Annotated in this window: 43 protein-coding genes; 18 read left to right on the forward strand and 25 right to left on the reverse strand. The window is 71.6% G+C overall.

The features are described 5' to 3' along the window. Positions 1 to 74 precede the first annotated feature (74 nt). From ABD841_RS05810 to ABD841_RS05830, 5 genes are all read right to left on the reverse strand, one after another. Positions 75 to 971 carry an amino acid ABC transporter permease gene (locus tag ABD841_RS05810; RefSeq protein WP_344968602.1) on the reverse strand — a complete coding sequence of 299 codons (897 nt, stop codon included), beginning with the start codon at positions 969 to 971 and terminating at the stop codon, positions 75 to 77. Next, positions 968 to 1,636, reverse strand: coding sequence for an amino acid ABC transporter permease (locus ABD841_RS05815; protein ID WP_344968604.1), 669 nt, complete (start codon positions 1,634 to 1,636; stop codon positions 968 to 970). The genes ABD841_RS05810 and ABD841_RS05815 overlap by 4 nt, the downstream gene beginning before the upstream one ends. 83 nt (positions 1,637 to 1,719) lie before the next feature. After that, entirely contained in the window at positions 1,720 to 2,598 is an 879-nt protein-coding gene (locus ABD841_RS05820; protein WP_344968606.1) for a glutamate ABC transporter substrate-binding protein, read from the reverse strand. A 48-nt stretch (positions 2,599 to 2,646) separates the two neighbouring features. Then, positions 2,647 to 3,375 carry an amino acid ABC transporter ATP-binding protein gene (locus ABD841_RS05825; RefSeq protein ID WP_344968855.1) on the reverse strand — a complete coding sequence of 243 codons (729 nt, stop codon included), beginning with the start codon at positions 3,373 to 3,375 and terminating at the stop codon, positions 2,647 to 2,649. Between the two features lie 107 nt (positions 3,376 to 3,482). Beyond that, the gene (locus ABD841_RS05830; RefSeq protein WP_344968608.1) at positions 3,483 to 4,154 is read right to left on the reverse strand and encodes a Uma2 family endonuclease; all 672 of its coding nucleotides are present in this window, start codon (positions 4,152 to 4,154) and stop codon (positions 3,483 to 3,485) included. A 167-nt stretch (positions 4,155 to 4,321) separates the two neighbouring features. Here ABD841_RS05830 and miaB point away from each other — a divergent pair, with 167 nt between their 5' ends. Together miaB and ABD841_RS05840 are read left to right on the forward strand one after the other, a co-directional pair. Then, positions 4,322 to 5,818, forward strand: coding sequence for a tRNA (N6-isopentenyl adenosine(37)-C2)-methylthiotransferase MiaB (gene miaB / locus ABD841_RS05835; RefSeq protein ID WP_344968610.1), 1,497 nt, complete (start codon positions 4,322 to 4,324; stop codon positions 5,816 to 5,818). Positions 5,819 to 6,001: 183 nt separating this feature from the next. Beyond that, a complete protein-coding gene (locus ABD841_RS05840; RefSeq protein ID WP_344968611.1) occupies positions 6,002 to 6,667 on the forward strand; it encodes a class III extradiol ring-cleavage dioxygenase family protein in 666 nt (221 codons plus the stop codon). Here ABD841_RS05840 and ABD841_RS05845 read toward each other — a convergent pair. Further along, the gene (locus tag ABD841_RS05845) at positions 6,631 to 7,590 is read right to left on the reverse strand and encodes a ribonuclease Z (protein ID WP_344968613.1); all 960 of its coding nucleotides are present in this window, start codon (positions 7,588 to 7,590) and stop codon (positions 6,631 to 6,633) included. The genes ABD841_RS05840 and ABD841_RS05845 overlap by 37 nt on opposite strands. Positions 7,591 to 7,609: 19 nt before the next feature. On the opposite strand from ABD841_RS05845, the gene ABD841_RS05850 reads away from it, so the two are divergent. Continuing rightward, complete coding sequence (locus ABD841_RS05850) at positions 7,610 to 8,125, forward strand: methylated-DNA--[protein]-cysteine S-methyltransferase (RefSeq protein ID WP_344968615.1); 516 nt, start codon at positions 7,610 to 7,612, stop codon at positions 8,123 to 8,125. 203 nt (positions 8,126 to 8,328) lie between these two features. On the opposite strand, the gene ABD841_RS05855 is transcribed toward ABD841_RS05850, so the two are convergent. The 5 genes from ABD841_RS05855 to ABD841_RS05875 all read right to left on the reverse strand — a co-directional run bounded on the left by ABD841_RS05855 (position 8,329) and on the right by ABD841_RS05875 (position 16,260). Continuing rightward, the gene (locus tag ABD841_RS05855) at positions 8,329 to 10,947 is read right to left on the reverse strand and encodes a CehA/McbA family metallohydrolase (RefSeq protein WP_344968617.1); all 2,619 of its coding nucleotides are present in this window, start codon (positions 10,945 to 10,947) and stop codon (positions 8,329 to 8,331) included. Then, complete coding sequence (locus tag ABD841_RS05860; RefSeq protein ID WP_344968619.1) at positions 10,940 to 12,430, reverse strand: APC family permease; 1,491 nt, start codon at positions 12,428 to 12,430, stop codon at positions 10,940 to 10,942. Before ABD841_RS05860 ends, ABD841_RS05855 begins: the two co-directional genes overlap by 8 nt. A gap of 284 nt (positions 12,431 to 12,714) precedes the next feature. Further along, positions 12,715 to 14,208, reverse strand: coding sequence for a PucR family transcriptional regulator (locus ABD841_RS05865; RefSeq protein ID WP_344968621.1), 1,494 nt, complete (start codon positions 14,206 to 14,208; stop codon positions 12,715 to 12,717). Between the two features lie 46 nt (positions 14,209 to 14,254). Then, positions 14,255 to 14,650 carry a cupin domain-containing protein gene (locus ABD841_RS05870; RefSeq protein ID WP_344968623.1) on the reverse strand — a complete coding sequence of 132 codons (396 nt, stop codon included), beginning with the start codon at positions 14,648 to 14,650 and terminating at the stop codon, positions 14,255 to 14,257. Beyond that, entirely contained in the window at positions 14,647 to 16,260 is a 1,614-nt protein-coding gene (locus ABD841_RS05875) for a N,N-dimethylformamidase beta subunit family domain-containing protein (RefSeq protein ID WP_344968856.1), read from the reverse strand. The genes ABD841_RS05870 and ABD841_RS05875 overlap by 4 nt, the downstream gene beginning before the upstream one ends. A gap of 427 nt (positions 16,261 to 16,687) precedes the next feature. On the opposite strand from ABD841_RS05875, the gene speB reads away from it, so the two are divergent. Beyond that, positions 16,688 to 17,635, forward strand: a complete 948-nt coding sequence (speB, locus tag ABD841_RS05880; protein WP_344968624.1) for an agmatinase — start codon at positions 16,688 to 16,690, stop codon at positions 17,633 to 17,635. A gap of 175 nt (positions 17,636 to 17,810) precedes the next feature. Here speB and ABD841_RS05885 read toward each other — a convergent pair whose 3' ends face one another. Continuing rightward, entirely contained in the window at positions 17,811 to 18,140 is a 330-nt protein-coding gene (locus ABD841_RS05885; RefSeq protein WP_344968626.1) for an antitoxin, read from the reverse strand. Between the two features lie 75 nt (positions 18,141 to 18,215). Between ABD841_RS05885 and miaA the strand changes: the two genes are divergently transcribed. The 6 genes from miaA (at position 18,216) to ABD841_RS05915 (ending at position 25,065) form a co-directional block, all read left to right on the forward strand. Continuing rightward, complete coding sequence (gene miaA / locus ABD841_RS05890) at positions 18,216 to 19,121, forward strand: tRNA (adenosine(37)-N6)-dimethylallyltransferase MiaA (protein ID WP_344968628.1); 906 nt, start codon at positions 18,216 to 18,218, stop codon at positions 19,119 to 19,121. Positions 19,122 to 19,257: 136 nt separating this feature from the next. Next, positions 19,258 to 20,064 carry a diaminopimelate epimerase gene (dapF, locus tag ABD841_RS05895; protein ID WP_344968630.1) on the forward strand — a complete coding sequence of 269 codons (807 nt, stop codon included), beginning with the start codon at positions 19,258 to 19,260 and terminating at the stop codon, positions 20,062 to 20,064. Positions 20,065 to 20,149: 85 nt separating this feature from the next. Further along, on the forward strand, positions 20,150 to 20,899 hold the full coding sequence (locus ABD841_RS05900) for an SCO6745 family protein (protein WP_344968631.1): 750 nt from the start codon (positions 20,150 to 20,152) through the stop codon (positions 20,897 to 20,899). 46 nt (positions 20,900 to 20,945) lie between these two features. Continuing rightward, positions 20,946 to 23,222: a tetratricopeptide repeat protein gene (locus ABD841_RS05905; RefSeq protein ID WP_344968633.1), complete on the forward strand. Its 2,277-nt coding sequence runs from the start codon at positions 20,946 to 20,948 to the stop codon at positions 23,220 to 23,222. Between the two features lie 122 nt (positions 23,223 to 23,344). Then, positions 23,345 to 24,103, forward strand: coding sequence for an SDR family NAD(P)-dependent oxidoreductase (locus tag ABD841_RS05910; protein WP_344968635.1), 759 nt, complete (start codon positions 23,345 to 23,347; stop codon positions 24,101 to 24,103). A 287-nt stretch (positions 24,104 to 24,390) separates the two neighbouring features. Continuing rightward, positions 24,391 to 25,065: an HNH endonuclease family protein gene (locus tag ABD841_RS05915; RefSeq protein WP_344968637.1), complete on the forward strand. Its 675-nt coding sequence runs from the start codon at positions 24,391 to 24,393 to the stop codon at positions 25,063 to 25,065. 101 nt (positions 25,066 to 25,166) lie between these two features. Here ABD841_RS05915 and ABD841_RS05920 read toward each other — a convergent pair whose 3' ends face one another. Both ABD841_RS05920 and ABD841_RS05925 read right to left on the reverse strand, forming a co-directional pair. Further along, positions 25,167 to 25,532 carry a PepSY domain-containing protein gene (locus ABD841_RS05920; protein WP_344968639.1) on the reverse strand — a complete coding sequence of 122 codons (366 nt, stop codon included), beginning with the start codon at positions 25,530 to 25,532 and terminating at the stop codon, positions 25,167 to 25,169. A gap of 161 nt (positions 25,533 to 25,693) precedes the next feature. Beyond that, positions 25,694 to 26,095 (reverse strand): ATP-binding protein, encoded by a 402-nt coding sequence (locus tag ABD841_RS05925; protein WP_344968641.1) that lies wholly within the window; start codon positions 26,093 to 26,095, stop codon positions 25,694 to 25,696. Between the two features lie 454 nt (positions 26,096 to 26,549). On the opposite strand from ABD841_RS05925, the gene ABD841_RS05930 reads away from it, so the two are divergent. Then, positions 26,550 to 27,752 (forward strand): hypothetical protein, encoded by a 1,203-nt coding sequence (locus ABD841_RS05930; protein WP_344968643.1) that lies wholly within the window; start codon positions 26,550 to 26,552, stop codon positions 27,750 to 27,752. 172 nt (positions 27,753 to 27,924) lie between these two features. Here ABD841_RS05930 and ABD841_RS05935 read toward each other — a convergent pair whose 3' ends face one another. Together ABD841_RS05935 and ABD841_RS05940 are read right to left on the reverse strand one after the other, a co-directional pair. Beyond that, positions 27,925 to 29,184 (reverse strand): sensor histidine kinase, encoded by a 1,260-nt coding sequence (locus tag ABD841_RS05935; protein ID WP_344968645.1) that lies wholly within the window; start codon positions 29,182 to 29,184, stop codon positions 27,925 to 27,927. Next, positions 29,181 to 29,861 (reverse strand): response regulator transcription factor, encoded by a 681-nt coding sequence (locus ABD841_RS05940; RefSeq protein WP_344968647.1) that lies wholly within the window; start codon positions 29,859 to 29,861, stop codon positions 29,181 to 29,183. Before ABD841_RS05940 ends, ABD841_RS05935 begins: the two co-directional genes overlap by 4 nt. A 93-nt stretch (positions 29,862 to 29,954) precedes the next feature. Here ABD841_RS05940 and ABD841_RS05945 point away from each other — a divergent pair, with 93 nt between their 5' ends. Then, positions 29,955 to 30,494 (forward strand): hypothetical protein, encoded by a 540-nt coding sequence (locus ABD841_RS05945; RefSeq protein WP_344968649.1) that lies wholly within the window; start codon positions 29,955 to 29,957, stop codon positions 30,492 to 30,494. An 80-nt stretch (positions 30,495 to 30,574) separates the two neighbouring features. On the opposite strand, the gene ABD841_RS05950 is transcribed toward ABD841_RS05945, so the two are convergent. Both ABD841_RS05950 and ABD841_RS05955 read right to left on the reverse strand, forming a co-directional pair. After that, entirely contained in the window at positions 30,575 to 31,678 is a 1,104-nt protein-coding gene (locus tag ABD841_RS05950; RefSeq protein ID WP_344968651.1) for a CU044_5270 family protein, read from the reverse strand. Beyond that, complete coding sequence (locus ABD841_RS05955) at positions 31,675 to 32,268, reverse strand: RNA polymerase sigma factor (RefSeq protein ID WP_344968653.1); 594 nt, start codon at positions 32,266 to 32,268, stop codon at positions 31,675 to 31,677. The genes ABD841_RS05950 and ABD841_RS05955 overlap by 4 nt, the downstream gene beginning before the upstream one ends. A gap of 432 nt (positions 32,269 to 32,700) precedes the next feature. Here ABD841_RS05955 and ABD841_RS05960 point away from each other — a divergent pair, with 432 nt between their 5' ends. Together ABD841_RS05960 and ABD841_RS05965 are read left to right on the forward strand one after the other, a co-directional pair. Beyond that, the gene (locus ABD841_RS05960) at positions 32,701 to 33,099 is read left to right on the forward strand and encodes a hypothetical protein (protein ID WP_344968655.1); all 399 of its coding nucleotides are present in this window, start codon (positions 32,701 to 32,703) and stop codon (positions 33,097 to 33,099) included. Between the two features lie 29 nt (positions 33,100 to 33,128). Continuing rightward, positions 33,129 to 33,638 (forward strand): hypothetical protein, encoded by a 510-nt coding sequence (locus ABD841_RS05965; protein ID WP_344968657.1) that lies wholly within the window; start codon positions 33,129 to 33,131, stop codon positions 33,636 to 33,638. A gap of 253 nt (positions 33,639 to 33,891) precedes the next feature. On the opposite strand, the gene ABD841_RS05970 is transcribed toward ABD841_RS05965, so the two are convergent. Continuing rightward, positions 33,892 to 34,560, reverse strand: a complete 669-nt coding sequence (locus tag ABD841_RS05970) for a hypothetical protein (RefSeq protein ID WP_344968659.1) — start codon at positions 34,558 to 34,560, stop codon at positions 33,892 to 33,894. A 200-nt stretch (positions 34,561 to 34,760) separates the two neighbouring features. Here ABD841_RS05970 and ABD841_RS05975 point away from each other — a divergent pair, with 200 nt between their 5' ends. Further along, the gene (locus ABD841_RS05975; RefSeq protein WP_344968661.1) at positions 34,761 to 35,714 is read left to right on the forward strand and encodes an SPFH domain-containing protein; all 954 of its coding nucleotides are present in this window, start codon (positions 34,761 to 34,763) and stop codon (positions 35,712 to 35,714) included. Positions 35,715 to 35,868: 154 nt separating this feature from the next. Beyond that, positions 35,869 to 36,648, forward strand: coding sequence for a VOC family protein (locus ABD841_RS05980; RefSeq protein ID WP_344968663.1), 780 nt, complete (start codon positions 35,869 to 35,871; stop codon positions 36,646 to 36,648). Here ABD841_RS05980 and ABD841_RS05985 read toward each other — a convergent pair. From ABD841_RS05985 to aceB, 6 genes are all read right to left on the reverse strand, one after another. Further along, the gene (locus tag ABD841_RS05985) at positions 36,623 to 37,384 is read right to left on the reverse strand and encodes an IclR family transcriptional regulator (RefSeq protein WP_344968665.1); all 762 of its coding nucleotides are present in this window, start codon (positions 37,382 to 37,384) and stop codon (positions 36,623 to 36,625) included. The genes ABD841_RS05980 and ABD841_RS05985 overlap by 26 nt on opposite strands. A 46-nt stretch (positions 37,385 to 37,430) precedes the next feature. Continuing rightward, positions 37,431 to 38,669 carry a (Fe-S)-binding protein gene (locus ABD841_RS05990; RefSeq protein WP_344968667.1) on the reverse strand — a complete coding sequence of 413 codons (1,239 nt, stop codon included), beginning with the start codon at positions 38,667 to 38,669 and terminating at the stop codon, positions 37,431 to 37,433. A 36-nt stretch (positions 38,670 to 38,705) separates the two neighbouring features. Further along, a complete protein-coding gene (locus ABD841_RS05995; RefSeq protein WP_344968669.1) occupies positions 38,706 to 40,037 on the reverse strand; it encodes an FAD-binding oxidoreductase in 1,332 nt (443 codons plus the stop codon). Beyond that, positions 40,037 to 41,494, reverse strand: coding sequence for an FAD-linked oxidase C-terminal domain-containing protein (locus tag ABD841_RS06000; protein ID WP_344968671.1), 1,458 nt, complete (start codon positions 41,492 to 41,494; stop codon positions 40,037 to 40,039). Before ABD841_RS06000 ends, ABD841_RS05995 begins: the two co-directional genes overlap by 1 nt. Before the next feature lie 89 nt (positions 41,495 to 41,583). Then, positions 41,584 to 42,216 carry a DUF1016 N-terminal domain-containing protein gene (locus ABD841_RS06005; RefSeq protein WP_344968672.1) on the reverse strand — a complete coding sequence of 211 codons (633 nt, stop codon included), beginning with the start codon at positions 42,214 to 42,216 and terminating at the stop codon, positions 41,584 to 41,586. Positions 42,217 to 42,325: 109 nt separating this feature from the next. Beyond that, positions 42,326 to 43,912 (reverse strand): malate synthase A, encoded by a 1,587-nt coding sequence (gene aceB / locus ABD841_RS06010; RefSeq protein WP_344968674.1) that lies wholly within the window; start codon positions 43,910 to 43,912, stop codon positions 42,326 to 42,328. A gap of 222 nt (positions 43,913 to 44,134) precedes the next feature. Here aceB and ABD841_RS06015 point away from each other — a divergent pair, with 222 nt between their 5' ends. Further along, a complete protein-coding gene (locus ABD841_RS06015) occupies positions 44,135 to 44,821 on the forward strand; it encodes a DUF4097 family beta strand repeat-containing protein (RefSeq protein ID WP_344968676.1) in 687 nt (228 codons plus the stop codon). A gap of 224 nt (positions 44,822 to 45,045) precedes the next feature. Continuing rightward, positions 45,046 to 46,413 carry a GTPase HflX gene (gene hflX / locus ABD841_RS06020; protein WP_344968678.1) on the forward strand — a complete coding sequence of 456 codons (1,368 nt, stop codon included), beginning with the start codon at positions 45,046 to 45,048 and terminating at the stop codon, positions 46,411 to 46,413. The last annotated feature ends 52 nt before the right edge of the window (positions 46,414 to 46,465 follow it).

Below are 46,465 nucleotides of genomic sequence, written 5' to 3' on the forward strand. Positions count from 1 at the left end.
CGCCCGCCCGGCCGTCGACCCCGCGACGCGGGACCGGCGACCGGGCGGGCGCGGCCGGATGGCCGGGGTCGTGCTCAGTCGACCGCGGACACGCCCATCCCGGTGGCGGGTACCCCGACCGCGCCCGGAGGCTCGATCGGCGGGGCCGCCGACTTGCGGCTGCGGCGGCTACGCCGCTCCAGCCAGGTGGCCAGGGCGCTGAGCGCCATGTTCAGGCCCACGTAGATGATCCCGATGACGATCGCGGCCGGGATGAGAGAGCCGAAGTTGACCGCAGGGATGATCTTGAAGCCCATGTTGAGCAGGTCGACGTAGGCGATGATGTAGCCGAGGGCGGTGTCCTTGAGCAGGACCACCAGCTGGCTCACGATCGCCGGCATCATCGCGGTGACGGCCTGCGGGAGCAGCACCAGGCGCATCACCCCGCTCTTGCGCAGCCCGATCGCGTAGGCCGCCTCGGACTGCCCCTTGGGCACGGCCCGGACGCCGGCCCGGACGACCTCGGCCAGCACCGACCCGTTGTAGAGGGTCAGTCCGGTCACGAGCGCGGCCAGGGTGTAGTCGCCGCTGCCGAGCACGCTGGGCGCCAGGTAGAAGATGAAGAAGATCAGCAGCAGCAGCGGGATCGCCCGGAAGACCTCGACGACCGCGCCCGCGGGCAGCCGGATCCACGCGTGGTCCGAGAGCCTGGCCAGGCCGAAGAGCCCCCCGAAGATCAGGGCGAGCACCGAGGCGAGTCCCGCCGCCTCCAGGGTGCCGAGCAGGCCGGGGACGATGTAGTTCGTCCAGGTCTCGGGCCGGATGAACGGCTCCCAGATCCGCCCCTCCCACTGGCCCTTCTCGTCGAACCTGAGGTAGATGAAGTAGAGGATCGCCGCCACCGCGACCACGGCCAGCAGCGTCATGATGTTGTTGCGCACCCGGGCGCGCGGCCCCGGCGCGTCGAACAGGACCGTCGCCCCCCTGCTCATCGGGCCACCGCCAGCCGGTTGGCGAGCCAGCCGGTGAAGAAGCCGATCGGCAGGGTCACCGCCATGAACGCGACGACCAGCCCGATGAAGATGGGGATCGACACGCCGGTGTCGTCGAAGGTGTCCTTCATGACGAACGCGGACTCCGCCAGGTAGCCGGCGGCGATCGCGACCGTGGTGTTCTTGATCATTGCGATCATCACGCTGCCCAGCGGGGCGATGACCACGCGGAACGCCTGCGGAAGGATGATCATCGTCAGGGACTGGAAGAACGTGAGCCCTATCGCGCGGGCCGCCTCCGCCTGTCCCAGCGGCACCGTGTTGATGCCCGAGCGCAGCGCCTCGCAGACGAACGTCGCCGTGTAGGCGGACAGTCCCAGCGTCACCAGCCAGAAGCCGTTGCTTCTCGGCTCGTCGGAGAAGACGAATCCGAGGGTGTCGCTGAGACCGAGTGCGGAGAACGCCAGGACCAGGGTCAGCGGAGTGTTCCGCACGACGTTGACGTAGCCGGCGCCCACGGCCCGCAGGATCGGCGTCGGCGCGACCCGCATCGACACCAGGATCGTGCCGAGGGTCAGCGAGAGAACGGCGCAGATCAGCGAGAGCTGCACGTTCTTCAGGAAGCCTTCCCACAGGGCAGGCGCATATTTGATCAGATCATCCATCGTGCTCCACCAATGGGGCGGCGGCGGCCGGTGACCCGGAGGCCGGATCACCGGTCGCCGCTACAGGACCGGTCGCGGCAGGGTCAGGCGCAGGGCTCGAACTGCGGCGCCTCGGTGGGCAGCTTGAGGCCCTGAGTCTGGCCGAACCACTTGTCCAGCAGCTGCTTGGCCGTGCCGTCCTGGTACATCTTGGTGATGGCGGCGTTGACGGCCTCGCAGGTCTTGGTGTCACCCTTCTTCAGGCCGACACCGTACTTCTCGTCGGTGAACGGCTGGCCGAGGATCTTGAAGTTGCCGCCGGCCTGCTTGGCGAAGCCCGCGAGGATCAGGTCGTCGGTGGTGACCGCGTCCAGGTTGCTGCCGGCGAGCTTGGCGACGCACTCGGAGTAGTTCGCCGCGCCCACCAGCTGGGCGTCCAGGTCGAGCTGGCCGTCCGGCGGCGGGTCGGTGATCCGCTTGTAGGAGTTGGAGCCGGCCGCCTGGCAAATCCGCTTGCCCGCCAGGTCCTGCGGCTTGGCGATGCTGGTGTCGTCGGCGCGCACCATGGTGTCCTGGTGGGCGACGATGTACGGCCCGCCGAAGGTCACCTTCTCCTTGCGGCTGTCGGTGATCGAGTAGGTCGCGAAGATGATGTCAACGGTGCCGTTGGCGAGGAAGGCCTCACGGTTGGAGGAGGCGGACTCCTTCCACTCGATCGACACGTCCTGGCCGCCGGCAAGCTCCTTGACGACGTACTTGGCGACGTCGACGTCAAAGCCCTCCGGCTCCGCACCGGTCTTCAGGCCCAGGCTCGGCTGGTCCCACTTGGTGCCGACGACGACCTTCTTGGCACCCTTGACCTTGTCCACAACCGTTGTGTACGCCGCGGTGTCGCCGCCGCCGCTCTCGCCCCCGCAGGCCGCCAGGCCCAAGGTGAGCGCGCTCGCCGCCGCCAGCGCCACACCGGCACGTAGTACTCGCATGTTCCGTTACCTCATTCTTCTCTGGAGTGTGCAGCCGGCTGGGAGAACTCAGTGAGTGAGGATCTTGGAAAGGAAGTCTTTGGCCCGGTCGGTCCGGGCGTTGGTGAAGAACTCGTCGGGAGTGTTCTCCTCCACGATCTGGCCGTCCGCCATGAAGACCACGCGGTTCGCCGCGCGCCGGGCGAAGCCCATCTCGTGGGTGACCACCATCATGGTCATACCCTCATGGGCGAGTCCGATCATGACGTCGAGCACCTCCTGGACCATTTCGGGGTCCAGCGCCGAGGTCGGCTCGTCGAACAGGATCATCTTGGGGTCCATGGCCAGGGCGCGGGCGATGGCCACGCGCTGCTGCTGACCGCCGGAGAGCTGCGCGGGGTACTTCGACGCCTGGGCGCCGATGCCCACCCGTTCCAGCAGTTCCATGCCCCGCTTCTCGGCGGCGGCCCTGGATATGCCCCGGACCCTGATCGGCCCGAGCGTGACGTTCTCCATGATCGTCTTGTGCGCGAACAGGTTGAAGGACTGGAAGACCATCCCGACCTCGGACCTGAGGTTGGCCAGGGCCTTGCCCTCCAGGGGGAGCGGCTTGCCGTCGAAGGTGATGGTGCCCTCGTCGATCGTCTCCAGCCTGTTGATCGTCCGGCACAGGGTCGACTTGCCTCCACCCGAGGGACCGATGACCACGAGGACCTCGCCCCGGGAGATCGTCAGGTTGATATCGCGCAGGACGTGCAGGCTGCCGAAGTGCTTGTTGACACCCGTGAGCACGACCAGAGGAGTCTTGTCCCCGTTCTCCGTCATATTGCACAACGTAATTCTGTAAAGGCCACCTCAGGCTAACCCTGCGGTACCGATCAGATCACGGCCGTCTCACGCGTTGGTCATCGGATCCGGCCGAGGGCGGCGGGGCCGAGGGTGAGCTTGAAAGGTTCGATCAGGTCGACGGTGGTACCTGCGGCGATACGGTGAATGAGCTGGTACTCGCTGTTCTCGTCGAGCGTGTACGTGAAGATCACCGGTAGCTCGTCGGACCCCTGTCCTCGGAACGGCTTCATCTCGATGCGCCAGAAGTGGGGGATGCCGGCCTCTGCGTATTTGACATGCTTGACGGCCCGATCCGTGGCCGTGGTGGATTTGGAGACAATCTCCACGACCAGGTGTACCCACTCGGGCTGGGCGACTTCGGCGCCTTCTTCGAAAGGTGCCAGCTCCACCACCATCAGGTCGGGGATCACCCCGGGCTTGCGGTCCAGGAGGAGGCCCGTTGCGGTGACGGGGATCATCTCTTCCGGCGCCACGGTCTCCAGGTAGGTCTGAAGCCTGTCTCCGATGCGCTGATGTCTGAATGGTGGGGCGGGGGACACGATGAGGCTCCCGTCGATGAGCTCGTAACGACCGCCGTCGTCTCGCGAGTTGAGCTCGAACCATTCATCGACGCTGAGTTCGCCGGGCGTCTCCCAGACGTTCGTCTTCGGTGTCGCCTTCTTGTGCGGCTTCTTGGGCGGCTTCCTGGCCTTCACGGGCGCCTCCGAGGTCTGCACGAGCATCGCCATCGTGGCTCACCACTCTCAGCTGTCGGACGAGTCTCATTCTCGCATGCGGCTTTGGGGCCCCAGGTTAGCGGCGACTTTTACGCTACGTTGCCTTTTGGTTACCGAAGGTTTGGCGGAAGTGGGTGTCGTACCCGAAGCTCGGCGGAGCGCCTACCCTTGTCTGTGAGATGACTGTCACCGTGGAGAGCGCCCGCACGTACGAGGTTCGTACCTACGGGTGCCAGATGAACGTGCACGACTCCGAGCGCCTGTCGGGCCTGCTGGAGGAGGCCGGATACGTTCCGGTCGCCCCGGGGGAGACGGCCGACGTGGTCGTGTTCAACACCTGCGCCGTGCGGGAGAACGCCGACAACAAGCTCTACGGCAATCTCGGGCACCTGCGCCCCGCGAAGGTGGGCAACCCCGGCATGCAGATCGCCGTGGGCGGCTGCCTGGCGCAGAAGGACCAGGGCGAGATCGTCCGCAAGGCGCCCTGGGTGGACGTGGTGTTCGGCACCCACAACATCGGCTCGCTGCCGGTGCTGCTGGAGCGGGCGCGCGTCCAGCGGGAGGCCCAGGTCGAGATCAAGGAATCTCTGGAGACCTTCCCGAGCACGCTGCCGACCAAGCGGGAGTCCGCCTACGCCGCGTGGGTCTCGATCTCGGTCGGGTGCAACAACACCTGCACGTTCTGCATCGTGCCGTCGCTGCGCGGCAAGGAGAAGGACCGCCGCCCCGGCGACATCCTGAACGAGGTCCGGACCCTGGTCGACCAGGGCGTGCTGGAGGTCACTCTCCTCGGCCAGAACGTCAACACCTACGGCGTGGAGTTCGGCGACCGGCTCGCCTTCGGCAAGCTGCTGCGGGCCTGCGGCGACATCGAGGGGCTGGAGCGGGTCCGCTTCACCAGCCCGCACCCGGCCGCGTTCACCGACGACGTCATCGCGGCCATGGCCGAGACGCCCAACGTGATGCACCAGCTCCACATGCCGCTGCAGTCCGGCTCCGACCGGGTGCTCAAGGCGATGCGCCGCTCCTACCGGGCCGAGCGCTACCTGGGCATCATCGAGCGGGTCCGCGCGGCCATGCCCGACGCCGCCATCTCCACCGACATCATCGTGGGCTTCCCCGGCGAGACCGAGGAGGACTTCCAGGCCACCCTCGACGTGGTGCGCGCTTCGCGCTTCGCGAACGCCTTCACCTTCCAGTACTCCATCCGGCCCGGCACCCCCGCCGCCACCATGGACGACCAGATCCCCAAGGAGGTCGTGCAGGAGCGCTACGAGCGGCTCGTCGCCCTGCAGAACGAGATCTCCTGGGAGGAGAACCGCAAGCAGGTCGGACGGACGCTCGAGGTGCTGGTGGCCGAGGGTGAGGGCCGCAAGGACGAGGCGACCCACCGCATGTCCGGCCGGGCTCCCGACAACCGCCTGGTCCACTTCACCCCCGGGGCCGAGGTGCCGCGCCCGGGTGACATGGTGAGCGTCGAGGTCACCTACGCGGCCCCGCACCACCTGGTGGCCGACGGGCCGGTGCTGAACCTCCGGCGCACCCGCGCGGGCGACGCCTGGGAGGCCCAGCAGGCCGCCCCGGCGGGCGCCGGTTCCGGGGTCATGCTCGGCATGCCCTCCATCGGCCGCCCCGCCCCGCTGCCCCAGGTCTCCGGCTGCTCCGTCACGTCCTGACGCGCCCGCGCCGAGATCGGCCTGTCACGTCGGGTCCCTGATCCCGCGGATGCTCGGGAGGCGGGTTCCCGGGGGATCGTTCGGGTTTTCCGGCGGATTCTCCATGCTGCTCCGTACGGGGTGCGCGTGGGTGGTCCGCCTGCCGGGCGGCTCCGCGGGCAGCGGCTCCGTTAGTCTTGCCACGTGCTTGTCGCCGCCGCCGTGTGCCCGCATCCACCGCTGTTGGTCCCGGAGCTGGCCGGTGCCGCGGCCGCCGAGCTCGACGGACTCCGTGCCGCCTGCGCGGCGGCGGTGGCGGCGCTGGGCGGGGCGGCGCCCGACGCGATCGTGGTGGTCGGCGGGGCCGACCGGGCCGCGGCGTACGGCGCGGACGCCGCCGGGAGCCTGGCCCCCTGGGGCGTCGACGTCCGCGTGGGAGAGGGGGAGCCCGTCCTGCCGCTCTCCCTGACGATCGGCCGTTGGCTTCTCGACCGGGCGGGGCTGGCCGCCTCGGCGTTCCACGCCGTCTCCTTCGATGCCTCGCCGCAGGAGTGCGCCGCCCTCGGCGGGCGGCTGGCGGGCGCGGCCGGGCGCGTGGCCGCGCTCGTCATGGCCGACGGCTCGGCCCGCCTCACCGAGAAGTCCCCGGGATACCTCGACCTCCGCGCCGAGCCGTACAACAGGGTCATCGTCGAAGGGCTCGCCCGGGGGGAGATCCCGCCGCTCGACCCGGGCGAGGCCGCGGAGCTGTGGGTCGCGGGTCGCGCGGCCCTGCAGGTGCTCGGCGGGGCCGGCGCCGCGCTGCGGGCCGAGGTCCTCTACGACGCCGCGCCCTACGGCGTCGGATACTTCGCCGCCCGCTGGACGTGACGGTCCCGGCGCGGGACGCGGACACGGGACAGGTCCCGGGCCAGGACGACGTCGCCGCCGAACGCGGCGCCCGCCTCGGCCAGGAACCGGGGCTCGTCGTCGGTGCCGTACCGCTCGGAGATGTGGGTCAGGACGAGCCGGCGGACGCCTGACTCGGCGGCCACCCGGCCCGCCTGGGCGGCGGTGAGGTGCCCGTACTCCGCGGCGAGCGCCGACTCCTCGGACAGGAAGGTGGATTCGATCATCAGCAGGTCCACTCCCTCGGCCAGGGCGAAGACCCCGTCGCACAACCGGGTGTCCATGACGAAGGCGGCGCTCTGGCCGGGGCGCGGCTCGCTGACCTCCGCCAGGTGGACGGTCGTCCCGTCGGGGGCGGCGACGGCGCCCGCGCGTTGCAGTTCGCCGACCCGCGGCCCCTGGATCCCGCGTTCCCGGAGCCGCTCGGGGAGCATACGGCGCCCGTCCGGCTCGTCGAGGCGGTACCCGTACGACTCGACGGGGTGGGAGAGCGGCCGGGCGGTGAGCGTCACCGGACCGGCGTCGAAGCGGGCGAGCTCCCCGGAGACGGGACGTTCGACGATCACCGAGGTGTCCGCGAAGACGGTCGCGTGGCGCAGCCGGCGCCAGTACGTCTCCCCGCTCGCGGGGAAGGCCGCCTGGACCCGGTGCGTGACACCATCCCTGGCGATGCGCTGGACGACTCCCGGCACGCCCAGGCAGTGGTCGCCGTGGAAATGGGTGACGCAGATCCAGGTGATGTCGTGCGAGCTGACACCCGCGTGGACCATCTGGCGTTGCGTGCCCTCCCCGGGGTCGAACAGGAAACCCTGCCCGTCCCAGAGGAGGAGGTATCCGTTGTGGTTACGGTTGCGGGTGGGGACCGCGCTTGAGGTACCGAGGACGACGAGTTCGCGAAGGGACACGAGGCCCATGGTAGGAACGGTGGCGTTCGGGAGCGTTCCGACGCAGTTGGGGGAGATGGTCGTCGCCGTGACGGAGGACGGCGTGGTGAGCGTCGGCTGGGGCCGCCTCGACGCCTTCAGGTCGCGCGTGCTGGACCGGCTCGGGCTGGCGGAGGCGGACGATCCGGGCAGGACGGGCGCGGTCCTGGGCGAGCTCGGCGACTACTACGCGGGGCGGCTCCGGGTCTTCGGCGTCCCGGTCGACTGGCGGCTGACCTCGCCGGTGCAGCGCAGGGTGCTGGGCACGCTGTACGAGACGGTCCCCTACGGCAGGGCCGTCACCTACGGCGAGCTGGCCGCCCGGAGCGGGACGGGCGTCCCCGCGCGGGCCATCGGATCGATCATGGGCGCCAACCCCGTGCCGATCATCGTGCCGTGCCATCGGGTGATCGCGGGGAACGGGCTCGGCGGGTTCAGCGGAGGCGAGGGCGTGGAGTCCAAGCGGTGGCTGCTGACCCTGGAGGGATACCTGCAGCCGACGCTCGACTGGGAGTGACGGAGGCGGAGGCACTCGCGCCGGTCGGAGCGCGATGTGCCCCGCCTCCGCGAAAGCCGGGGTGCGGCACGCCCTCCGCCAGGCTTCGGAGGCCCGCTCGCGCGCCGCGGTCACGTTCCCGTCAGGCTCTGACGGCCCGCTCGCGCCGGGGCCGTGTTCCCGTCAGGCTCTGACGGCCCGCTCGCGCCGGGGCCGTGTTCCCGTCAGCGACGCTCGGCGGCGCGCCGCCGCAGCAGCTCGCGAGCCTGGAGGAACGGGGCCCGCAGGAAGGCCAGGTGGTCCTCCTGCCCGTGGCGGTGGCAGACCCGGCCGGGCCACAGGCGCCGGCTCCGCTCGTCGATGTAGGCGAGAGAGCCGTCGACGAGGTTCAGCATGTGCCGGACGGTGGTCGCGTCGAACCGGCCGTAGGTCTCGCCCGTGCGCAGGTAGAGCGGGGACGTGTGCGCCATGATCGGCCTGGCCCACACGTCGTGGTGCCGGGCGACCTCCGCGCCCGGCCCGTAGCACCGCGCGGCGATCCACGAGTCCTCGGCGACGGGCAGGTCGGCGGCCAGTTCGAGCACGCGCCCCGGGCGGTGCGGCCGATGCTCGGCGACGACGTGGCCGTTGGCCACGATCTCGATCCGGTCGATGTCGAAGATCGACTCGGCGCGGGCCTCGACACGGACCGGGGTGCCCGGCGTCACCCGGACCTCCTGCCCCGGCCGGTGACCGTCGACGTCCAGCCGCAGGAGCGGTCCGCTCGTCGCGAACGTCGCGCCCTGCCGTACGGCCCGGCACCAGGTCCAGTAGTCGAGGTTCTCGTCCGGCGGCACGTGCGCGTAGGTGCGGATGAGGCCGATCGGCACCTCGCTGCTCATCTTGTCGGTGCCGCCGACCAGGGTGACCCGGTAACCGGCGTTGAGATAGCGGTAGTACTCCTGGATGTTGTACGGGTCGTAGGCGATCATCTCGACGGCGTCCAGCCTGCCGGTGGCGAGCAGGGCGGCCGCCTCCCCGTTGGGCACCGGGAAGTGCGCGAGCACGACGGTGCCGCCCTGCTCGTGGCATTCGTCGGCCCAGTGGGACAGTGTGGTCTCCAGGCCGCCGCCGAGCTCCGACTCCTCCGCGCCGCCGGTGCACCACGGCATGATCGGGTGCCGCAGGCCGAGCAGGTTGATGTGCCCCAGCATGCCGCTGCGGTTCTCCTGCCCCGCGAAGACGTGCGTGTGGCCGTCCGCCGACGTGTGCGGTCGTCCGGTGAACTCCTCGGTGTTGGTGAACAGGTGCCCCCACTGGCTGAGCAGGAGGTTGGTGACGCGGACGTCCTCCCCGCGCGCCTCCAGCTCCGCGCCCAGGGTCGAGACGAAGTGCACGTGGGTGTCGCCGCTGTACCAACCGGTCGCGGCCATGTCGGTCATCCGGGTCAGGGTCAGTTCGATCTCGGCCTGGCCCGGCCGGACTGTGACGGTCGTGCGCAGCGGCCGGTACTCGAACCCCCGGGCCGCCTCGACCGTGACCTCGCCCAGGGGCAGCCAGCCCTCACAGGTGCCGTCGATGTAGGAGTACGTCGTGGCGCCGAGCCGGACGTCACCGCCGATGTCGAGGTTCCAGGTGTTGCCGTCCGAGTTGATGTGCCCGTGATGGCCGTGCGGTGGGTAGGGCACCCCGTCCTCCGACCGGAAGTGGATCCTGCACGGGACCGGCTCGCCGGTGGCCGAGTCCCTGACCACGGTGCGCACCCAGGCTCGTCCGGCGTCGGGTACCCGCCAGACGACTCCGCCGTCGCTCCGCTGCCCGGCGGAGAGCAGCTCTTCCCAGCCGCAGGTGCTGATCACGGAATCCCCGCGTACAAGGGTCAGCTGCGCCGAGGGGGTGGCGGCGACGCGCACGTAGGCGCGGTGCTCCTCCTCGGCGGGCGCTCCCCAGGCCGGGGTGCCCCCGCCCCCGGCCCCGTCTCCGCCCCCGTTTCCGCCCCCGTTTCCGCCCCCGTTTCCGCCTCCGTCTCCGCCCTCGGCCCCGCCGGAGCTCACCCGGCGGTAGAGGTACGTCGCGGAGCCGCGATCGACGGTCACCGCCAGGTCCTCCGAGACCGGACCGGCGGACCGGGGGAGGTCGAGCAGCACGTCACGCCAGACGGTGCGTCCGAAAGGATCCTCGTCGAGGTCGCTGGTGGTCACGGCGCCGATGAGGACGCTCGGGCCCAGCGAGCGGATCTCCAGGCCGAGGACCCGCACCCCGGGCCGTGGGTTCCGGCAGGGCCACAGGTAGAACCGGTAGGGCAGCACGTACGGTGACCTGGCCTGCGGATCGTCGATGTCGACGAACCGCGCGCCCGCCGCGTCGAAGCGCCCGTGGGTGCGCGGCATCAGCCGATGCTGGGCGTCGGGTACGGCCAGGAACGGGGTCTGTCCCCAGTCGAGAGGGATCGCCCGGTCGCTCCACAGCCGCGGCGTGGGCCCGATCTCGAACCGCCGGCGCACCGGCAGCCGCTCGGTGTGCCCGTCCTCGTACACGAGCGTGTAGTACGCGCAGACGTCACCGACCGTCTGACCGTCGAACAGGTCCGGGGACTCCAGGGCGTGAGCGATCACCATCCACTCGAAGGCGCGGCCCACCGGGATGGTGACGGCCGCCCGGGGCGGTCCCTCCACCCGCAGCAGTGCCGCGTCGGCGGCGCGCTCGTCACCGAACGAGAACGGGATGCCGTACAACGTGCGGCGACCGAGCGGGTAGGAGTCGCCGTCGTCGAGGATCGAGCGGGGGGCGTTGAGCACGCCGGTCAGGTCGACCGGCCGGTAGCCGCGGCAGCCTCCGGCCGGGGAGGCGTTGTGTTCAGGCATGGTCGGCGACCGTTTCTTCCTGCTCGGACGGCGGCCCGTCGACGGAGGTCCGGGCCAGTCCGGCGTAGAGCCGGGGGGAGCGGGCGCGCAGGTGCAGTGCCCGGACGACGCCGACGACGACGGCGACCAGGCCGATGCCGACGATCAGGACGTTGGTGGTGGTGCCGGCGCCGGTCAGCAGCGGCAGGTTGCTCAGGACGAGGAAGAGCACCACGGCCAGCGCCAGGAAACTGAGCCCGGGAGCGATCGTGGTGCGGAAGAGCCCGGCCTCGGGCGCCTGACGGCGCAGGAACCGGATGACCGCCAGACAGCACAGCGCCCACAGGGCGATGATCCCGAGGAAGCCGAGCGCGCTGCCCCACAGCAGCAGGCCCAGATAGGGGTCGAGCCCGAAGACGGCGAACGTGACGACGGCCGCCGCCGCCAGGGCGGTCTGCAGGAGGCCCGCCCGCCACGGGGCCTTGGTCCGCGGGTGGGTGCGGCCCAGCGCGCGCGGCAGGAGACCTTCGCGGCCCATCGCGAAGAAGTAGCGGTTGGCCGCGTTGTGCAACGCGAGCAGCGCGGCGAACGCGCTGGTCAGCAGCAGGACTTTCATCACCTCGGTGATCGGGGCGGGTACGTGGGTCTCGAAGACGGCGACGACGAGGTTGACCGGGTCCGCCTCGGCCGCGGCGCCGATCTTGTCGGCGCCGTAGGCCATGACGATGACCCAGGTGATGAAGGCGTAGAACACGGCGATGAACCCGACCGCGATGTAGGTCGCCCGCCGGACGGTCCGGATGCCGCCGCGCGCCTCCTCGCTGAAGATCGCGGTGGCCTCGAACCCCATGAAGGCCCCGGCGACCAGGGCGAACATGGCGCCGTTGGCCGGGTCGAGGACCTTGCCCGGCGCGAACGACTCGGCGGACCAGCCGCCGGCCCCTCCCTTCGCCAGGACGTACGCCGCCAGCACGACCAGGACGGCCGTCTCCAGCACGAGCAGCACCCCGAGGATCCGGGCGCTGGTGTGGATGCCGCGGTATCCGAGCCACGCGACGAGGGCCAGGCCGAGGAGCGCGAACACGTACCACGGCACGTCGCGATGGAAGTAGTTCGCGAAGGTGTCGGCGGCGTAGACGCCGAGCGCGCCGTACGTGCTGATCTGCAGGGCGTTGTAGGCCGTCACCGCGAGCATCGCCGCCCCCGAACCGGCCGGCTTGCCCAGGCCGCGGGAGATGGTGGCGTAGAAGGCGCCCGCGTTGCGGACGTAGCGGCTCATGGTCATGAAACCGACGGCGAACAGCCCCATGACCACACCGGCGACGAGGTAACCGCCGGGGACGGCCGCGCCGCCTTTGAGGAAGTGCAGGGGGGCGACGGCCACGATGAGCGTCAGGGGCGCCAGGGCGGCCAGGACCGTGAAGACGAGGTCTCTGGTTCCCATGGCGTCGCCGGCCAGGGTGTCAGGCGCGTTCATGGAACTCTCGGTGGCGTGACCTGGCATGGGTTCGCTCCTTACTGCGGCGCGGGACACCGGCGCGCGGACGGAGAAGGCTGGGGAGAGAGGAGAGAGAGGAAGAGCCTGGGCGAGCGCGCCGGGCCGATGTAAGGCTGGAGCCTATGGTGGGTGGGCGGGCCCGGCGAGCGACGATCCGTCCAGACTTCGTCGTTGCCACTGTGCGTTCCGCACATTCCGGTCCGGAGTCGTGGTCTCCTCGGCGTCCGCGAGCCTCGCCGGTCTCGCGGCCCGCGGCGCTCACAGTCCGGAGCCCCCGGAGTGAGATCCGCTCAGAGCTCCTCGATCGCCCGCAGGGCGAGATACAACTCCATTCGCGTGTCCGCGTCGCCGAGCCGGCATCCGAGGCTGGTCTCGATCTGCCCGATCCGATGGCGCACGGTGTTGCGGTGGACGCCGAGCTCCTCGGCGGTACGGTCCCAGTGGCCGTTGTGGCGCAGCCAGACCCGTAACGTGGCGAGCAGATCGACGGCGTCCTGCTGGCGGCGCTCGTGCAGGGGCCGGAACCGGCGGTCGGCGTAGTCCCGCAGGCGGCTCATGTCCAGCGCCGCGGCGAGCCCTTCGACCTCCGTCCCGCTCACCACGCAGGTGCCCTGGAACAGGGCGGTCCGCAGTGCCCGGGCGGCCTCCTCGTGCGCCGCCCGTAGCCGCGTCCCCGGATGGGCCGAGCTGACCCCGGCCAGCCAGCCGGCGCGCCCGAGCTCGTCGACGATCCGGGTGAGCGGAGCGGACTCCGGCAGCAGGGCGATGGACACCGCGCCGTCCTGGTCGACGAACGGGGAGGCCAGCAGGGAGGCGAACTCGCCGAGCCGGGCACGGGTGCTCACGTCGCGGGCGCCGCCCGCCCGGTCCACGGCGCGCGCGCAGACGATCCGCCAGAGGGACCCCGAGCTCTGGACCCCGAAAACGGCGGCGGCGTGCTGGATCCAGCGGGGTGAGTACGGGTCGAGCGCCAGGGCCAGCGCCGCCTGGCCGACCTGGTGGGAGGGCCAGCGGTCCACCGGGTCCGGGATGAGCAGGCTGAGCAGGGAGGCCGCCGTCATCATGACGGCACGGTCGGCGACCCCGGCCACCACCGGGGCGCCCACCGCCAGGGCGTAGCCGGAGGGCAGCGGCCCGGCCACCGACTGGACCATGACCCGCTGGTCGGCCGAGCTCATCGTGGCGCTCGCCGGGTACGTGCTCGCGCAGACCCGGTCGATGGCCGCGCGTACGTCGGCGTCGATCCGCGGCGCGCCGCCGGCCCACTCCCGCTTTCTGATCCGGTCGTGCAGCAGCGCCCATCCCCCGGTGTGCGCGGCCAGCAGCTCCAGCGTCCTGGTGAGCGGGGACGGGCCGGTGGCGGTCTTGATCAGGGCGCGTTGGGTCTCGGTCAGCCGCTTTATCTCCGACATCTCCGACGAGAGCAGCTCCCCGTAGAAGAGCTCGGCGCAGGACTCGAACGCGACCGAGGCGGGGACCTCCAGCAGTGGGAGCCCGTGCTCGCGGCAGGCCGCCACGAGCTCGTCGGGCACACGGTCGAAGACCGGCGTCACGCCGAACCCGAGAGCCGCGATACCGGCCGCTTTGACCCCGGTCACGTACTCCGCGCTGCGTTCGGGCCGGAAGTCGGTGCCGGCGAGCAGCAGCAGTTCGTTGCCCTGCAGATAGCGCGAGGGGTCGGCCAGCTCGCTGACGTGCACCCAGCGGACGGGGGTGTCGAGGCGGTCCTCACCCACTCGGACGACCAGCCCCAGCCGGGTGACGAACACGCGAAGGGGGACCATGCCGTAACAGTAGTGTCGGCGCCGTCATGCCCCGGCCGGTCCCGGCTCAGCGGCAGACCGCGATGAAGACCTTCTCGCTCGGCTCCACGGTGATCCAGTCGCCGCGGAACCCCTGCGGTATGTGGAACGCCTCTCCGGCGCCGAAGTCTTTGCGCCGTCCCGCCGAATCCCGCACGGCGACACGCCCCTTGAGGATGAGGCAGATCTCGTCGTAGGGCCAGGAGTCGAAGCGCACGGCGCCGGGCTCGCCCCTCCAGAAGCCGCCGGTGTACGAGGTCGCCGGGCCGCCGAAGACCCGGAACTCCTCCTCGATCCATTCGGGGGACAGCAGGTGGTAGTCGCTCAACGGGGGGACGAAGCGTTCGCCGGTCAGGGCGGTGACGGCGCGGACGGCCTCGATGCCGGCCCCGGTCACCGGGACGGGGTTCTCCGGGGTGTTCACGATGCGGCTCCGAAGCGGCGAAGGACGTTGTGGGTGATGCGCTCGACGAACGGGTCGCCGAGGCTGAGCACGTGGGACCACTCCGTGGTGCCGCCGTTGAACACCTCGCCGTCGCCGCGGGTGAAGGCCGCGATCATCCCGGCGCCGCGCATCTCGCCTTCATGCACGTAGCCGGGCAGATCGTCACCGAGGTCCCGGTTGTAGTTGTAGACCTCCTCCTCGGGCCCGCCGATCGGCACGCGGCCGCCGAAGCGGTCCTCCTCGCCCCGGACGGCGGGTGCGAGGGCGAGGATTTCCAGGGTCTCGGGGGCGCCGTCCTCGAACGTCGGGTACGGCAGACCGCGCCGGAACGTGTACTCGACCGAGTCGAGTTCGAAGGCCGCCAGGAACGACGGGGGGCCGCCGAGCAGGTCGCCGTAGTAGAGGTCGGTCCCCTCCATCGACCAGTGGTGCGGCCGGTAGACGGTGAAGCCTCCCGACGAGCGGGGGGTGGCCACGCCGTAGCGGTTGTAGATCCCGCCGAGGCCGTTGAGGCCCATGGTGGTCGCGCCGGGCCGGCCGACCGACTTCGCCTCCCACACGGTCGTGGCCAGGTGGGGTGTCTCCCGCGCCTCGGGGTCCAGGGACGGCAGCCGGTAGCAGTACTGCGTGTTCCCGTCCTCGCTGAGGCGTACCTGCCACTGGTAGTTGCCGCCGAACCTGGCCAGGTTGCCTCCCGCGTCGACGAACGCGTCGACGGCGTCGCGCATCCGCCACGACCAGTACTCGTCGTGCCCGACGACGACGGCGCAGGAGTACCCGTCCAGCGCGTGGGGATCGAAGTGCAGGTCGTGCTGGGTCAGGTAGTCGATCTCGTACCCGTGGCGCTCCGCCCACACCGCGAAGTGCCGCTCGTAGGTCGCCCAGAACGCGTCGGCGTGGTGGCGGCTGTACCCGAAGAGACGCGCCCACTCGTACGAGGGGTAGCGCGGGGTGCCGTACATCGGCAGCGTTCCCGGGTTGGCCTCCCGCGGCGCGCCCGCCGGCTTGCGGATCATGCCCCGGGCGATGGGGCGCCGCGTCGAGGCGAGCGGTGACCCCTCGTCGTGGCGCGGGTCGTCTCCCGTGCCGCGGTAGTGGTTGGCGCCGCCCCAGTCGTTGTAGGCCAGCATCGTGCTGGTGGTCAGCACGAGCGCGGCGCGGGCCCGCCGGTGCGCGGGTGCCCTGACGACGAAGAAGTGCTCGCGCTCCCACAGCTCGCCCTCGGGGGTGGTGGCGCGCACCGTCACGATGTAGAAGCCGCTTCGCCAGTCGGCCGGGATCTCCAGCTCCAGCCCGACCGGCCAGCCGCAGCCGACGGCGTGGGCGTCGGCCGGCGCCTCGAAGCGGCCCGCCGACAGTCCACGGCGGGACCACACCACGTGCGGTTCCAGGCCGTCGCGGACCACGTCGAGGTCGAAGGACGGGACGCTCGCGCTGAGGTGGAACCGCACGGTCTCGCCGGGGAAGTAGGAGAACCGATCGGTATAGCACCAGACTTCGGCCGCGTCCGGTGTGCCGAACGCGCGTTCCGACGGCCACCCCCGGGGTGACCAGGCGAAGGCGGCCGGGAGCCCGGACGCCTTGATCATTTCGCTCACGATTCTCCTTGACTCGTACGTGAGGGTCGAGTCTATGAATCTGTCAGCGACACGAAATGGACGACTCGCACAACGATCATCGTTGCTTCTGGACGGTTCGACCAGGGGCGGCGCGGTTCGAGCCGACTAGTGTCGGCTCGCGTCAGCCCGTCTTCGCCCGGATGCCGGCGCCTGTCCGTCATGGGCGCCGGGAGGACCTCACGGAGGGACGGGGAAACAGCGTGATCGTCGATCCGCCGGTGCCGATCGGGAGCGGGACGCCGGTCCGTCCCGCGCTCCGGCGGTGGAGACCGAGCCCGCGCCCGTCGTGGCGGCCGGGGAGGTCCGCGCCGACCGCCACGGGACGGGCGCGGCGGCGGGGCCCGAGTGGGACCGCGCGGCGACCGCTCGAACCGTCCGTACGAAAGGACCGACCAGAATGACCAAGCCCCGGGGACCCGTCGACTCCTCCCGTGTTCCGCGTTTCGCCGGCCCGGCGACCTTCGCCCGGCTGCCCCGCCTGGACGAGGTGGGGCGCGCCGACGTGGCGGTCGTGGGCGTGCCGTTCGACGCCGGGGTCTCCTACCGGCCGGGGGCGCGGTTCGGCCCCTCGGCCGTCCGCGAGGCCAGCCGCCTGCTCCGGCCGTACCACCCGGCCCTGGACGTCTCGCCGTTCGCGGTCCGCCAGGTGGCCGACGCCGGGGACATCGCGTGCAACCCGTTCGACATCAACGAGGCCGTCGAGACCATCGAGGAGGCCGCGTCCCGTCTGACCGCGGACGGGACACGGCTGGTCACGATCGGCGGGGACCACACCGTCGCGCTGCCGTTGCTGCGCGCCGCCGCCCGGCTGCACGGGCCGGTCGCGCTGCTGCACTTCGACGCCCACCTGGACACGTGGGACACCTATTTCGGCGCCGAGTACACCCACGGCACGCCGTTCCGCCGGGCGGTGGAGGAGGGGATCCTCGACACCGAGGCGCTGGCCCACGTCGGCACCCGCGGCCCGCTGTACGCGGAGAAGGACCTCGACGACGACAAGCGGATGGGCTTCGGCGTGGTCACCAGCGCCGACGTCATGAGGCGCGGCGTGGACGAGGTCGTGGACGCGCTCCGCCAGCGGATCGGCGACCGTCCGCTCTACCTGTCCATCGACATCGACGTGCTCGACCCGGCGCACGCGCCCGGCACCGGCACCCCGGAGGCGGGCGGCCTGACCAGCAGGGAACTGCTGGAGATCCTGCGCGGCCTCGCGGGCGGCAACCTGGTCGGCGCGGACGTCGTCGAAGTCGCCCCCGCCTACGACCATGCCGAGATCACCTCGGTCGCCGCCTCCCACGTGGCCTACGACCTGATCAGCCTGCTCGCCCTCAACGAGAGGTCGTGACGCGCCGGTGCCGGACCGGTCCTGACGGGGAAGGCGGGCGATCCGGGTCGGTCGCGCGACGCGGGCGCCCGTCCCGGGGCGCCGGTTCCGCCCCGGCACGCGAAGCCGCCCGGGACCTTGCCGGGCGGCTCGCGTGTGAAGGCGCCTGAGAATCTCTCCGTGGGGCCGCGTGGGGCTACACGGGCCGATCCGGGGCCGGGGACCTGTCCGTCCGGTCGCCGATCGTGGGCGTACCGGCCTGGTCGTGAGCGGATGCCGTACCGCTCGGGTCCGGCGCCGGTGTCGTGTCGGGGTGCCCGGTCACCGGTGTCGTCCCGGGCCTGTCATCGATCTTGTCGGCCATCTCCCCGGCCTTCCGCGCCGCGGTGGTGATGTGCCGGTCGTGCTGTCCGCCGGCCTTCTCCCCGGCGGACTGTCCGGCCTTGCCGATGCCCTGCTCGACGATCTTCTCGATCCTGCCGGAGTTCTCTCCCGGCAGGTCCTTCACGCTGCCGAAGATCGACATATCTGAATCCCCCGATTCCGACGTGGCGACGCATCGCCTTCTCACTCATACCCGGCTCCTTGGCAGACTTATCCCGTGTCTCAGCCACCCGTCATCGCAGTCGTCGGCCCCACCGCCGCCGGAAAGTCCGATCTGGCCGTGGATCTCGCCCTCGAACTGGGGGGTGAAGTGATCAATGCCGACTCCATGCAGCTTTACCGGGGCATGGACATCGGAACGGCGAAGCTCTCCGTGGCGGAGCGGCGCGGGGTGCCCCACCACCTGCTCGACATCTGGGACGTGACCAGGACGGCCAGCGTCGCCGAGTACCAGGCGCTGGTCCGGCCGCTCATCGACGACCTGCGGGCCAGGGGGGTCGTGCCGATCCTGGCGGGCGGGTCGGGGCTGTACGTGCGGGCCGCGCTCGACGACCTGGAGTTCCCGGGAACCGACCCGGAGGTGCGCGCCCGCCTGGAGGCCGAGCTCGACCGCGTGGGCACCGCCCCGCTCTACGAGCGGCTCCGCGAGCGCGACCCGGAGGCCGCCGGGACCATCCTGCCGAGCAACGGCCGCAGAATCGTCCGGGCGCTGGAGGTCATCGAGATCTCCGGGCGCCCGTTCTCGGCCACCATGCCCTCGTACGACGCCGTCTACGACAGCGTCCAGCTCGGGGTGGAGGTGCCGCGGGAGGTGCTGGACGCCCGGATCGAGGCGCGGGTCGAGCGCATGTGGGAGGCCGGGCTGGTGGAGGAGGTCCGCGGGCTCGCCGCCCGGGGCCTCGCCGAGGGCCGCACGGCCAGCCGGGCGCTCGGATACGCCCAGGTGCTGCGCTTCCTCGCCGGGGAGTGGACGGAGAAGGAGGCGATGGACGAGACCGTCCGGGCGACGCGCAGGTTCGTCCGCCGCCAGGAGTCGTGGTTCCGCCGCGACCCGCGGGTGGTCTGGCTTCCCCAGCGGGCTCCGGACCTTCTGGGCCGTGCGCTCGACGTGGTGCGCCGGTGACCTGAGCGGGCTCCGGACCTTCTGGGCCGTGCGCCCGACGTGGTGCGCCGGTGGCCCGAGCGGGACCGGGCCGGCGGGAGGGCCGGCGTCCCGGGCGCGCGTCCGGGGCCGGGACCGGCGCGGATAAGGTTGAGAGATGCGATTCGCAAAGGGTCACGGCACCGAGAACGACTTCGTCATCCTTCCCGACCCCGACGGTGAGCTGGAGCTCTCCGCGGCGCTCGTGGCGGCGGCGTGCGACCGGCGCGCGGGGATCGGCGCGGACGGCGTGCTGCACGTGATGCGGACGAAGCTCAGCGCGGAGGTGGCCGACCAGGCGGACGCCGCCGAGTGGTTCATGGACTACCGCAACGCCGACGGCAGCCTCGCGGAGATGTGCGGGAACGGGATACGGGTGTTCGCCCGCTACCTGGTGGACGCGGGGCTGGCCGGGGCGGGCGAGTTCGGCGTGGCGACCCGCGCGGGGGTCAAGCGCGTCCGCCTGGGGGAGACCGGTGACGTGACCGTGGACATGGGGCCGCCCCGGGTGCTGGGCACGAGCCGGACGAGCGTGTCGGGCCACGAGTACGAGGGCCTCCACGTCAACATGGGCAACCCCCACCTGGCCTGCGTCATCGGCGATCCGGTGGCCCAGCTCGACCTGAGCCGTCAGCCCGTGTTCGACCCCGAGGTGTTTCCCGCGGGGGTCAACGTCGAACTGCTCAACCCGGTGGGCCCGCGCCGGGTCGTGATGCGGGTCTTCGAGCGGGGTTCGGGCGAGACGCGGTCCTGCGGCACCGGCTCGGTGGCCTCGGCGGTGGCGGCCGCGCACCTGGCGGGGGAGACCACCGGCACCTGGGCGGTCGAGGTGCCGGGCGGCACCGTCACGGTCACCCTCGACGAGCGCACCAGCTACCTCGCCGGTCCGGCGGTCCTGGTCGCCTCGGGGGAACTCGACCTGTGAGGTCCGGCGCCTGACCCGACAGTTGCCGAATGATGTTCTGTCAGGCGATGCTGAGTTCCTTCGATAGACCGAGAAGGAGGCGAGCATGACCGACCCACAGGTCACGGCGGCGAGGGTGAAGGCGGCGATCGGGGTTCTCGGCGGTGGCTTCATGATCTCCCGGGAGGCCAAGGCGCTGTGCGAGCGGACCGGGCTGTCCGCCCGTGCGCTGTATTTCCGCGGGCGCTGCGGCGTGCTCGGCGAGGTGTCCGCCGACGTGATCCTCGCGACCACGGTCTTCTTCCCCGCCGAGCATGTCAGGAAGTACTGGGAGGAGGGCCGTGCCCTGCCGGTGGCCGAAGCCGTCGGGCTCTACGCCGGTGCCTGCCACGACTGGGGGAGGCGCCGGCTCGGCGGGTTCGCCGGGGCCGCCCGTCTCGCCGAGCTGCTGGAACCGGTGGTGGACAACGCCGACGTGCTGGGTGCCCCGCTTTTCGCGGGATGGCGGGAGGTGCCCCTGGCCGACGACCCGCCCGCCCGCGCCGCGCAGCTCCTGCACCTGGTCCGGGAACTGCGCGGCGGCCTGCACGCGGTGGCCGTCCTGGCCGAGGGGCTGACCCCGCTGGAGGCCACGCTGCTCGCCGCCCACGACGGGACCCCCCTGGGTGCCAGGTCGGGCGAGACCATGGCGCGGTTCTTCGACTGGCCGGAGCCGTTTCCGCAGCCGGGACCCGAGGCGGTCGAGCGCCGGACACGTGCGGAAAAGCTCACTGACGTGCTGATGGCGCCGGCCTTCTCCGTGCTCGACGAGGCGGACTCCGCTGAGCTGGTCGAACTGCTCGCCAGGGCGGGATAGCCGAGTCGTTTGGGGCATGCTCGCCGACCTGGCAGACTGACGTCTCATGGACGTGGACATCTGGGCCTGGGTCGGCGACACCCAGCGGCAACTGCACGAAGCAGGAAACACCGGTCTGGTCATGGCGATCGGAGACGTGCCCGCGCAGGCGCTGGAAGGTCGATACTCGCAGCTCGATGTGGTCGCACCGGCGATCGCGCAGCAGGCGGAGAACCTGCAGCTGCCGTGGCTGGAGTTCTACGCGCGCTACTGGCACCTGATCGGCCGCATCGGCGACCGGGCGCAGGGTGCCGTCGCGATCGGGGACGCGGAGACGCTGGTGGAGTTCGCCGGGCGCGAAGACGTCCGCGAGTGCCCGGCCGCGCCCGGCGCCGTCGTGGCGCTGGCCGTCGCCCAGGCGAACACCGACGGTCCCGGCTACGCCGCCGAGCGGCTGGCCGCCCTCTCCGCCCTCGACGTCCCGCCCTCCTCGCCGGCTTTCTCCGCCGTCGCCGAGCAGCAGGTCGCGGCGCTGGTCGACGCCCGGCGGGTCCAGGAGGCCATCGCGCACGCCGAGGCGGCCGTGGAGGCGCTGGGCGGCGTGGGCCGCGAGGCCAGCTGGGAGCTGGGCGCGGCCTCGGCTCGCGCGCTGTTCGCCGCCGGCCGCACGGAGGACGCGCTCAACGCGCTCGACGCCGCGACCGGCTTCAAGCCCGACGACCCGGTGGCCAAGCAGCACCGGGAGGGGGTGCTCCGCGCGCTCCTGCTCGCCACCCTCGGCCGGGTGCAGGAGTCGGTCGACGCCCTGCCCGACCTCGACGTGGTCGGTGACCACCCGCGCGTCTGGGTGGAGTGGTCGCACGCCATCCGGGGCCTCGCCGGGTCGGAGCAGATCACCAACACCTGGCAGCTGGGCCGGGTGCTCAAGCAGTGGATCGACTACTTCGCGATGATGGGCGGCTACCGCGCCCGGGTCGAGCTGGCGCTGGTCGCCGGGCACCTGGCCGTGGCCCGCCGGGGGATCTGGCAGGCGCGACTGCTGGCCGACCTCGCCGAGTCCGCGGCGGGCGAGCTCAAGAGCCCCGGTGACGTCGCCGAGCGGATCGCCGAGCTGCGCGCCGCCGCCGACCAGGCCACCCCGCTCCCGGCCCCGGGCCCCGACGCCGAGCTGGTCGCCTACTTCGACGCCGCCGACGGCTTCAACGCCGACCCGGAGCGCTGGGTGGGCTGGCTGGCCCCGCTGTCCGGCAGCGACCTGGAGGCCACCCGGCGTCACACCACCACGCTCGGCTTCCTCGGCTACCCGGCCAGGGGCGTCGACATCTACTGGACGATGCTGGTCGAGTCCGGCAAGCTCGAGACCGCCGACCCGCAGGACGTCACCTACCTGACCAGCCTGCTGATCGAGGCCCGTCAGGACGAGCGGCTGGAGCAGCTGGCCGAGCGGCTCCCCGCCGCCCAGCGCCACATGGCCCTGGGCCGTCTGTACCGGGCGCGCGAGCGCTGGGAGCAGGCCGCGGCCGAGGGCGAGGCCGCGGCCGCCGCCGGGGTGGGCATCGAGGCGAGCCGCCTGTGGGCCGCCGCCGTGCAGCAGCTCGGCGACAACGCCAAGGGCGCCGCCATCCTGCGGGAGGTCCTCGACTCCGACGAGATCGAGCACCCGGACATCTGGCGGATGATCACCATGGCCACGGCGGCGGAGGACTGGGAGACCGTCCGCCTGGGCGCGGCCAAGATCGGGATGCCGTTGCAGTCCACCGAGGGGCCGGTCGAGGAGGAGATGGGCCTGGTGCGCATCATCCTGCCCGCCCCCGACGGCAGCCAGCGCCAGGTCCTCAGCCTGCGCACCGGCCCGGCGACGGCGCGCCTGGCCATCCCCCAGCCCCCCGGCATGGAGTACAACGCCGGCGACCTCGTCGTCTTCGAGCCGCAGCTCCTGGAGCCGATCCCGGAGAGCCCCGAGGAGCAGGAGAACTTCGTCCCGCCCTTCGCCGCGGTCAGCATGCTGCGCCCCGGCGGCTACACCAGCTGGTTCTTCGACGGCGCCGCCCCCAGCCAGGCCGACTGGAGCGAGTTCAACGAGGTCCTGGCCGAGCGCGGCTGGCCGATGTGGGTCTACAGCGACGAGAACTACACGGTGACCCACCCGACCACGGGCGAGTCGCTGCCCGGTGTGTTCGGCTGGATCGCGGTCCCGCCGGAGGTCAGCCCGGCCGAGGTCGACGCGCTCCTGGACGACGCCACCGAGCGCTGGGTGCACCCGCTGGCCTGGCTCGACCTGGCCAAGGCCGTCGACATCGAGGTGGAGCGGCACGAGCGGATCGTCAAGGAGTACGGCCTGTAGGCCGCACGCGCCGTCCGCGTTCCGAGACGCCACGCCGCCCGGGAGGAAACCCCTCCCGGGCGGCTTTTCGCGCGAGTCCTAGAATCTCACTCGGTATGGACGGCGGGTGAAGGAGGATCGGGATGCTGGAGCGGTTCCGGCTGGATGGCAAGGTCGCGATCGTCACGGGGGCCTCCTCCGGCCTCGGTGTCGCCTTCGCCAGGGGGCTGGCCGAGGCGGGCGCGGACATCGTGATCGGCGCGCGCAGGAAGGACCGCCTGGAGGAGACCCGCACTCTGGTCGAGGAGACCGGCAGGCGGTGCGTGGCGCTCGCCACCGACGTGTCCCGGCCGGAGGACTGCCAGGCTCTGGCGGAGGCTGCGGTCACCGAGCTCGGCGCGGTCGACATTCTGATCAACAACGCCGGCCTCGGCACGGCGGTGCCCGCGCTGAAGGAGACGCCCGAGCAGTTCCGCCAGGTCGTCGAGGTCAACCTGTACGGCACCTACTGGATGGCGCAGGCGTGCGCCAGGGTCATGAAGCCGGGCTCCTCGATCGTCAACATCGGCAGCATCCTCGGCGAGACCACCGCCGGCCTGCCACAGGCCGCCTACAGCGCGTCCAAGGCGGGCGTCGTCGGCCTGACCCGTGACCTCGCCCAGCAGTGGACGGGACGCCGTGGTATCCGGGTCAACTGCCTCGAACCCGGCTTCTTCACCTCGGAGATGACCGACCAGTACGCCGAGGGCTACCTGGAGCGGCAACTGGAGCACCGGGTGCTGATGAAGCGTCCCGGCGACCCGGCCGAGCTCGTCGCGGCGGCGGTCTTCCTCGCCTCCGACGCCTCCTCGTACGTCACGGGAGCGGTGATCCCGGTGGACGGGGGGATCCTGATCACCTGAGCCCGGGGCGGGGCGGGGTGGGGTGGCCCGAGCCCGATGGGCCCGGGCCGGGGAAGGCTCCCGGTCACCCGAGCCCGGGGCGGGGCGGCCCGAGCCCGACCGGAGCGGCGGATTCAGGCCCTTCGCTGAATTACCGCAGGTTACGCGATGTTTTTCGCGCAGATGGAGATTCAGGGTTCATCGCATCTCGCGTTCCCTGAAAGACTGCTCGCGGCTTTTAAGATTGAGAAGGCCATCTTGGGTAATTTGCCGTTTCAGATGGAGCAGGCGCGGGCGGGAGGGAAAGGGTGCGGGCTGCGCTGGGACGAGGTGCGGTCGCCGCGACGATCGCGTTCGCGATGGCGGGCTGCGGCCCGACGGGCGGCCTCGACGACGGCTTCTCCGGCGGGAGCGGAGGCGGTGGGAAATCCGCGGCCGGTGCGCTCGCGGACCTGGAGAAACTGGAGGTCAAGGGCCGGGCCCCGATGACCGGTTTCGACCGTGACAAATTCGGTCCCCCGTGGGCGGACGTCGACAAGAACGGTTGCGACACCCGCAATGACATTCTCAAGCGCGATCTGAAGGAGGAGACCTTCAAGAAGGGCGATGAGTGCGTCGTGCTGACGGGTGTCCTCCACGATCCGTACAGCGGCAGGACTATCATGTTCGAACGCGGCGCGAAGACCAGCATGGCGGTCCAGATCGACCACGTCATCGCGCTCGCCGACGCCTGGCAGAAGGGCGCGCGGCAGTGGCCGTCGTCCAAGCGCAGGGAGCTGGCCAACGACCCGCTCAACCTGCTCGCGGTGGACGGGCCGCTGAACAGCCAGAAGGGCGCCGGGGACGCGGCGACGTGGCTGCCCCCGCGCCGCGCCTACCGGTGCGCCTACGTCACGCGCCAGATCGAGGTGAAGCTCAAGTACGGCCTCTGGGTGACGTCCGCGGAGAAGGACGCCATGAAGACCGTGCTCTCCTCCTGCTGAGTGCTCCGGGCGGGGCCGGCCGGGGCCCCGTGGTCTCCCGGCCTCTCCCGAGCCGCCTGAACGGCTCCGGCCGGCCCGAGCCGCCCAGAGCCGCTCGATCGTCAGTCGTCGTAGTCGCGCTTGAACTTGATGATCTTCCCGGTCTTCACCGAGACGTAGACGTCGTACTCCCATCCGCTCTTGTACAGCTCCACCTTCCAGGTTCGGTGGCCGTGCTCCCACTCGCGCTCGACGTCGGTCACGCGGGCGCCGGGGACGCGCTTCTTGGCGATCTGAGTGGCCCGGCGGGCGGAGATGCCGGCCGTGGCGGTGGTGCCGGCCGTGCCCGTGGTGGCGGTGGTGCCGGTCGTGCCCGTGGCGGGGGCGGCTACGGCCGTCTCGGACGCGGCGAGGGCGATTCCGCCCCCACCGGCCAGGAGGGCGGCGGTTCCGAGGGACGCGATGGCGATCTTGGTGGTGTGCTTCATGTGTCCCAGGTTCTCGGCGATCATGATAGGGCCGCGCTAAGGCATGGTTAACACGCGGTACACCAGGCGCGGAGTGTCCGGAGCCGTGTCAGGGGGCGGTGTGTCAGGAAGGCTCGTCGGGGCGCTTCGGGGCGCTTCGAGGGGTCTGTTCCGGGCGGGCCCTACGGCAGGGCGCCGGTGGCCAGGAGCATTCTCAGCCGGACGCGTGATCCGCCCGCCCGTTGCTCGATGGTGAACTCGTCGCAGAGCTCCCTCATGAGCCAGAGCCCGAGGCCGCCGGAGGCGTTGCCGTCCGGACGCTCGCGTCGCGCGTCGCGCATGCTCAGCAGGCCGCAGCGGTCGGTCACGTCGACGGTGACGTAGACATCGTCGTGCCAGACGGTCACCGTGCCCTCGCCGCCGGCGTGCCGCAGGACGTTCACGGCGGCCTCGTGAGCGGCCAGGAGCAGGTCGTCCAGGCGCCTGCCGGTCAGTCCCGCGTCCACGGCGTAGCGCGAGATGTCACCGCGCAGGGCGGACAGGTCACGGGTGATCGTCCACCGGTGGCGAACCCGGGTCCTCACTCACGCTCCCCCCTCGCTGTGCCGTTCCTGACATCGCCTGGGGGGCGGCGTGATCGTGTGTGCGGGTACTCGCGATGTTCCCTGCCAGGGCCTCTACCCCGATACCGGTCCGGTTCACCACCGGTGCCGTCCGGAGCACCGGACGGGCGCCGCGCTCGCGCTCCGGCGGCCGGGACGACGGGAATTCGGCGGCGGCTCGCATGCCGGTCCGAGAAAGGGGTAGTCCCCGGTTCGGTTGACCAGACATGCCGTCCCTGTCCGTCCGCCGCGAGTCGGCGGCCGGAGTCCCGGCGATGTCGAACGCGTTTTCGCACCCGGAGCGCCGGGGCATCCGACGGTTCGACAGGCGTCTCGTGCGCGTGCCCGGCTCCACGCCGACGCGGTCCGCGCCTTCCGGCGCCGCGGTGTGAATGCGGCAAAGGACCGAAGCAGGACCATCAGAGGAGCTCTCATCGTGACTTTCAATCCGTTGCAGGAACGTGGTATCCCGCTGGACCGGCAACTGCGCAACTGGAGTGAGCTGAACGTCACTCCCATCGACCCCGACCACGGCGACCCCTACACCAGGTGCCGGATCATCGCGATGAACGGCATCGAGGTCGAGGCGATCCTCTTCAGCCACCAGTTCGCCCGGCACTGCCCTGACCCGGCCGTCAAGCAGCAACTGGCCGAAGTCCGCTACATCGAGGCCCAGCAGCAGAAGGCGGTCAACTGGCTGCTGCCCGGCCTGGCCTCGGTGCTGGAGACCACGATCGCCTACGAGCAGGTCGCGGTCGACCTGACCGCCTGGGTGGCGCGGATGGAGCCCGACCCGTACCTCAAGCGGGCCTACCAGTTCGGGGTCCTGGAGGACTTCGACCACCTGTACCGCTACGCCAACCTCTACGAGATGATCGAGCACCGCAAGGCCGAGAAGATCGTCGACAACCTGACCGAGGTCATGCCGGGCCGGCCCACCTACCTGCACCACCGCCACCCGATCGACAACCTGCGCGAGCCCTACGACAAGACGACCACCGCGCCGATCTCCAAGCTGCACGCCCTGACGATCATGTCGGCCGAGCAGCAGACGATGAACTTCTACATGAACGTCGGCCCCACCTACATGGAGCCGATCGCCCGGCAGCTCTACCAGGAGATCGGCCTGATCGAGGAGGAGCACGTCACGCACTACGAGTCCCTGGTCGACCCGGGCGAGACGTGGTGGGAGCAACTCCTCACCCACGAGTACAACGAGTGCTACCTGTACCACTCGTTCATGGAGACCGAGTCCGACCCGAAGGTCAAGGCGATCTGGGAGCTGCACCTCAACATGGAGCTGGAGCACCTGCGCCTCGCGGTCGAGCTGTTCAAACGGCACGACAGCCGTGACCCGGAGGAGGTCGTGGCCCCGGCGCTGCCCCAGCCGGTGACCTTCGAGCCGAACAAGGCGTACCTGCGCGAGCTGCTGGAGACCCAGATCGACTTCACCACCATCGGCACCGGCTACGTCCAGGAGGCCCACGAGCGGTTCGAGAAGCTGCAGGAGCAGATCCACGGGGGCGAGACGCCGCCGAGCGAGCGGGTCGTCGGTGAGAACAGTGACAAGTCCGGCCGGGAGTACCGGCTGGAGACCGAGGGACCGCACCCGGTGCCCAGCCTGCGCGCCGGCCGCTAGAAGCTCCGGACACTGGAAGCTCCGGCCGCCGGAGACACCGGGACCGCCGGGACCGCCCGAGGCGCCTGAGCCGCCGGAACCGGCCGGAGTCGCCTGGAGGCAGGGGAGGCCGTCCCCTTTCGCCCTGAAAGGGGACGGCCCGGCCTCAGCCGGAAACCGGGGGCGGCGGCGCTCAGGCGGAGACGGCGGGCAGGAAGACGACCACGCTCGCCCCGCCCTGCGGGGACGTCCCCAGCGACAACGAGCCGCCCGCCGACTCCGCCGTGCGGCGGGCGATGTCCAGGCCCAGCCCGGTCGACCCGGCCCCGCTCTCACCGCGTTCCAGGGGAGCGGGCGTGGCGAAGCCCGGCCCGGCGTCGGAGACGGTGAGCAGCGTGCCGCCCTCGGCGGACTCCAGCCGTACGGAGAACGACACGCCCTCGGGCGTGTGCGCGAACACGTTGCCGAGCAGCGCGTCCACGCAGGCGGCCAGATCGTCGGCGGCGACCGCGACGGGCAGCGGGCCGGACGCCAGGTCGAGGGTGAAGTCACGGCCCTGGTCCTCGGCGAGCACGGACCAGAACGCGACCCGTGCCCCGGTCACCGCCGCCGCGTCGCACTCGGCCCGGCCCTGGGCACGCCGCCTGGCCTCGTTGATCACCGCGGTGACGGCGCGCTCCAGGGCGTCCACCCGGGCCTCGATCCTGGCGGCCTCCTCCGGGTCGCCCAGCGACTCCGCCTCCAGCCGGAGACCGGTCAGCGGGGTACGCAGCCGGTGGGACAGGTCGGCGACGTTCTCCCGCTCCTCGGCGAGCAGGCCGGTGATCCGCTCGGCCAGGTGGTTCAGGGCGAGACCGACCGCGTGGACCTCCGGCGGGCCCTCGGGCACGGTCCTGGCGGACAGGTCGCCGGCGGCGAGCCGGTGGGAGACCTTCGCCAGCGACATGATCGGTCTGATCACCGCGCGGGCGAGCCGGTCGCCGACCAGGATGCCCAGACCCACCAGGGCCAGCCCGAGGGCTCCCAGGCCGATCCACACCTGGGTGACGCCCCTGGTCAGCCGGGCGTCGTCGAGGAACACCCGGACCACGGCGGTGCCGCCCGGCGCTCCCTGCACCGCGACCAGGATCTCCCGCCCGCCCGGGACGGCGGCGGTGACGCTGCGACCGCGGGCGGCGAGCTCCACGGCGGCGGAGCGCGGGGCGGGGGCACCGACCACCTGCCCGCCGGGCAGGAAGACCGTGACCGGGTGCGCCGCCCGCTCGGTGGTGAGCTGCAGGGTCTCGACGTCCAGCGCGCCCACCGCGACGGCCACGGAGTCGGCCTCCGCCTCGGCCTCGCTCACCGCCCCGCTCTCCGCCACGGTACGGACCAGCAGGGCCAGCGGGACCAGGAGCGCGATCAGCACGAGGGAGGTGGTCGCCGCGACCAGCAGGACCAGCCAGCGCCTCATGCCGGTGCGGCCAGGCGCACGCCGACGCCGCGTACGGTCTGCAGGTAGCGGGGTTCCTGGGACGTCTCGCCCAGCTTGCGACGGAGCCACGACAGGTGGACGTCCACCGTCTTGTCGGCCCCTCCGTACGGGATCTGCCAGACGTGGGTGAGCAGCTCCCGCTTGGTGATCACCTCACCCGCCCGGGCGGCCAGGTAGTGGAGCAGGTCGAACTCCCGCGGGCTGAGGTCCAGCGGCGTGCCGTCCAGGGTCGCCTCCCGGGTGCGCGGGTCGATCCGCAGCCCGCCGACGGTGACCGAGCTGTCGGCGCGGCTCTCGCCGGTGCGTCGCAGCACCGCCCGGATCCGCGCGTCCAGCTGGGCCGCGCTGAACGGCTTGACCACGTAGTCGTCGGCGCCCTCGTCCAGCAGCCGGACCATCTCCGCGTCGCCGTCCCGCGCGGTCGCCACGATCACCGGGACCCGGCTCACCGCGCGGAGCATGCGCAGCAGGTCCAGGCCGTCCATGTCGGGCAGCCCGAGGTCGAGAACGACCAGGTCGGGGCGTTCCTCCACGGCCAGCCGCAGGCCGTCGAGGGCGGTGGGGGCGGACGACACGGCGTGGCCGCGGTCGCGCAGGCCCCGCGTGAGCGAGGTACGGATCGCGGCGTCGTCCTCGATGAGCAGCACGTTCGACATCGAACGCCACGTTAGCCCGCTCCGGAGCCGCGCCAAAAGCACGTTATCCGCCCCTTAACCATGCCTTATCGTTCCGGGTGGCACAGTGGACGCGTGCGCAGGCGTCTTCCCCTTGCCGTGGCCGGCTGGCTGATCACCGGGGTTCTCGCGACCGGAGCGGGAGTGGCGGTGATCAGCGGGCTGAGCGAGCCTCTGACGGACGGCGGCCTCCGCCCGCTCTCCGCGGCCGAGGTCGACGAGGCGCTCCGCCTCACCACGCCGCTTCCCCCGACCGGTGGTGCCGTCGCGTCCACCCCGGGTCCGGCGTCCACCCCGGATCCGGCCGTCACCCCGGGTCCGGTGGTAACCGCCGGACCCTCGGCCACCGCCACCTCTCCGGTCCCCACGGCCGCCGCGTCGCCGCCCGGCAAGAGCAGGGCGATCGGCACCCCCGGCGGCAGCCTGATCGCCCGATGCGAGAACGGCCTGGTCACGCTCCGGTCCTGGAGCCCGGCCCAGGGCTTCCAGGCCGATGACGTGGAACGCGGCCCCGGCCAGCGGGCCCGCGTCGAGTTCGAGGCGGAGGAGACCGAGGTCAAGGTCGAGGTCCGCTGTTCGGCGGACGGCACCCCCGTCCACCGCGTCCACGCCTGACCGGCCGGGCCCGGCGCCGGGCCGCTCCGCGGGCGGGACGGCTCCGCCCGCGGAGACGCCGGCCGGCGAAGGCGGGAACGTCAGCCCGCGGGGGTGGGGCAGCCGTCGGCCAGGTCGTCCCAGAAGCCCGGACGCGTGCTCGGGAGCTCGTCGGCCACGGTGACCGAGAGCTGCGCGGTCGAGGCGACCAGGCTGCCCTTCGGCGCCCTGGCGGCCTTCTCGTCCACCACGATCCCGCGCTCGCCGAGGAATTCGTACGTCTCCGGATCGAAGAGCAGGTCCTTCCTGACGCCGTCGAGGCCGACCCGGCCCACGCCGATGCCCCTGCGGCCCGCCGCGTCCTCGGCGTTCTCGCTCACGTCGACCCCGGGGATCGTGCCCACGGCCTTGAACAGCGCCGCCCGCTGCGCCGGGGGCAGGTAGGTCTCCCTGAGCATGTGGCCCGCCGCGGTGAAGGCCGCCTCGTCCCTGGAGTTGCCGCCCCGCTCGCCGGTGTACAGGTGGGCGCGCATGCCCTCGGCGTCGGTGGGGAGCTTCTTGAGCGCCGCGTAGTCGGTGCGCGCGTACTCGGGGGTCGTCTTGCAGCTCACCAGCGGCATCGTCGCCACGCCCGTCTGCTCGTACGCGGCCTCGGGGATGGGCCAGCCCGGGTACGCCCTGGGCTCCAGGTACTCGACCCGCAGCACGCCGTTCTTCGTGCCGTCGGCCGACAACCAGATGGCCCGCCTGGTCCGGTAGAGGTAACGGGTCTCGTTCCTGTCGTCGTCCTCGCCGAAGGCGCCGTACATCGTCTCCGACTCGACCTTGACGAACTGGTCGTCGCGCGGGTCCAGGTCCGTCTTCGCGGCCGCCCGCGCGGCCCTGTCGAGCACCTCGCTCGCCGAGACGGCGGCGATCTCCGGCATCGCCACCACGACCTCCTCCACCGGGCCGGAGGGCCCGCGGCCCCGGGCCTGGACCAGGACGACCGCGGTGGCCCCCACCGTCACCGCGAGCGCCCCGGCCAGCACCATCGTGGACGGCCTGCGCCACAGCGGCCGGAGCCACGCAGCGCCGCGTCCCGGCGCTCCGCCGCTCGCCGCGGACGCGACCAGCCCCCGCCGGGCCGCGTCCTTCGCCTGCCGGTCGTACGGCGGTGCCTCGGGCCGGATGCCGGCCACCAGCTGGATCTCGTCCTCGTTCATGTGCGCGACTCCAGGAAACGGCGGATCTTGGTCCGGGTGCGGGAGAGGCGGGACCGCACGGTCCCGATGGGGATGCCGAGCGCCTGGGCGGCCTCCTCGTAGGTCAGGTCGGCCCAGGCCACCAGCAGGAGGAGGTCCCGCTCGGCGGAGCCCAACCGGGCCAGCGCGGCGGCCAGGGCGGGCCGGAGCCGGTCGGCGCTGACGCGCTCGGCGCTGCGCTCCTCGAAACCGGTCGCGGGGTCGGGCGCCTGCCGGGCGAGCATCTTCAGCCTGCGGGTCTCGGCCCGGCGATGGCCGGAGATGAAGTTGGAGGCGATGCCGTAGAGCCAGGGCCGGGCGTCGGTCCTGCCGAGGTCGTAGCGGGCCCGCTTGCGGAAGGCCACGAGGAACGTCTCGGCCGTCACGTCGTCGGCCATGGTGACGTCGTCCAGCCGCCGTGCCGCGTACCGGTGGATCTCGTCGGCGTGCCGGTCGAAGAGCCCGGCGAACCTGTCGGGGTCCGTCAGCGACTGTCTGATCAGCTCCGCGTCGTCGGGGGGCAGGGGCGGTGCCGACGCCTCGGCCCGTGGGGAGAGGCCCAGGGTCACCACCCGTTTCGTCCGTTCATTCGGGGTCCTTTCGGAGCGCGTCCGCGCCCTCGACCCTTACTCCGCCGCCCATCGTCCTTGAGTTCCCATCCGCGGCCAAGGTCGCCCGGCCCGTGCCGTGTGAGGTCTCCGCGCCGTACGGGGCTTATCCGGCGCGAGATACGGGACCGGCGACCCCCCCCCCCCCCCCCCCCCCGACCGGTGATCCCGGGCCGCCCGAGGCGGCCGGGCACCCACATGATGTTTCTTTTGCGGATTGTCATCCTTGATCGCCCGGTCCGAGGGTGTTTCCCGGGCCCACAGGATGTCCGTCACCCCGCGAGTGCCGTCGGCATGATCGGTGCGGAATGCGCATTCTGAAATCGATCATCTCGGAAAGGTTGCTGACGGGATGACGCCTGGATATCTGCCGGATTTTCCTGCCATCATGCTTTCATGACGACCCTGCGTTGGTATCTCGTAGGTGGTTCCGCGGTGATCACCGCTGTCGCATTCGGTGTGACCGTCACGATGAACGGTCTTTCGGGTCTGGAGTCGCTGAGCTGGATCGCGGGAATCCTCGCGCTGGAGGTGGCCGTCATCGCCCTGGCGACGACATGGCCCGCGCCGCGCAGGCACCCGGCCCCCACGCCGCGCGGGCGGACGGCCGCCGCGGGCTCGCGCGGCCCCCACGGGGTGGCGGATGCGGAGCAATCCACCGATCGGCCGCCGACGCCGAAGTATCACACCGTGGTAACGGATTCCCGCAACGTTCAGATCGGTGAGGGAAACACCATGAACATCGAGGATCCGGGCGACGGCGCGAGGGGAGGCCGCTCGCCCGGCGGTCGGTGAAACGGCGGCACGGAATCGGCGGTGAAATCATGCGAGATGAAGAGCGGATAAAGGCCACCATTGAGCGAATCGTCGGGGATGCCTATTCCGATGAGGATCTCAGACTCCTCAGATCACTGGTCCGCCGGCGGGGCGGCGCGAACGCCGTGCAGTTGGGCAAGTACAGCATCCGCCTCGATAACGGGAGAAATATTCATATCGGCGACCGCGTCTATCGCGGAGCCGACGCCGAGGCGATCCGTGACGTTCTGCAGGACCTCGCGGACGACATGGGGGAAGACGTCCCGCGTGGCTCGCTCCGCAGCTTCGGTGGTTTCATCGTGGCCCTGGGGACGCTCGTGTCCATCGTCGGGCTCGCCGTCTTCGCCGCCAACTTCCTGTCGGTGTGGGGTGACGGCCTGGCGGGAAGCGGCCCCCGTCGCCCGTCGTCCGCGACGGTCGAGAATCTGGTCCTGGGGTTCGGGACCGCCTTCGCGGGAGGGCTCATCACCGCGTTCGGGAACCTCGTCAGAGGGCTCGAACGCCGTCGGGGGCGCTGACCGGGTGGAGCGGGGCTTCCCGGGGAACCCGGCGGCGGGCTCGGGCCGCCGCGGAAAAGCCGCCGGACGCCGGCGGAGCCGCCGCGGAAAAGCCGCCGGGCGCCGGCCGAGCCTGCCGGGATGCGGTTCCCGGCGGGGACGGCATCTGCCGGCACGTGACGTCCCCGGACCCGTGCCCGGGTCGGCTGTCCCCGGACCCGTGCCCGGGTCGGCCGTCCCCGGCGACGAGCCGTTCAGGAGACATGGTCGGGGTCTACGGCGTGGAGTACTGGCGGGCCGGTGTGGCGAGCCGGAAGCCGTTGTGGTCGCGGACGACGCCGCCGGACGCCTCACCGATGGCCAGGGCGAGCCGCTCGGCCTGCTCGACCACCGCCGGGGTGATCGGGCCGCGCGCCACCGAGACCTCGTAGTCCATCTCCCCGTCCGCACCGCCGCAGAAAGCGATCTCCAGGGGGCTCCAGCCGGCGGACAGCAGGGTGATGTCGAATCCCGGGAGCTTCCTGGGGCGGGCACCGGGCAGCAGACCGGTCAGCCGTTCCAGGGGCAGCGCGCGGCCGGTGACGGCGAACAGGTCGGGGGAGCGCTCGGCGCGGCGGGGGCGGTACAGGCCGCCGAGCCGCTCGGCCAGGCCGGCCACGACGGCGGCGGGGTCGATCTCGGCCTCGGGGTCCGGCGCGTCGGCCACGTACGCGACCGGCCAGCCGACGGGGAGCCGCGCGAGGAGCGCCAGCTCCCGGCAGACGTGGTAGGGGCCGCGCAGCCGCATCCGGTCGTCGATCCTGATCGCCCTGCCCTGCGGCGCCGCCTGGGGGCTGTGCAGCCGCACCGTCTCCAGCACGGTCCGAGGGGTGACGGAGGACGGCAGCAGAAGGGTGGGGCCACGCCGGAGCCGTTTGGCGAGCAGAAAATCGAACACTCCCATGACGCCGGAGTCTCCCAGTACCCACTTGCAGGCCACTGGTGTCCGACCGGGGACCGGCTCCGCGGCGCTTGCGGCGGGCTTGCGTCGCAGGCAGGCGCCCCGGAGAGGAAGGGCGCCGCCGATTCATCCTCTCCCGCACCGGTCGTCATCCTCCGGTACTAAGATCCGCCTTCACGCAACCGGGAGCAAAGGGAGAAACGATGAGTGCTCAGAAGGCCGGGCAGGCCGCCCAGCGGGACAAGGGCGGCGGCCGGCGGCTGCTGGTGAGAGGGCTCCTGTTGTCGGTCGCCGCGGTGGTGGTGCTCGGTCTCGTCCTGAGCGGCTGCTCTCGGGTGAGCACCCAGCCCGACGAGGTGGTCCTGCACTACGCGGGCGGCACCTTCGAGGCCATCAAGTTCGAGAAGTGCATCAACCCCTCCAGCGGCGCCACGCTTCTCGGCCCCGGCGACACGGGATACTCCTACCCCTTCGGTCAGCGGACCTTCGACTTCTCCGGGGCGGACGACGCGGAGTCCAAGCCGCTGTCCGTGGTGAGCAAGGACAACGTGGAGATGACCGTCTCCGGGGTGGCCACCTTCACGCTGAACACCGACTGCAAGACGTTGCAGCAGTTCCACGAGAAGATCGGGCTGAAGTTCCGCGCCTACTTCGAGGACGGCGAGTCCTCCGACGGCTGGCGCCGCATGCTCAACATCTACATGCGGGTCCCGCTGGACCGCGCGTTGGACGCCGCCTCCCAGGAGTTCGAGTGGCGGGGGCTGTTCAACGACCCGAAGGTCAAGCAGGCGTGGGAGACCAGGGTCGGCACCCTGGCCAGGGAGTTCATCAAGGAGACGGCCGGGGCCGAATACTTCTGCAGCCAGAACTACGCCGGCGGTGGGGAGTGCGGCGACATCTCGCTGACCATCCAGAAGCCCGAGCCGCCGGATTCCCTGGTGGACGCCCTGGCCGCCGAGCAGGCCGCCAAGGCCGAGAACGTCGCCCAGGCCCAGCGCAACGCCAAGGTCCGCACCGAGATCGAGTCCATCAGGGACCTGGTCAAGGTTCTCGGCCCGCAGGGCGCCGTGCTCTGGCAGGCCATCCAGAAGGGGCAGGTGACCGTCGTGCCCGTCCCGCAGAACGGCAACATCAACATCACCCCGCCGAACCGCTAGCCCCGCGACGCCCGGAGCTCCTGATCGATCACAAAATCTGATTTTCCGTAATATTCGAACCTTAGTGCGGTTTTTGTTGATCCACCGCTCCGGGTCGTGGCATGATCATGCCGTACCGTCAGACCCCGACCACCCTGAGTCAACGGAGGCGGCCATGGCCGAACGCACCGGATACCCCGACGGCGCACCCTGCTGGGTCGAGCTGGCCACCCCCGACGCGGCCGCCGTGTCAGGCTTCTACGCCGGCCTGTTCGGCTGGACCTGCCAGGACCAGGGTGAGGAGTTCGGCCACTACACCATGTGCTCGCTCGACGGCCGGGCCGTCGCGGCGATCTCACCGGCCCAGGGCGCGCCGCCGGCGGGGGCCCCGAGCTCGTACTGGAGCGTCTACCTCGCGACCTCCGACGTCGACGCCGGCGCGGCCACGGTGGAGGCGAACGGCGGCAAGCTGCTCGCCCCGCCCATGGACGTGCCCGGCTTCGGGCGGTTCGCCTACGCCACCGACCCCACCGGGGCCGCGTTCGGGCTCTGGCAGGCCGGGCCGTTCTCCGGCGCGCAGCTCCACGACGAGCCCGGCGCGCTGTGCTGGAGCGAGGTCACCACCACCGACGGCGCGGCCGCCGACACCTTCTACCGGGCGCTGTTCGGCTACGAGCAGGAGCAGACCGGCGACGGGGCCGCTTTCGACTACACGGTCTGGAGGATCGGCGGCACGGAGGTCTGCGGGCGCCTCCAGATGGACGAGAACTGGGCCGGCATCGCGCCCCACTGGATGGCCTACTTCGCGGTGCCCGACTGCGACGCCGCCGTCCGGCGCGTGACCGAGCTCGGCGGAGCGCTCGGCTACGGCCCGTTCGACACCCCCCACGGCCGGATGGCGGTCGTCAGCGATCCGGCCGGCGCGCACTTCACGCTGTGCCGACGGCCTGGCTAGGGCCCAGCTCGGCGCCGAAGTCCCGCGCGATCCGGCGCATGCCCTCGGCGAGCTCCCGCCGGTCGAGCGCGTCGATGCGCTCGGCCGGCCCGGAGACCGAGAGCGCGGCGACCGTCCGCGACCCGTCGCGCACGCCCACCGCCAGGCAGTGCACGCCCAGCTCCTCCTCGCCCAGGTCCATCGCGTAACCGCGCTCGCGCACCCGTTCCAGCTCGGCGAGCATCGAGGGCAGATCGGTGATCGTGTTGGCGGTCCGCCGGGGCATGCCGGTCCGTTCCACCAGCGACGCCACCTCGGCGTCCGGCCGGTCGGCCATCAGGACCTTCCCCACCGCCGTGCTGTGCGGGAGCACCCGCCTGCCCACCTCGGCGAACATCCGCAGCCGCCGTGGCGAGGGGACCTGGGCGACGTAGACGACGAAGTCACCCTCCAGCACGGCCAGGTTGGCCGTCTCGCCGGACAGCTCGACCATCTTCCTCAGGTACGGCTGCGCCCACACACCGACCATGCGCTCGGCCACACCGCCGAGCCGGACCAGAGCTCCGCCGAGGGCGTAGCGGCGGTCCGACTCCTGGCGCACGTAGCCCCGCGCGAGCAACGTGCGCAGCAGCCGGTGGATGGTCCCGTACGGCAGGCCGGTGCCCGCCGCGATCTCCGACAGGGCGGCCTCCCCGCCCCGCTCGGCCAGCGCCTCCAGCACGTCCAGCGCCCGGTCGACCGACTGCACCGCGCTCATCCGACTCCTTCTCCCGTGAACCCGCCGCGCTCGCCGTACCGCCCGCTCACGGTACCCTCGCCAGACCGCGCAAGGACGCGTCGAGGACCTGGGCGGTGTGCGCCACCGGGAGCGGCACGGCCCCCCGGCGGCGGATCGCCGCGGAGATCTGCATGGTGCAGCCGGGGTTGGCCGAGACCAGCAGGTCGGCGCCGGTGTCGAGGACCCGCTCCGCCTTGCGGTCCCCCAGGTCCCTGGCGGCCTCCGGCTCGAACAGGTTGTAGGTCCCCGCCGAGCCGCAGCAGATCGACGACTCGGCGATCTCCCTCAGCTCCAGGCCGGGGATCGCGCCGAGCAGCGCGCGGGGCTGGGAGCGGATCCGCTGCGCGTGGGCCAGGTGGCAGGCGTCGTGGTAGGCCACCGTGATCGGCAGCGGGTGCCGCTCGGCCGCCGGACCCAGCTCGACGAGGTACTCCGCCAGGTCGACGGTCCTGATCGCCCGCGCCCGGTCCGCCCATTCCCCGTCGAGGATCTCCGGGTAGTCCTTCATCGTCGACCCGCACCCCGCCGCGTTGACCACGACCGTGTCCACGCCCGCCCGCTCGAAGACGGCGATCGTGCGCTTGGCGAGCCGCACGGCCTGCTCCTCGCGGCCGGAGTGCAGCGACAGGGCCCCGCAGCAGCCCTGCGACGCCGGGATGACCACGTCGCAGCCCTCCAGCGCGAGCACCCGGGCGGTGGCCGCGTTGACCTCGGGGAAGAACTCCCCCTGCACGCACCCGGTGAGCATCCCGACCGTGGCCCTGCGCGGGCCGCGCGCGGCGACCCTGCCCGGCAGCCGCACCCGCGCCCGCACCGGGGGAGCGAGGTCGGCCATCGCGGCCAGGGACGGGCTGATCCGCTCCAGCCTCGGCGCGATCCTCCGGCGCAGCCCCGTGCCGAGCCGGAGCGGCAGCCGCAGCGCCCGCAGCCGCCGGGGGTAGGGGAACAGCTGGAACACCAGCGCCCGCAACGCCCGGTCGCCGGGCGGCCTGGTGTGCACACGCTCCACCTCGGCCCGGGTCTGCTCGATCAGCCGGTCGTAGCGCACCCCGGACGGGCAGGCCGGCACACACGCCATGCACCCCAGGCACGCGTCGAAGTGCCCGGCCATCTCCGGTGTCAGCGGCGTGCCCTCGACGTGCTGCTTCATCAGGTGGATCCTGCCTCGCGGGGAGTCCATCTCCTCGCCCCACAGCACGTACGTGGGGCACGTGGGCAGGCAGAACCCGCAGTGCACGCAGTCCTTGATCAGTTCCGGGTCCATGTCGGCTCCCTCCTGCGAGCCACGAACGGGTTCATGTCAGATCCCCCCCACGAACCGGCCGGGGGACATCCGCCTGCCGGGATCGAACCGTTCCTTGACCCGCCGCATCAGCGCCTGCGCCCCGGAAGGGCCCCAGCGGTCGACCTCGCGTACGAGCTCCGGTGGCGCGGCGAGCACCGTCAACGCGCCGCCGAGCGGCCGGAGCGCCTCGCGCACGCCCGCGACGAGATCGGCGAACGCCGCCCGGTCCACCCCGGCGGGGAGGGAGACCTGCAGCACCGCGGAGGCCACCGACCCGCGCACCCGCACCGGCAGCCCGCCGGCCGTGACCGCCCGCAGCGCCCGGTGCGCGCCCGTCGGCGGGACTCGCACTTCGAGCAGCACGTCCTCGCCGGGTGGCGCCGCCCACCAGGCCGGTGCCTCGGTGCCGATCCGTGCCGTTCCGTACTCGTCCATCAGCTTGCGCACGGTCTCCGCCCGCGCGCCGGCCGCCGCGCCCTCGACGAGGACGGCCACGGAGGGCCCGCCCCGCGGGTCGGGCCAGTCGAGCTCGATCGCGGCCGGCTCCGCCTGGGCGGCGGCCAGCTCCGTGACCAGGGCGTCCAGCCGGTCCAGCCCGTCCTGGCGCGGCGCCGCCCCCGCCGGGCTCGCCCCGCCGGTCCCGGCTCCGGCCGACCGCCCCTGCGGGGCCGGGACGCCGCCGCTCCACGGCGCGGGCAGGTCCACGCCGATCCAGCGGCGGTCGGCCGGCATCGGGTGGAGACGGAAGACGGCCTCGGTGATCACGCCGAGCGTGCCGTACGAGCCGGTGAAGAGCTTGCCCAGGTCGTAGCCCGCGACGTTCTTGACGACGGCGCCGCCGGAGTGGGCGACCGTGCCGTCGGCCAGCACGACCGTGACGCCGATCAGCAGGTCGCGGGCGGTGCCGTAGCGGAACCTGCGGGGGCCGGCGGTCGCGGTGGCGAGCGTGCCGCCGACGGTGCCCGCGCGCAGGGTGCCGTCCAGGGCGAGCTGCTGGCGGGTTCCGGCGAGCGTGGAGTTCAGGGTGCCGAGGGGGAGCCCCGCGCTCACCCGCGCCACGAGGTCGCCGGAGGAGTGCTCGACGACCAGGCCGTTGTCGAGGGTCAGGCCGCGGGTGTCGACCAGCAGGTCGCACCGCTCGGGCGGGTTCCCCCAGTCGAGCTTGGTCCCGTCGCCGGCCGGTACCACGGCGAGGTCGTGCCCGGCCGAGACGCGCATCAGCGCGGCGACCTCACCGGTGCTCCCGGGAGACGCCACCCAGCGCGGCACGACCCCGCCCACCGCGTCGCCCGGGGTCGCCTCGCGGATCCCCGCGCCCGTCGCGCGCAGCGCTTCCAGCGTGTCCATCAGAACTGCTCCGCCCGTCCCGCCTCGACCAGCGGGTGCACGCCCTTGCGCACCCCGGGCACCTCTCCGCACAGGCGCGGGGTGGGGAAGACCTTGCCCGGGTTCGACAGGCCGCGGGGGTCGAAGGCACAGCGGACGAGCTGCATGGTGTCGAGATCGTCACCGGTGAACATTCTCGGCATGTAGCGCGACTTGTCGACCCCGACGCCGTGCTCGCCGGTGATGGAGCCGCCATGCTCGATGCACAGGTCGAGGATCCGCCCGGAGACCAGCTCGGCCCGCTCGGCCGCGCCGGGCTCGGCGTCGTCGAACAGCACCAGCGGGTGCAGGTTGCCGTCGCCCGCGTGGAAGACGTTGGCCACCCGGATGCCGTACTCGTGTGAGAGCCGGTCGATGCTCGCCAGCACCCCGGGCAGCGCGGTGCGGGGGACGACCCCGTCCTGGACGATGTACGCCGGGCTGATCCGGCCCACGGCGGCGAAGGCCGACTTGCGGCCCTTCCAGATCGCCGCCCGCTGCGCCGGGTCGTCGGCGACCCGCAGCTCGAACGCGCCGGTCTCCCGGCAGATCCGCGTCACCTCGCCGAACTGGTGGGCCACCTCCTCGGCCGGGCCGTCCAGCTCCACGATGAGCACGGCACCCGCCCCTTCCGGGTAGGCGCAGGACACCGCGGCCTCGGCCGCCTCGATGGCCAGGGCGTCCATCATCTCGATCGCGGCGGGCACGATGCCGGCGCCGATGATCGCCGACACCGCCCGGCCGCCCCGCTCGACGTCCTCGAACGCCGCGAGCAGCGTCGTCACGGCCTCCGGCGTCCGGCTCAGCCGCACGGTCACCTTGGTCGCGATGCCGAGTGTGCCCTCCGAGCCGACGAACGCCCCCAGCAGGTCGTAGCCGGGGTCGTTCTCCGTCAGCTCCACGATGTCGCCGTCGGGGGTGACGATCTCCAGGCCGATCACGTGGTTGACGGTGAAACCGTACTTCAGGCAGTGTGCGCCGCCGGAGTTCTCCGCCACGTTGCCGCCGATCGTGCAGACCTGCTGGCTGGAGGGGTCGGGTGCGTAGTAGCGGCCCAGGCCGCGCACGGCCTCGGTGATCGCCAGGTTGGTGACCCCGGGCTCCACCGTGGCGCGCCGGTCGGGCAGGTCGATCGAGAGGATCCGCCGCATCTTCGCGGTCACGATCAGCACCCCGTCGGAGCGCGGCAGGGCACCGCCCGACAGGCCCGTCCCGGCGCCCCGGGCGACGAACGGCAGGCCGTGCTCGTTGCAGATCCGGACCACGGCCGCGATCTGCTCGGCGCTCTCCGGGAGCACGACGACTCCGGGGGTGACCCGGTGGTGGGTCAGCCCGTCGCATTCGTAGGTGCGCAGCCGCACGGGATCGGTGATCACCGATCGATGGCCGAGGAGCTCCTCGAACCTGCGGGCCGGCCCGTCCAGTGCCGTGGTCGACATCGTTCCTCCTCCGGCGTGCGCGGCTGCCCGGTGGCGTCTCCGCTCCCCGCCCTCCGTGGCCGCCGTGCCGCGGCGGGTGCCGGGCGACATCACCCTCGTCTTGAATTCTCGCTCAATGCGGGGGCGCCGGCGCCCCCCTCGTGCAGGGCATCCTCACCGGTCAGGCCGGGGAAACGGGATTCCCTGACCAGACGCTGGACGGAGCGGCGGTCCGAGGGCGACATCCGTGACATGCGATGCGGCGCGTGACGGATGCGCAGATGCAGCCGCCCCTTGATCATCGTGATCAGGACTCCTCTGGTCCAGCCCTCGTCCGCGGTCTTGCGCGCGTAGAACTCCCTCGTCGCCCGGTTGTCGAGCATGTCCAGCAGGACGATGTGGTGACCCCACGGGATCGGCCGCCCCGTCGGCGGAACGCCGTCGGGCCACGCGGCGGCGAAGGCCCTCATGTAGCGGAGGTTGGTCCGCGAGTAGCCGACGGCCTCGGGGAACGCGCCACGCAGGTCGGCCGAGAGCCGCGGCACCGCCATCCTGCCCCACTGGTCGTCCGGTTGCCGGTGGAGGATGAGGCGGCCGATCCGCCAGTACTGACGGATCAGTTCGACGTCGGCGGCGAGCGCCGCCCCCCGGACCCGGCTGCGGGTGATCTCACGCTTGACGGCGTCGAGCAGGGCCCCGTAGTCGCCGTCGCCGGCGCCTGTGCCATTACTGCGATCGGTCATGGACGGAAGGTAGCGACCCGGGTCGGCGTCCGCACCTGTTCCCCGTGGACCGACGGGGTGAGGAATCCCCTCCCGGGAGTGAGGATTCCTCACCGTCGGACCGCTCATGTCACGGCATACGCGCATAGGCCGGGAGAGTAAGGAACTCCGCGAAGTCGTCGTCCAGGGCGACTTCCTTGAACAGCGCGACGGCCTGGTCGTAGAGGGTCTCGTCGTAGCCGGGCTCGTCCTTGATCGCGGCGAGCTCCCCGTCGATGATCCGCTCGACCAGTTCCCTGGTGACCGCCTCGCCGGTGTCGGCGAGCTCGATGCCGTTGTGGATCCACTGCCAGACCTGCGAACGGGAGATCTCGGCGGTGGCGGCGTCCTCCATCAGGTTGTGGATGGCCACCGCGCCCAGCCCGCCCATCCAGGCGGCCAGGTAGCGCAGCGCCACGTCGACGTTGTTGCGCAGGCCCGCCTCGGTGATGTCGCCGGGGGTCTTGGAGACCGCGAGCAGGTCGGCGGCGGAGACGGAGACGTCCTCGCGCAGGCGGTGGAGCTGGTTGGGCCGGTCGCCGAGGACGCCGTCGAAGACCTCGCGGCAGATCGGGACCAGGTCGGGGTGGGCGACCCAGGAGCCGTCGAAGCCGTCGCCGGACTCGCGGGTCTTGTCGGCGCGGACCTTCTCCAGGGCCACCTTGTTGATCTCGGGGTCGCGGCGGGAGGGGATGAACGCCGCCATGCCGCCGATGGCGTGGGCGCCCCGCTTGTGGCAGGTGCGGACGAGGAGCTCGGTGTAGGCGCGCATGAACGGGGCGGTCATCGTCACCGCGTTGCGCTCGGGGAGCAGGAACTCCCGGCCCCGGGTGCGGAACTTCTTGATCACGCTGAAGAGGTAGTCCCAGCGGCCGGCGTTGAGGCCCGCGGAGTGGTCGCGGAGCTCGTAGAGGATCTCCTCCATCTCGAACGCGGCAGGGTAGGTCTCGATGAGGACGGTCGCCCGGATCGTGCCCTGCGGGATGTCGAGCAGGTCCTGGGCCCTGACGAACACGTCGTTCCAGAGGCGGGCCTCCAGGTGGGACTCGATCTTCGGCAGGTAGAAGTAGGGGCCCTTGCCCTTGGCGATCTGCCGCTGCGCCGAGTGGAAGAAGTAGAGGCCGAAGTCGACGAGGGAGCCGGACAGCGGGGCGCCGTCGAGCGTGAGGTGCTTCTCCTCCAGATGCCACCCGCGGGGACGGACCACGATGGTGGCCAGTTCGGCGTCGGGCTTGAGGGTGTAGCTCTTGCCTCCGGCGGAGAAGTCGATGGTCCGGTCGAGCGCGTCGCGCAGGTTGATCTGACCGTTGATGGTGTTCTCCCAGGTGGGAGCGTTGGCGTCCTCGAAGTCCGCCAGCCAGACCTTGGCCCCCGAGTTGAGTGCGTTGATCGTCATCTTCCGGTCCACCGGACCGGTGATCTCCACCCGGCGGTCGACCAGGCCGGGGGCGGGCGAGGCGACGTGCCACTCCGACTCGCGCACGTGCTTGGTCTCGGGCAGGAAGTCGAGGGTGCCGCCCGCCGACAGCTCGGCCTGCCGCGCCTGGCGGGCCTGGAGCAGTTCCACGCGCCGGGGACCGAACTCGCGCTGGAGGGTGGCCAGGAAGGCCAGCGCCTCCGGCGTGAGGATCTCGTCGAACCGGTCGTGCGAGGGGCCGCTGATCTCAACGCCGTCCATGAGCCCTCTTTCCATATCGTGGAAAAGCGATTCTGAATTATGGAATCGAAGCTACTTGATGGTCACTTTCCGGTCAAAGGCAGGGTCCCTCTCAGGGGAGGTTCCGGGGCTTCCCCGATGATCTGGAGGGAGGGCTCACAGGACAGTTGAGGCAGGCCCCTCGGGAGGGGCCCGCCGTGACAGGGAAGCGGACAGCTTCCCGGGAAACCGAGGATTGAGCTCATGAAGAAGAACCTGCTCGTCGCCGGAGCGCTGCTGAGCTCGGTGTTCGCCCTCTCCGGCTGCCAGTTCGGCCTGGACTTCCGCGACCAGAACCAGGACGTCGTCTCCTACGACGTCACCGACAAGGTGACCGCCCTGGAGGTCGAGAGCGGTTCGGGGGACATCGTGATCAACGAGTCGGACCGGTCGGGCATCCACGTCACCGAGACAGTCCACTGGCGCGGCAAACGCCCGGCCACCGAGCACAACGTGGACGGCGGCAGGCTCACCCTGCGCTACGCCTGCGACGACCCGAGCTGCTCGGTCGACTACAAGGTCGAGGTCCCGCGGGGCCTGACCGCCAAGCTGGACACCGGCTCGGGCACCATCACGCTGCGCGGGCTGAGCGGGAAGGTGGACGCGGTCAGCGGCTCCGGCGACGTCGACGCCGGAGACCTGCGCGCCAGGCGGTTCGTCGCCGACACCGGCTCCGGCGAGATCGAGGCGAGATTCCGGGGGACACCCGACCACGTGGAGATCGAGTCCGGATCGGGCGACGCCACGGCGTACCTGCCCAAGGGGAGCTACGACGTGACCGCCGAGACCGGTTCCGGCGACCGGACCATCGAGGTGACCGACGACCCGTCCGCGCCGCGCAAGGTCACGGTGAAGACCGGCTCCGGGAACGTCGGCGTCCTGATCGGCTGACCCGCCGCGCGGGCCCCTTCCGCCGGGAGGCCGATAACCGGATGATGGGCGGGTGGTTCGCGTGGCACCATCGGAGGGAAGAGACCCGGGGTGTTCGCGCGTTCACTCATAAGGGAAGAACGCGTTATGCACAACCATCTGAATGGAGCAACGACATAGACACTCGTGAGCCGCTGGACCTCGACCGGTTCGACGATTTCGACAACCTGCCCGACATCGGCGAGATGGAGCTGGCCGAGCGCCAGGCGCTCCGCCGGGTGGCGGGGCTCTCCACGGAGCTGGAGGACGTCACCGAGGTCGAGTACCGTCAGCTGCGACTTGAGCGGGTCGTCCTGGTCGGTGTCTGGACCTCAGGTACGGCGATCGACGCCGAGAACTCACTCCTGGAACTCAAGCTTCTCGCCGAGACCGCGGGTTCCCAGGTGCTGGAGGGTGTGATCCAGCGCAGGCAGAAGCCCGACACGGCGACCTACATCGGTTCGGGCAAGGCGCTGGAACTCGCCGACATCGTCTCCGCCACCGGTGCCGACACCGTGGTGTGCGACGGTGAGCTGAGCCCCGGCCAGCTCCGCCAGCTCGAAGAGATCGTCAAGGTCAAGGTCATTGACCGGACCATGCTGATCCTCGACATCTTCGCCCAGCACGCCAAGAGCCGCGAGGGCAAGGCGCAGGTCGAGCTCGCGCAACTCAACTACCTGCTGCCACGCCTGCGAGGCTGGGGTGGGAACCTGTCCCGTCAGGTCGGCGGACGCGCCGCGGGCGGCGTCGGCATCGGTGGCCGCGGTCCCGGTGAGACGAAGATCGAGCTGGACCGCCGCCGGATCCGCGAGCGCATGGCCAAGCTGCGCCGCCAGATCGGCGGCATGACCACCGCCCGTGAGACCAAGCGGGCGCGGCGCCTGGCGCGCGAGGTTCCCGCGGTGGCCATCGCGGGCTACACCAACGCGGGCAAGTCCTCGCTGCTCAACCGGCTGACCGGGGCCGGTGTGCTGGTCGAGGACGCGCTGTTCGCCACGCTGGACCCGACGGTCCGCAGGGCGCGCACGCCCGAGGGCCGCCTGTTCACGCTGGCCGACACCGTCGGGTTCGTCCGGCACCTGCCGCACCAGCTCGTCGAGGCCTTCCGCTCCACGCTGGAGGAGGTCGGCGACGCCGATCTGATCCTGCACGTGGTCGACGGCTCGCACCCCGACCCGGAGTCGCAGCTCGCCGCCGTGCGCGAGGTGTTCGCCGAGATCGAGGGCGCCCGCGACATCCCGGAGATCGTGGTCATCAACAAGTCCGACGCCGCCGACCCGGTGGTGCTGGCCCAGCTGACCGCACGGGAGAAGCACACCGTCGTGGTCTCGGCCCGCACCGGCGCCGGGATCGAGGAGCTCCGGGCGGCCATCGAGCGGGAACTGCCCCGTTTCGACCAGGAGGTCAGGGTGCTGGTGCCGTACCAGCGCGGTGACCTGATCTCCCGGGCGCACAAGGAGGGCGAGGTCCTCGGCGTCGAGCACACCGAGGACGGCACGATCCTGCACGCCAGGGTTCTGCCCGGTCTCTTCGCCGAGCTGGAGAAGACCGCCAAGCCGGTCGAGACCGTCTGACCGCCGTCAACGCCGGTCGGCACCGTCCGACCGGAGTGCGGCACCCCCCCCC

This window comes from Streptosporangium fragile, assembly GCF_039534445.1.
Classification (GTDB): Bacteria; Actinomycetota; Actinomycetes; order Streptosporangiales; family Streptosporangiaceae; genus Streptosporangium; species Streptosporangium fragile.

Coding starts and splice junctions, on each gene's coding strand:
- ABD841_RS05810 (WP_344968602.1), bottom strand. CDS start 971: ATGAGCAGGGGGGCGACGGTCCTGTTCGACGCGCCGGGGCCGCGCGCC.
- ABD841_RS05815 (WP_344968604.1), bottom strand. CDS start 1,636: ATGGATGATCTGATCAAATATGCGCCTGCCCTGTGGGAAGGCTTCCTG.
- ABD841_RS05820 (WP_344968606.1), bottom strand. CDS start 2,598: ATGCGAGTACTACGTGCCGGTGTGGCGCTGGCGGCGGCGAGCGCGCTC.
- ABD841_RS05830 (WP_344968608.1), bottom strand. CDS start 4,154: ATGGCGATGCTCGTGCAGACCTCGGAGGCGCCCGTGAAGGCCAGGAAG.
- miaB (WP_344968610.1), top strand. CDS start 4,322: ATGACTGTCACCGTGGAGAGCGCCCGCACGTACGAGGTTCGTACCTAC.
- ABD841_RS05855 (WP_344968617.1), bottom strand. CDS start 10,947: ATGCCTGAACACAACGCCTCCCCGGCCGGAGGCTGCCGCGGCTACCGG.
- ABD841_RS05860 (WP_344968619.1), bottom strand. CDS start 12,430: ATGCCAGGTCACGCCACCGAGAGTTCCATGAACGCGCCTGACACCCTG.
- ABD841_RS05865 (WP_344968621.1), bottom strand. CDS start 14,208: ATGGTCCCCCTTCGCGTGTTCGTCACCCGGCTGGGGCTGGTCGTCCGA.
- ABD841_RS05875 (WP_344968856.1), bottom strand. CDS start 16,260: ATGATCAAGGCGTCCGGGCTCCCGGCCGCCTTCGCCTGGTCACCCCGG.
- speB (WP_344968624.1), top strand. CDS start 16,688: ATGACCAAGCCCCGGGGACCCGTCGACTCCTCCCGTGTTCCGCGTTTC.
- ABD841_RS05885 (WP_344968626.1), bottom strand. CDS start 18,140: ATGTCGATCTTCGGCAGCGTGAAGGACCTGCCGGGAGAGAACTCCGGC.
- dapF (WP_344968630.1), top strand. CDS start 19,258: ATGCGATTCGCAAAGGGTCACGGCACCGAGAACGACTTCGTCATCCTT.
- ABD841_RS05900 (WP_344968631.1), top strand. CDS start 20,150: ATGACCGACCCACAGGTCACGGCGGCGAGGGTGAAGGCGGCGATCGGG.
- ABD841_RS05905 (WP_344968633.1), top strand. CDS start 20,946: ATGGACGTGGACATCTGGGCCTGGGTCGGCGACACCCAGCGGCAACTG.
- ABD841_RS05910 (WP_344968635.1), top strand. CDS start 23,345: ATGCTGGAGCGGTTCCGGCTGGATGGCAAGGTCGCGATCGTCACGGGG.
- ABD841_RS05920 (WP_344968639.1), bottom strand. CDS start 25,532: ATGAAGCACACCACCAAGATCGCCATCGCGTCCCTCGGAACCGCCGCC.
- ABD841_RS05935 (WP_344968645.1), bottom strand. CDS start 29,184: ATGAGGCGCTGGCTGGTCCTGCTGGTCGCGGCGACCACCTCCCTCGTG.
- ABD841_RS05940 (WP_344968647.1), bottom strand. CDS start 29,861: ATGTCGAACGTGCTGCTCATCGAGGACGACGCCGCGATCCGTACCTCG.
- ABD841_RS05950 (WP_344968651.1), bottom strand. CDS start 31,678: ATGAACGAGGACGAGATCCAGCTGGTGGCCGGCATCCGGCCCGAGGCA.
- ABD841_RS05960 (WP_344968655.1), top strand. CDS start 32,701: ATGACGACCCTGCGTTGGTATCTCGTAGGTGGTTCCGCGGTGATCACC.
- ABD841_RS05965 (WP_344968657.1), top strand. CDS start 33,129: ATGCGAGATGAAGAGCGGATAAAGGCCACCATTGAGCGAATCGTCGGG.
- ABD841_RS05970 (WP_344968659.1), bottom strand. CDS start 34,560: ATGGGAGTGTTCGATTTTCTGCTCGCCAAACGGCTCCGGCGTGGCCCC.
- ABD841_RS05975 (WP_344968661.1), top strand. CDS start 34,761: ATGAGTGCTCAGAAGGCCGGGCAGGCCGCCCAGCGGGACAAGGGCGGC.
- ABD841_RS05980 (WP_344968663.1), top strand. CDS start 35,869: ATGGCCGAACGCACCGGATACCCCGACGGCGCACCCTGCTGGGTCGAG.
- ABD841_RS05985 (WP_344968665.1), bottom strand. CDS start 37,384: ATGAGCGCGGTGCAGTCGGTCGACCGGGCGCTGGACGTGCTGGAGGCG.
- ABD841_RS05990 (WP_344968667.1), bottom strand. CDS start 38,669: ATGGACCCGGAACTGATCAAGGACTGCGTGCACTGCGGGTTCTGCCTG.
- ABD841_RS05995 (WP_344968669.1), bottom strand. CDS start 40,037: ATGGACACGCTGGAAGCGCTGCGCGCGACGGGCGCGGGGATCCGCGAG.
- ABD841_RS06000 (WP_344968671.1), bottom strand. CDS start 41,494: ATGTCGACCACGGCACTGGACGGGCCGGCCCGCAGGTTCGAGGAGCTC.
- ABD841_RS06005 (WP_344968672.1), bottom strand. CDS start 42,216: ATGACCGATCGCAGTAATGGCACAGGCGCCGGCGACGGCGACTACGGG.
- aceB (WP_344968674.1), bottom strand. CDS start 43,912: ATGGACGGCGTTGAGATCAGCGGCCCCTCGCACGACCGGTTCGACGAG.
- ABD841_RS06015 (WP_344968676.1), top strand. CDS start 44,135: ATGAAGAAGAACCTGCTCGTCGCCGGAGCGCTGCTGAGCTCGGTGTTC.
- hflX (WP_344968678.1), top strand. CDS start 45,046: ATGGAGCTGGCCGAGCGCCAGGCGCTCCGCCGGGTGGCGGGGCTCTCC.